This is a genomic window from Parasphingopyxis sp., assembly GCF_052168295.1.
Taxonomy (GTDB): Bacteria; Pseudomonadota; Alphaproteobacteria; order Sphingomonadales; family Sphingomonadaceae; genus Parasphingopyxis.
In genome coordinates this window covers 1-50,161 of the sequence record NZ_JBQLZN010000040.1, presented here as the reverse complement: position 1 = coordinate 50,161, position 50,161 = coordinate 1, and the positions used below count along the sequence as shown (strand labels likewise).

The 50,161-nt window shown below is 63.0% G+C and carries 60 protein-coding genes and 1 other RNA gene; 37 read left to right on the top strand and 24 right to left on the bottom strand.

The genetic code is table 11. The annotated features are described in order from the left end of the window. Nucleotides 1–91 precede the first annotated feature (91 nt). Nucleotides 92–1,048: an RluA family pseudouridine synthase gene (locus ACTS1Z_RS07480; RefSeq protein ID WP_442623823.1), complete on the bottom strand. Its 957-nt coding sequence runs from the start codon at nucleotides 1,046–1,048 to the stop codon at nucleotides 92–94. Here ACTS1Z_RS07480 and ACTS1Z_RS07475 point away from each other — a divergent pair. From ACTS1Z_RS07475 to ACTS1Z_RS07420, 12 genes are all read left to right on the top strand, one after another. Then, nucleotides 1,027–1,479, top strand: a complete 453-nt coding sequence (locus ACTS1Z_RS07475; RefSeq protein WP_442623822.1) for a Mov34/MPN/PAD-1 family protein — start codon at nucleotides 1,027–1,029, stop codon at nucleotides 1,477–1,479. The two genes, ACTS1Z_RS07480 and ACTS1Z_RS07475, sit on opposite strands and share 22 nt — an antisense overlap. A gap of 32 nt (nucleotides 1,480–1,511) precedes the next feature. Further along, nucleotides 1,512–2,141, top strand: a complete 630-nt coding sequence (locus tag ACTS1Z_RS07470; protein WP_442623821.1) for a histidine phosphotransferase family protein — start codon at nucleotides 1,512–1,514, stop codon at nucleotides 2,139–2,141. 72 nt (nucleotides 2,142–2,213) lie between these two features. After that, nucleotides 2,214–4,556, top strand: coding sequence for a chemotaxis protein CheA (locus tag ACTS1Z_RS07465; RefSeq protein ID WP_442623820.1), 2,343 nt, complete (start codon nucleotides 2,214–2,216; stop codon nucleotides 4,554–4,556). Further along, on the top strand, nucleotides 4,553–4,987 hold the full coding sequence (locus ACTS1Z_RS07460) for a chemotaxis protein CheW (RefSeq protein ID WP_442623819.1): 435 nt from the start codon (nucleotides 4,553–4,555) through the stop codon (nucleotides 4,985–4,987). Before ACTS1Z_RS07465 ends, ACTS1Z_RS07460 begins: the two co-directional genes overlap by 4 nt. Before the next feature lie 85 nt (nucleotides 4,988–5,072). After that, entirely contained in the window at nucleotides 5,073–5,459 is a 387-nt protein-coding gene (locus tag ACTS1Z_RS07455) for a response regulator (protein WP_442623818.1), read from the top strand. Continuing rightward, nucleotides 5,443–6,543, top strand: a complete 1,101-nt coding sequence (gene cheB, locus ACTS1Z_RS07450; RefSeq protein ID WP_442623817.1) for a chemotaxis-specific protein-glutamate methyltransferase CheB — start codon at nucleotides 5,443–5,445, stop codon at nucleotides 6,541–6,543. Before ACTS1Z_RS07455 ends, cheB begins: the two co-directional genes overlap by 17 nt. Nucleotides 6,544–6,635: 92 nt before the next feature. Beyond that, entirely contained in the window at nucleotides 6,636–7,391 is a 756-nt protein-coding gene (locus ACTS1Z_RS07445; protein ID WP_442623824.1) for a CheR family methyltransferase, read from the top strand. Between the two features lie 37 nt (nucleotides 7,392–7,428). Next, a complete protein-coding gene (locus ACTS1Z_RS07440) occupies nucleotides 7,429–8,121 on the top strand; it encodes an N-acetylmuramoyl-L-alanine amidase (protein ID WP_442623816.1) in 693 nt (230 codons plus the stop codon). Between the two features lie 6 nt (nucleotides 8,122–8,127). After that, nucleotides 8,128–8,549: RNase P RNA component class A (rnpB, locus tag ACTS1Z_RS07435), an RNA gene on the top strand. A gap of 99 nt (nucleotides 8,550–8,648) precedes the next feature. After that, nucleotides 8,649–9,257 (top strand): Yip1 family protein, encoded by a 609-nt coding sequence (locus tag ACTS1Z_RS07430; RefSeq protein ID WP_442623815.1) that lies wholly within the window; start codon nucleotides 8,649–8,651, stop codon nucleotides 9,255–9,257. 100 nt (nucleotides 9,258–9,357) lie between these two features. Next, complete coding sequence (locus ACTS1Z_RS07425; protein WP_442623814.1) at nucleotides 9,358–9,906, top strand: J domain-containing protein; 549 nt, start codon at nucleotides 9,358–9,360, stop codon at nucleotides 9,904–9,906. Beyond that, nucleotides 9,879–10,088 (top strand): hypothetical protein, encoded by a 210-nt coding sequence (locus ACTS1Z_RS07420; protein ID WP_442623813.1) that lies wholly within the window; start codon nucleotides 9,879–9,881, stop codon nucleotides 10,086–10,088. The genes ACTS1Z_RS07425 and ACTS1Z_RS07420 overlap by 28 nt, the downstream gene beginning before the upstream one ends. 101 nt (nucleotides 10,089–10,189) lie before the next feature. Here ACTS1Z_RS07420 and ACTS1Z_RS07415 read toward each other — a convergent pair whose 3' ends face one another. The 10 genes from ACTS1Z_RS07415 to ACTS1Z_RS07370 all read right to left on the bottom strand — a co-directional run bounded on the left by ACTS1Z_RS07415 (nucleotide 10,190) and on the right by ACTS1Z_RS07370 (nucleotide 13,971). Continuing rightward, complete coding sequence (locus tag ACTS1Z_RS07415) at nucleotides 10,190–10,603, bottom strand: SufE family protein (RefSeq protein ID WP_442623812.1); 414 nt, start codon at nucleotides 10,601–10,603, stop codon at nucleotides 10,190–10,192. Between the two features lie 128 nt (nucleotides 10,604–10,731). Beyond that, nucleotides 10,732–10,974: a hypothetical protein gene (locus ACTS1Z_RS07410; RefSeq protein WP_442623811.1), complete on the bottom strand. Its 243-nt coding sequence runs from the start codon at nucleotides 10,972–10,974 to the stop codon at nucleotides 10,732–10,734. Nucleotides 10,975–11,008: 34 nt separating this feature from the next. Continuing rightward, entirely contained in the window at nucleotides 11,009–11,272 is a 264-nt protein-coding gene (locus ACTS1Z_RS07405; RefSeq protein ID WP_442613612.1) for a hypothetical protein, read from the bottom strand. Nucleotides 11,273–11,300: 28 nt separating this feature from the next. Then, a complete protein-coding gene (locus tag ACTS1Z_RS07400; RefSeq protein ID WP_442623810.1) occupies nucleotides 11,301–11,570 on the bottom strand; it encodes a hypothetical protein in 270 nt (89 codons plus the stop codon). Between the two features lie 12 nt (nucleotides 11,571–11,582). After that, nucleotides 11,583–11,909 (bottom strand): hypothetical protein, encoded by a 327-nt coding sequence (locus tag ACTS1Z_RS07395; RefSeq protein WP_442623809.1) that lies wholly within the window; start codon nucleotides 11,907–11,909, stop codon nucleotides 11,583–11,585. 11 nt (nucleotides 11,910–11,920) lie between these two features. After that, complete coding sequence (locus tag ACTS1Z_RS07390; protein WP_442623808.1) at nucleotides 11,921–12,223, bottom strand: hypothetical protein; 303 nt, start codon at nucleotides 12,221–12,223, stop codon at nucleotides 11,921–11,923. Between the two features lie 31 nt (nucleotides 12,224–12,254). Continuing rightward, complete coding sequence (pspC, locus tag ACTS1Z_RS07385) at nucleotides 12,255–12,632, bottom strand: envelope stress response membrane protein PspC (protein WP_442623807.1); 378 nt, start codon at nucleotides 12,630–12,632, stop codon at nucleotides 12,255–12,257. A 27-nt stretch (nucleotides 12,633–12,659) separates the two neighbouring features. Beyond that, nucleotides 12,660–13,019: an envelope stress response membrane protein PspB gene (gene pspB / locus ACTS1Z_RS07380; protein WP_442623806.1), complete on the bottom strand. Its 360-nt coding sequence runs from the start codon at nucleotides 13,017–13,019 to the stop codon at nucleotides 12,660–12,662. A 3-nt stretch (nucleotides 13,020–13,022) separates the two neighbouring features. Next, a complete protein-coding gene (gene pspA, locus ACTS1Z_RS07375; RefSeq protein ID WP_442623805.1) occupies nucleotides 13,023–13,709 on the bottom strand; it encodes a phage shock protein PspA in 687 nt (228 codons plus the stop codon). 85 nt (nucleotides 13,710–13,794) lie between these two features. Beyond that, a complete protein-coding gene (locus ACTS1Z_RS07370) occupies nucleotides 13,795–13,971 on the bottom strand; it encodes a hypothetical protein (protein ID WP_442623804.1) in 177 nt (58 codons plus the stop codon). Nucleotides 13,972–14,169: 198 nt separating this feature from the next. Here ACTS1Z_RS07370 and pspF point away from each other — a divergent pair, with 198 nt between their 5' ends. From pspF to ACTS1Z_RS07350, 4 genes are all read left to right on the top strand, one after another. Next, the gene (gene pspF / locus ACTS1Z_RS07365; protein ID WP_442623803.1) at nucleotides 14,170–15,183 is read left to right on the top strand and encodes a phage shock protein operon transcriptional activator; all 1,014 of its coding nucleotides are present in this window, start codon (nucleotides 14,170–14,172) and stop codon (nucleotides 15,181–15,183) included. 55 nt (nucleotides 15,184–15,238) lie between these two features. Next, nucleotides 15,239–15,811: a tetratricopeptide repeat protein gene (locus ACTS1Z_RS07360; protein ID WP_442623802.1), complete on the top strand. Its 573-nt coding sequence runs from the start codon at nucleotides 15,239–15,241 to the stop codon at nucleotides 15,809–15,811. Between the two features lie 133 nt (nucleotides 15,812–15,944). Further along, a complete protein-coding gene (locus tag ACTS1Z_RS07355; RefSeq protein WP_442623801.1) occupies nucleotides 15,945–16,505 on the top strand; it encodes a tetratricopeptide repeat protein in 561 nt (186 codons plus the stop codon). A gap of 167 nt (nucleotides 16,506–16,672) precedes the next feature. After that, entirely contained in the window at nucleotides 16,673–17,290 is a 618-nt protein-coding gene (locus ACTS1Z_RS07350; protein ID WP_442623800.1) for a superoxide dismutase, read from the top strand. A 42-nt stretch (nucleotides 17,291–17,332) separates the two neighbouring features. On the opposite strand, the gene ACTS1Z_RS07345 is transcribed toward ACTS1Z_RS07350, so the two are convergent. The 5 genes from ACTS1Z_RS07345 to ACTS1Z_RS07325 all read right to left on the bottom strand — a co-directional run bounded on the left by ACTS1Z_RS07345 (nucleotide 17,333) and on the right by ACTS1Z_RS07325 (nucleotide 22,688). Next, the gene (locus tag ACTS1Z_RS07345; protein WP_442623799.1) at nucleotides 17,333–17,959 is read right to left on the bottom strand and encodes a septation protein A; all 627 of its coding nucleotides are present in this window, start codon (nucleotides 17,957–17,959) and stop codon (nucleotides 17,333–17,335) included. 3 nt (nucleotides 17,960–17,962) lie between these two features. Further along, entirely contained in the window at nucleotides 17,963–18,904 is a 942-nt protein-coding gene (gene ftsY, locus ACTS1Z_RS07340) for a signal recognition particle-docking protein FtsY (protein ID WP_442623798.1), read from the bottom strand. Continuing rightward, nucleotides 18,901–20,145, bottom strand: coding sequence for a tRNA (N(6)-L-threonylcarbamoyladenosine(37)-C(2))-methylthiotransferase MtaB (gene mtaB, locus ACTS1Z_RS07335; protein ID WP_442623797.1), 1,245 nt, complete (start codon nucleotides 20,143–20,145; stop codon nucleotides 18,901–18,903). Before mtaB ends, ftsY begins: the two co-directional genes overlap by 4 nt. Beyond that, nucleotides 20,142–20,963 carry a diaminopimelate epimerase gene (gene dapF, locus ACTS1Z_RS07330; RefSeq protein ID WP_442623796.1) on the bottom strand — a complete coding sequence of 274 codons (822 nt, stop codon included), beginning with the start codon at nucleotides 20,961–20,963 and terminating at the stop codon, nucleotides 20,142–20,144. Before dapF ends, mtaB begins: the two co-directional genes overlap by 4 nt. A gap of 72 nt (nucleotides 20,964–21,035) precedes the next feature. Further along, the gene (locus ACTS1Z_RS07325) at nucleotides 21,036–22,688 is read right to left on the bottom strand and encodes a putative bifunctional diguanylate cyclase/phosphodiesterase (protein ID WP_442623795.1); all 1,653 of its coding nucleotides are present in this window, start codon (nucleotides 22,686–22,688) and stop codon (nucleotides 21,036–21,038) included. A 240-nt stretch (nucleotides 22,689–22,928) separates the two neighbouring features. On the opposite strand from ACTS1Z_RS07325, the gene ffh reads away from it, so the two are divergent. The 6 genes from ffh to rplS all read left to right on the top strand — a co-directional run bounded on the left by ffh (nucleotide 22,929) and on the right by rplS (nucleotide 27,056). Next, a complete protein-coding gene (gene ffh / locus ACTS1Z_RS07320; protein WP_442623794.1) occupies nucleotides 22,929–24,383 on the top strand; it encodes a signal recognition particle protein in 1,455 nt (484 codons plus the stop codon). 124 nt (nucleotides 24,384–24,507) lie between these two features. Then, nucleotides 24,508–25,092: a 30S ribosomal protein S16 gene (gene rpsP, locus ACTS1Z_RS07315; protein ID WP_442623793.1), complete on the top strand. Its 585-nt coding sequence runs from the start codon at nucleotides 24,508–24,510 to the stop codon at nucleotides 25,090–25,092. Nucleotides 25,093–25,095: 3 nt separating this feature from the next. Further along, a complete protein-coding gene (rimM, locus tag ACTS1Z_RS07310; RefSeq protein WP_442623792.1) occupies nucleotides 25,096–25,575 on the top strand; it encodes a ribosome maturation factor RimM in 480 nt (159 codons plus the stop codon). Continuing rightward, complete coding sequence (locus ACTS1Z_RS07305) at nucleotides 25,575–25,895, top strand: hypothetical protein (RefSeq protein ID WP_442623791.1); 321 nt, start codon at nucleotides 25,575–25,577, stop codon at nucleotides 25,893–25,895. Before rimM ends, ACTS1Z_RS07305 begins: the two co-directional genes overlap by 1 nt. Then, nucleotides 25,892–26,635, top strand: coding sequence for a tRNA (guanosine(37)-N1)-methyltransferase TrmD (trmD, locus tag ACTS1Z_RS07300; protein WP_442623790.1), 744 nt, complete (start codon nucleotides 25,892–25,894; stop codon nucleotides 26,633–26,635). Before ACTS1Z_RS07305 ends, trmD begins: the two co-directional genes overlap by 4 nt. Nucleotide 26,636: 1 nt before the next feature. Then, nucleotides 26,637–27,056 (top strand): 50S ribosomal protein L19, encoded by a 420-nt coding sequence (gene rplS / locus ACTS1Z_RS07295; RefSeq protein ID WP_442623789.1) that lies wholly within the window; start codon nucleotides 26,637–26,639, stop codon nucleotides 27,054–27,056. A 73-nt stretch (nucleotides 27,057–27,129) separates the two neighbouring features. On the opposite strand, the gene ACTS1Z_RS07290 is transcribed toward rplS, so the two are convergent. Then, entirely contained in the window at nucleotides 27,130–28,359 is a 1,230-nt protein-coding gene (locus ACTS1Z_RS07290) for a hypothetical protein (protein ID WP_442623788.1), read from the bottom strand. 157 nt (nucleotides 28,360–28,516) lie between these two features. Here ACTS1Z_RS07290 and ACTS1Z_RS07285 point away from each other — a divergent pair, with 157 nt between their 5' ends. Continuing rightward, on the top strand, nucleotides 28,517–30,721 hold the full coding sequence (locus ACTS1Z_RS07285) for a DPP IV N-terminal domain-containing protein (protein WP_442623787.1): 2,205 nt from the start codon (nucleotides 28,517–28,519) through the stop codon (nucleotides 30,719–30,721). On the opposite strand, the gene ACTS1Z_RS07280 is transcribed toward ACTS1Z_RS07285, so the two are convergent. After that, nucleotides 30,718–31,530: a DUF2189 domain-containing protein gene (locus ACTS1Z_RS07280; RefSeq protein ID WP_442623786.1), complete on the bottom strand. Its 813-nt coding sequence runs from the start codon at nucleotides 31,528–31,530 to the stop codon at nucleotides 30,718–30,720. The two genes, ACTS1Z_RS07285 and ACTS1Z_RS07280, sit on opposite strands and share 4 nt — an antisense overlap. A gap of 193 nt (nucleotides 31,531–31,723) precedes the next feature. On the opposite strand from ACTS1Z_RS07280, the gene ACTS1Z_RS07275 reads away from it, so the two are divergent. Continuing rightward, the gene (locus tag ACTS1Z_RS07275) at nucleotides 31,724–32,752 is read left to right on the top strand and encodes an aspartate-semialdehyde dehydrogenase (protein WP_442623785.1); all 1,029 of its coding nucleotides are present in this window, start codon (nucleotides 31,724–31,726) and stop codon (nucleotides 32,750–32,752) included. A 106-nt stretch (nucleotides 32,753–32,858) separates the two neighbouring features. On the opposite strand, the gene ACTS1Z_RS07270 is transcribed toward ACTS1Z_RS07275, so the two are convergent. Together ACTS1Z_RS07270 and ACTS1Z_RS07265 are read right to left on the bottom strand one after the other, a co-directional pair. Continuing rightward, nucleotides 32,859–34,433: a DHA2 family efflux MFS transporter permease subunit gene (locus ACTS1Z_RS07270; protein ID WP_442623784.1), complete on the bottom strand. Its 1,575-nt coding sequence runs from the start codon at nucleotides 34,431–34,433 to the stop codon at nucleotides 32,859–32,861. 77 nt (nucleotides 34,434–34,510) lie between these two features. Next, nucleotides 34,511–35,563: an HlyD family secretion protein gene (locus ACTS1Z_RS07265; protein WP_442623783.1), complete on the bottom strand. Its 1,053-nt coding sequence runs from the start codon at nucleotides 35,561–35,563 to the stop codon at nucleotides 34,511–34,513. A 206-nt stretch (nucleotides 35,564–35,769) separates the two neighbouring features. Between ACTS1Z_RS07265 and ACTS1Z_RS07260 the strand changes: the two genes are divergently transcribed. The 8 genes from ACTS1Z_RS07260 (at nucleotide 35,770) to ACTS1Z_RS07225 (ending at nucleotide 41,998) form a co-directional block, all read left to right on the top strand. Then, nucleotides 35,770–36,417 (top strand): 2-hydroxychromene-2-carboxylate isomerase, encoded by a 648-nt coding sequence (locus ACTS1Z_RS07260; RefSeq protein WP_442623782.1) that lies wholly within the window; start codon nucleotides 35,770–35,772, stop codon nucleotides 36,415–36,417. Next, nucleotides 36,414–36,866, top strand: coding sequence for a GFA family protein (locus ACTS1Z_RS07255; protein WP_442623781.1), 453 nt, complete (start codon nucleotides 36,414–36,416; stop codon nucleotides 36,864–36,866). The genes ACTS1Z_RS07260 and ACTS1Z_RS07255 overlap by 4 nt, the downstream gene beginning before the upstream one ends. Then, a complete protein-coding gene (locus ACTS1Z_RS07250; RefSeq protein ID WP_442623780.1) occupies nucleotides 36,863–37,324 on the top strand; it encodes a GFA family protein in 462 nt (153 codons plus the stop codon). The genes ACTS1Z_RS07255 and ACTS1Z_RS07250 overlap by 4 nt, the downstream gene beginning before the upstream one ends. Further along, a complete protein-coding gene (locus tag ACTS1Z_RS07245; protein ID WP_442623779.1) occupies nucleotides 37,317–37,760 on the top strand; it encodes a GFA family protein in 444 nt (147 codons plus the stop codon). The genes ACTS1Z_RS07250 and ACTS1Z_RS07245 overlap by 8 nt, the downstream gene beginning before the upstream one ends. Further along, nucleotides 37,741–38,514, top strand: coding sequence for an alpha/beta fold hydrolase (locus ACTS1Z_RS07240; protein ID WP_442623778.1), 774 nt, complete (start codon nucleotides 37,741–37,743; stop codon nucleotides 38,512–38,514). Before ACTS1Z_RS07245 ends, ACTS1Z_RS07240 begins: the two co-directional genes overlap by 20 nt. An 80-nt stretch (nucleotides 38,515–38,594) precedes the next feature. Continuing rightward, nucleotides 38,595–40,421 carry a M2 family metallopeptidase gene (locus tag ACTS1Z_RS07235; protein WP_442623777.1) on the top strand — a complete coding sequence of 609 codons (1,827 nt, stop codon included), beginning with the start codon at nucleotides 38,595–38,597 and terminating at the stop codon, nucleotides 40,419–40,421. 40 nt (nucleotides 40,422–40,461) lie between these two features. Continuing rightward, nucleotides 40,462–41,037, top strand: a complete 576-nt coding sequence (locus ACTS1Z_RS07230; RefSeq protein WP_442623776.1) for a TetR/AcrR family transcriptional regulator — start codon at nucleotides 40,462–40,464, stop codon at nucleotides 41,035–41,037. Between the two features lie 76 nt (nucleotides 41,038–41,113). Further along, nucleotides 41,114–41,998: an SDR family NAD(P)-dependent oxidoreductase gene (locus tag ACTS1Z_RS07225; RefSeq protein WP_442623775.1), complete on the top strand. Its 885-nt coding sequence runs from the start codon at nucleotides 41,114–41,116 to the stop codon at nucleotides 41,996–41,998. A gap of 55 nt (nucleotides 41,999–42,053) precedes the next feature. Here ACTS1Z_RS07225 and ACTS1Z_RS07220 read toward each other — a convergent pair whose 3' ends face one another. The 3 genes from ACTS1Z_RS07220 to ACTS1Z_RS07210 all read right to left on the bottom strand — a co-directional run bounded on the left by ACTS1Z_RS07220 (nucleotide 42,054) and on the right by ACTS1Z_RS07210 (nucleotide 44,518). Next, nucleotides 42,054–42,461 carry a hypothetical protein gene (locus tag ACTS1Z_RS07220; RefSeq protein ID WP_442623774.1) on the bottom strand — a complete coding sequence of 136 codons (408 nt, stop codon included), beginning with the start codon at nucleotides 42,459–42,461 and terminating at the stop codon, nucleotides 42,054–42,056. Between the two features lie 127 nt (nucleotides 42,462–42,588). Further along, on the bottom strand, nucleotides 42,589–44,049 hold the full coding sequence (locus ACTS1Z_RS07215; RefSeq protein ID WP_442623773.1) for an AMP nucleosidase: 1,461 nt from the start codon (nucleotides 44,047–44,049) through the stop codon (nucleotides 42,589–42,591). Then, a complete protein-coding gene (locus ACTS1Z_RS07210) occupies nucleotides 44,042–44,518 on the bottom strand; it encodes a peroxiredoxin (RefSeq protein WP_442623772.1) in 477 nt (158 codons plus the stop codon). Before ACTS1Z_RS07210 ends, ACTS1Z_RS07215 begins: the two co-directional genes overlap by 8 nt. A gap of 174 nt (nucleotides 44,519–44,692) precedes the next feature. Between ACTS1Z_RS07210 and ACTS1Z_RS07205 the strand changes: the two genes are divergently transcribed. From ACTS1Z_RS07205 to ACTS1Z_RS07190, 4 genes are all read left to right on the top strand, one after another. Beyond that, nucleotides 44,693–44,974: a hypothetical protein gene (locus ACTS1Z_RS07205; RefSeq protein WP_442623771.1), complete on the top strand. Its 282-nt coding sequence runs from the start codon at nucleotides 44,693–44,695 to the stop codon at nucleotides 44,972–44,974. Nucleotides 44,975–45,100: 126 nt separating this feature from the next. Further along, on the top strand, nucleotides 45,101–45,622 hold the full coding sequence (locus tag ACTS1Z_RS07200) for a nuclear transport factor 2 family protein (RefSeq protein ID WP_442623770.1): 522 nt from the start codon (nucleotides 45,101–45,103) through the stop codon (nucleotides 45,620–45,622). An 86-nt stretch (nucleotides 45,623–45,708) separates the two neighbouring features. Further along, complete coding sequence (locus tag ACTS1Z_RS07195; protein ID WP_442623769.1) at nucleotides 45,709–46,269, top strand: YqgE/AlgH family protein; 561 nt, start codon at nucleotides 45,709–45,711, stop codon at nucleotides 46,267–46,269. Between the two features lie 110 nt (nucleotides 46,270–46,379). Then, nucleotides 46,380–48,464 carry an amino acid permease gene (locus tag ACTS1Z_RS07190; RefSeq protein ID WP_442623768.1) on the top strand — a complete coding sequence of 695 codons (2,085 nt, stop codon included), beginning with the start codon at nucleotides 46,380–46,382 and terminating at the stop codon, nucleotides 48,462–48,464. A 37-nt stretch (nucleotides 48,465–48,501) separates the two neighbouring features. Here ACTS1Z_RS07190 and ACTS1Z_RS07185 read toward each other — a convergent pair whose 3' ends face one another. Beyond that, complete coding sequence (locus tag ACTS1Z_RS07185; protein ID WP_442623767.1) at nucleotides 48,502–49,332, bottom strand: LysR family transcriptional regulator; 831 nt, start codon at nucleotides 49,330–49,332, stop codon at nucleotides 48,502–48,504. A gap of 124 nt (nucleotides 49,333–49,456) precedes the next feature. Here ACTS1Z_RS07185 and ACTS1Z_RS07180 point away from each other — a divergent pair, with 124 nt between their 5' ends. Continuing rightward, nucleotides 49,457–50,125: a peroxiredoxin gene (locus ACTS1Z_RS07180; protein ID WP_442623766.1), complete on the top strand. Its 669-nt coding sequence runs from the start codon at nucleotides 49,457–49,459 to the stop codon at nucleotides 50,123–50,125. The last annotated feature ends 36 nt before the right edge of the window (nucleotides 50,126–50,161 follow it).

Below are 50,161 nucleotides of genomic sequence, written 5' to 3'. Positions count from 1 at the left end.
CGCCGGAATTGTCGCAACGGCTTTGGCCATTTCGTTCCTGTGCTCCTTGAACCTTAAGTTCCGGGAAAGACCCCCGGAAAACCTTCATTATCTATACGTATAATGCCCTGAATAGTTCCTGTATGTCGACAGGGAGTTCGCTATCAAAGGCTAAAGCGTTACTTGTTACAGGATGGATAAATCCAATGCGCGCAGCATGCAGTGCCTGGCGGTTGAAATCCAGTCTTTTCAGCACGTCCTTTAGGGCAGGTTTGGGCCTGCCATAGACCGGATCGCCCACCAGAGAATGGCCGATATGCGCCATATGGACGCGAATCTGGTGCGTCCTCCCGGTCTCCAGCCGGCATTCGATCAGCGTCGCATTGTTCAGCGCCTGAATGCGCTTGTAATGCGTAATCGCATGCTTGCCGCGCGGAGGCTCGACGACCGCCATTTTCTGCCGGTTCTGCGGCGATCGCGCGAGGTTGGTTTCAATCTTATCCTCAGACTTATTCACAAGGTTATACACTATCGCCTTGTAAACGCGATCGATGCTGTGGGCCGCAAACTGTTTGGCGAGGCCCTCATACGCCTTGTCCGTCTTCGCCGCGACCATCAGCCCGGACGTATCCTTGTCGATCCGGTGCACGATGCCCGGCCGCGCCACCCCGCCAATCCCCGACAATCGCCCGGCACAATGGTGCAGAAGCGCGTTGACGAGCGTGCCGTCCGCATTGCCTGCGGCCGGGTGGACCACCAAGCCCGCCGGCTTGTCGACGACGATCAGATGTTCGTCCTCGAACACGATATCGAGCGGAATGTCCTGCGGCACGGCTTTTGCCGGTTCCGGTTCCGGCACCGAAACGGTGAAATTCTGCCCTTTCTGGACGGCGCTTTTCGGGTCGCGTGCGTGCGACCCATCAGCATTGCGCACATGGCCGGCCGCGATCAGCTTTTTCAGCCTTTCGCGCGACAATTGCGGCAATGCGGCTGCCAATGCCCGGTCCAGACGCCAGCCATCGGCTTCGGCGGCGATACAGGCTTCCAATGTCGACAAGTCCCCCGCCATTGCGTAACAATTTGGGGGTGATCGTCACAATTTCAAGTGCCGCAAAGCGCGAAATTCTGCGCCATTGCGTGGAATCTCCTGATATCGAGGCGTGTGGTCTGCTGTTCGGCGAAAAAGACCGTATCGAAAGCGCGAAACCGACCGAAAATGTCGCGGAAAACCCGGCGGACAGCTTCGAAATCGATCCGTCCGCCCTGTTCGCCGCCATCCGGGCCGAACGCGCTGGCGGCGATACGATCATCGGCCACTATCATTCCCACCCTACAGGCACCGCCGCACCGTCCGCGCGGGACGCCGCGATGGCGCTCGATACAGGACGGTTGTGGCTGATCGTCTCGGGCGCGGAAATGCGGCTCTGGCGCGCCACCGAACCCGGCCGGCTCGCACCTGTGGAGCTAGCCCTTGCAAGCCCCGCGTCCAGCCGACATTAGGGGCCAGGGCCAGCAACGGGAACCGCGAGACGATGGACAGCAAAAGCGTTGAATTTGCGAGCCTTTTGGCATCGCGCCTGTGTCACGATCTGTTGAGTCCGATCGGCGCGCTCAATAACGGTATCGAGCTGCTCGCCGACGAGCATGACCCGGAGATGCGCGAACGCTGCATGGAATTGCTGGCGGAGAGCGCGAAAACGTCGGCGACCAAGCTTAAATTCTTCCGGCTGGCCTTCGGTGCGGCGGGCGGTTTCGACGACGAGATCGACAGCCGCGAAGCGAAGACGGCGATCGAGGGTCTCGTCGGCACACAGGGCCGCGTGGAGCTCGACTGGCTGGTCGAGCAGCCCAGCATGTCCAAGGCGAAGATCAAGATCCTGCTCAACCTGGCGCTGATCGCCGCCGATGCGCTGGTGCGGGGCGGCGCGCTGCTGGTTGGCGCCGAGGGCAGCGAGATCGTCGTGCGGGCGGAAGGGGACCGGATCGTCCTTGATCCCGAACTCAAGACCGCGCTGCTCGGCAAGACCGACGCCGAGGCGCTGACGCCGCGTGCGGCCGCCGCCTGGCTCGTCCACATCCTCGTGCGTGAGGGCGGCGGCGAGGTCCAGGTCTCCGAACCGGAAGACAATGTGCTGCTTTTCGGCGTAACTTTCGCCGATTAGGGCGCCCGGTAAACGACATCTTAACCATCGACGCCCATCAAGACCGTCAGGCGGTTTTCCTGGACGGACTCGATGGACGATCTTCTCGCTGAATTCATTGCCGAAACGCGCGAAACGCTGGACACGATTTCCGGCGAAATCGTCGCCTGGGAGGCCGATCCGGCGGATCGGGAGCGGCTCGACGCGATTTTCCGGTTCGTCCACACGGTCAAGGGGAGCTGCGGCTTTCTCGATCTGACCCATGTCCAGCGCGTCGCGCACGAAGCCGAACAGGCGCTCTCGGAACTGCGCGACGGCACACGCGAACCGTCGCCCCGCCTTGTGAGCGCCATTCTCGCCATCATCGACCGTATCGGTGCGATGATCGATGCGCTCGAAAGCGGCGAGGAGATCGATGAAAGTATCGATGGGCCGCTGATTGCCGCGCTCAGCGATGAGACGGCAGAGGCAGAACCGAAAGCCGAGGCGCAGCAGAACGTTCTGGAGACGCGATATCCGGCGCGCAGCATCCGCGTACCGCTGGAACTGCTCGACCGGCTTATGGGCGGCGTGTCCGATCTCGTTCTGGCGCGCAACGAGCTTTCGCGTCAGTTGCGTGAGGCGGGCGCGGGCGAGCAGGTCGATACGGCATTCGAGCGGATGTCCACCTGTGTCGCGGAAATCCGCGATGCCATCACTTGGGCCCGCATGCAGCGGATCGAGAGCCTGTTCGCCGCTTTGCCACGCCTCGTTCGGGATCTGTCTGCAGAACTTGGAAAGTCGGTGCTGCTGGAGGTCGACGGCGCCGATGTCGAACTCGATCGCGAGATGATCGAGATGCTGCGCGATCCGCTTACGCATATCGTCCGCAACGCGCTCGATCACGGCATCGAGCCGCCTGACGAACGCCGAGCGGCCGGCAAGCCGGAAACGAGCGTCTTGCGGATCGGCGCACGCCAGTCGGGCAATCAGATTCAGATCAGCATCGCCGACGATGGACGCGGTATCGATGCCGAGAAGCTGAAGAAACAGGCCCTGGCCAGTGCGAATGTGAACCCGGAGGGGCTCGAAAGGATGGACGAGCAGCAATTGCTGGACCTCGTTTTCGAACCTGGGCTGACGACCGCCGAAGCGGTCAGCGCCGTATCCGGCCGCGGCGTGGGCATGGACGTCGTCCGCTCCAATGTCGAGCGGATCGGCGGCAGTATCGATATCACCAGCACGGCCGGTGAGGGGACGTGCTTTTCACTGCTCGTGCCACTCACCCTGACGATCATTCCGGCCCTGATCTGCGGCGTCGGCGAGAGCCGCTATGCGATCCCGCGTGCCAATATCGCGGAGATCGTATCGCTCGATCGGGATCGCGCCGAACTGCAAAGCGTGGGCGGCACCGAGGTGGCGAAGATCCGCGGCAAAAGACTGCCTGTCGTCCGCATGGAGGCGCTGTTTGGAAGCAGAACAGATGAACGGAACGAAGAGCAGCGCGGCGCTCCGAAACATCTCGTCGTCGTCCATTCAAGCAAACGGGAACGGTTCGCCGTGATGGTCACGGCGGTGTTCGATCATGAGGAACTGGTCGTCAAACCCGCCGCGCCCGGCATCATGCAGGCCGGCTTCTATGCCGGCACCGCGCTGCCGGACAACGGAATGCCGCTGTTACTGCTGGACATTGCCGGTCTGGCGGTTACGGCAGGTCTACGCCTGAACCTGGCCGACACGCAATCCGATCTCGTCGAGCAGGCACCGACAACGGGTTCGGATGCTCTGATATTTACCGATCTCGATGGGTGCCGGCGCGCCGTGCGCATGGCGGTCGTCAGCCGCATCATCGATACCGATGCCGAGCGGATCGTGCAGCGCGCCGGCAGCCTGCGGCTGGTTCTCGATGACGAAACCATACCGGTCGTTGCCAGCGGCACGCTGCCGGACAGCGGCAAGCTTCGCCTCTTGCGTTTGAGCGATGGCGAGCGGGCGATCGTCTATGCGATTGCCGATATGGCCGCAGATGTCGGTGCATTCCCGGAAAAGATAGACCCTGCGCGCCGGCCCGGCCGCGTTGCCGGGGTCGCTGTCGTCGACGGCGAGCCGATCGAGTTGCTGGACGTGCATTTCCTGTTTGCCGAGTTTTGCGATTCCGCTCCCGCACAGTCTGGCCGGCCGCGCTGCCTCGTCATCGGCGGCGACGATGTCTGGCGGCGCGAACTGCTGGCGCCGTTGATCGAACAGGCCGGTTATCGTGTGACGTTCGACGAAAGCGACGAATACGACATTGCGATCGACGCGAGCGATGCGGGTGAGAGTCTCGATCGCGAGGATGCAGACATCGTTCGCCTCAGCGCCGACCCGTCGCCGGGCCGCGGCCACGTGTATCGCTACGATCGCACCGGCATCGTCGATGCCTTGCATGATCGCCGGAAAAGGAGCGCCGCGGGATGAATCAGCTCTATCTGGTTGCCGAAATCGGCGAAACACAATTCGCGATTCCCGCCGACGCCGTGCAGTCCGTCGTGACCGCGTCCGACATCATTGCGGTGCCGCGGGCGGCGCCGACGGTCGCGGGGATTGCGGCTTTGCGCAGCAAGGTCATCACCGTGATCGATACGCGCGCGGCGATCGAGGGCGGCAACGCGCAAGCTGTTGACGGACAATCGCTGATCGTGGCCGAAGTAGGCGGGTATCTCTACGGCCTGGCGGTCGATGAAATTCACGACGTACGCGAACATACCGGCACACCGCAGAAGCTCGGCGCGGCGTTCGAGCCGGGCTGGCAGCGGGTTTCGACCGGCGTTATCGATCTGGACGGCGCGGCTATCGCAGTCGTCGATCCCGCCGCGCTGATCGACGAAGACCATGCCGCAGCGGCATGACGATGCCGTTTTTCCGGGAAATTAACGGCACGGTTACTCCGGTCCATTATGGATCATGTGCCGGACACCCACGGGAGCGCAGTTTGTGAAGAAATGTCTCGTCGTCGACGATTCGAAGGTCATTCGAAAAGTCGCCTGTCATATGCTCGAAACGCTCGATTTCAGCGTTCAGGAAGCCGATCATGGCGGCGAGGCCCTTGAGCGCGTGAAAGGCGACGTACCCGACGTAATCCTGCTCGATTGGAATATGCCGGTCATGGATGGGATGCAATTTCTCGAAGCCATGAAGGCGCTGGCGCTGGCAAAACCGCCCAAGGTTATCTTCTGCACGACCGAGAATGATGTCGGCCATATCCGCAAAGCGATGGCCGCTGGCGCCGACGAATATATCATGAAGCCGTTCGACCGGGAGACGCTGCAGAGCAAGATCGAACTGGTGCAAAGCGGTGCCACGCATGGCCAGCCGGGCTGATCCGGCGTTCCCGGGCGAGAGCGCGCGAACCGGACACCGCAACGTTCTCGTCGTCGACGATTCCGCTGTCGCCCGCCTCATCGTTCAACGGATTATCAACGAGACCGATGATCTGAGGGTCGTCGCCCATGCCGTGAGCGCGGACGACGCGCTCGACAAATTGCGGACGATTTCGCCCGATCTCGTCATCTTGGATATCGAAATGCCGGGTGTAAGCGGCATCGATGCGCTACCCGACATTATTCGGAAGAGCGGCAATGCGCCGATCCTGATCGTTTCCTCGCATTGCCGGGAAGGCGCCGAGGCGTCAGTACGCGCAATGGCGATGGGCGCGAGCGATATCGTGCTCAAGCCTGACCGAGCCGAGGCGAACAACCGGTTCGCCGCGCTGCTGACGGATACGATGCGCCGGCTTCTCGAGGCTGATACGCGGCGCAATAACGCCGTGGACGGGCCGCGAGAGATTGCGCGCGTCACCAGCAACAGGGCGGTGTCCACTCGTCTCCCCGTCGAATGCGTCGCGATCGGCGCGTCCACCGGCGGGATTCATGCGCTTTCGACGTTCTTCTCGGCCCTGCCGCACAGCTTCTCCGCCCCGATCCTCATCACACAGCATCTGCCGCCCGATTTCATGATCTATTTCGCTCGGCAGCTGGCCGCGATTTCGGGACGGCGCGCGACGCTGGCCGAAGAAGGCATGGCCTTGAGCGAACATGACATAATCGTGGCGCCGGGCGAGGCGCATCTGGCGCTGCAACAACACGGCGGCGAAGTGCGCGTCGCACTCGACCGGACATCGTTGCCCAATGGGCTCTGCCCATCCGTCGACGTGATGCTGTCGAGTGTCGCAGAAACCTACGGCGCACACGCTCTGGGTATTGTTTTGACAGGCATGGGACGGGACGGCGCGATAGGCGCGGAGCGGCTCAGAAAAGCCGGCGGCGAAATACTGGCACAGGATAGCGAAAGCGCAGTCATCTGGGGAATGCCGGGCGCAGTGGCCCGCGCAGGCGTCGCGGCGTTCATCGCGCCGCCGGCCGAGCTTGCCGCGCATGTGGCGCGCCATGGAAGCATGGCCGCATGACGCTCTCGCCCTCGACCGTACAGATGTTCTCCTGCCTATTGGAAGCGCGGACCGGTCAGCGATTGTCCGAGGGCCGGCACTGGCGCGTGGAAATGGCGGTGAATCCCATCCTAAAGGCGCACGGAATCCCGGATTGCGATGCCTTGGCGGCCGAGCTCGCCGACCCCGAGGCGCGGACCCTGTCCGACGAGACGGTCGAGGCGCTGCTGAACAACGAAACCTATTTTTTTCGTGACCATGACGCGTTTTCCGATCTGCCGCGCGTGCTCGAGGCGATCGCGGCGAACCGGCGTGGGAAGACCCTGCGCATATGGTCCGCCGGTTGTTCCACGGGACAGGAAATCTATTCCATTGCGATGCAGTTGCGCGACAATGAGGCGCAGTGGCGTGGCTGGTCGATCGACCTGCTTGGCACCGATGTTTCCCAATCGGCGATCGACCGCGCGAGACGGGCAGATTTCAGCCAGTTCGAGATCCAGCGCGGGCTGGCGACGGGTCATATGTTGCGCTGGTTCGAAAATGTGGACGGCCGCTGGCAGGCGCGGGAGAAGCTGCGGAACATGGCGCGCTTCCGGCGTCACAACGTGCTGGAGACGCCGCCGCCCGGGCGTTTCGATCTGATCCTGTGTCGCAACGTGATGCTGTATTTTCCCGGAACGAACCGCGCACGCGCGTTGGCGAACCTGGCCGGTGCGCTGGCCCCCGACGGCGCGCTGATGCTGGGCGCGGGCGAGACCGTGCTCGGTTACAGCGACCGGTTCGAGATTCTTCCGGGCGTGCGGTCCCTGTACCGGCTGGCCGCCGCCGAACCCCGCCAAATCCTCAGGGTTGCCGCCGCCGGCTCTTGACGTTCGGCGACAAAACGGGCGGTATCGGGCGCGGGTCATGTCGATTGTCGAAACGCCTTCGCCGAATTTCAACGACCGCAAGCTGCCGGTCTCGATGCTTGTCATGCATTATACGGGCATGGTGGACGGCGCGTCCGCGATCCGGCGGCTGACAAGTTCGGAATCGGGGGTTTCGTCCCACTATGTCGTCAATGAGGACGGCACGGTGCTGCGCCTTGTCGATGAGGGCAAGCGCGCCTGGCACGCCGGCGCTTCCTATTGGCGTGGCATTACGGATGTGAATTCCGCAAGCATCGGTATCGAGATCGTGAATCCCGGGCATGAATTCGGCTATCGGCCCTTTCCGGCGGATCAGGTCGCCGCAGTCGTGCGGCTCACCGACGAGATCCGCAAGCGCCACGACATTCCGCGTGCCAATGTCGTCGGTCATTCCGATGTCGCCCCCGCGCGCAGGCAGGATCCCGGCGAACTGTTCCCGTGGGACAAGCTGGCCCGGTTCGGCCATGCGCTGTCGCGGCCCGAAGATGCGACGACCGATCCGGGATGGACGGACAGCGCCTTTCTCGTCGCGCTCGAACGCTTCGGTTACGATATCGAGGACAAGATGGCCGCGGTCGTCGCGTTCCAGCGGCGCTTTCGCCCCGAACTGATCGACGGGACGATCGACGGCCAAAGTCGCGCCATTCTCTTCCAGCTGCTCTTGGAACGCGAGCAGGGCGAGTCTAGATAGGGCAGGCCAGAGGGCCGGGCGGCCGCCCGCCTTCGCCAAAGCTACGGCGGACAAGCCCAGCGCTTGCCAGCCGAAGCTGCAGCGAAGGCTGGAGGAAAGTCCGGGCTCCATGGACCCACGGTGCCGGATAATGTCCGGCGGGGGCGACCCCAGGGAAAGTGCCACAGAGAGCAGGTCACCACATCCTCTCGCGAGGACGGTGAAAAGTGAAAGGGTGCGGTAAGAGCGCACCGCGCGCGCCGGCAACGGCCGCGGCACGGCAAACCCCACCGGGAGCAAGACCGAATAGGGATGGCGCATAGGCTGAGGGTCCAGCCTGCCGTCCGGGTTGGTTGCTTGAGGGCGGGAGCGATCCCGTTTCTAGAGGAATGGCCGCACAGGCGGAGCGATCCGCTGGACAGAACCCGGCTTACAGGCCCTCTGGCAGTGCTGTTGAGTGATCTGGGGCACAACCCCGGCCCGGTGCATTTGCTTTACGAATCGGGCAATTTCGTTCACATGAACGGGTATAAAAAAGGGGAAGAGTTATGAGCTTGATCGATCGCGCGAAGAATATTCTCTTATCGCCACAGACCGAATGGCCAAAGGTCGACGGGGAAACCAATACTGTGGGAGGCCTGTTTACCGGCTATGCCATGATCTTGGCGATCTTGCCGGCGATCGGCTCCGTCATCAGCTCCGTGGCGATTTCGGGCGCACTTGGCGTGCCGGGTCTTGGGATGGGCTTCGTGCTCGTGTCCGCCGTTGTGAGTTATGTGATCAGTCTTGGTGTCCTGTATCTCATGGGCATCGTCGCCAACGCGCTGGCACCAAGCTTCGATGGCAAGAAGGATCAGCTCGCTGCCATGAAGACGGTGGTCTATTCGGGTACGCCGATTTGGGTAGCTGGCTTGCTGAGCTGGATTCCGATTCTTGGCTGGCTGCTCGCGCTCGCGGCATTTGGCTATGCGGGCTATCAGATCTATCTCGGATCGCAGGCGACTTCGAAAGTGCCGCAGGACAAGGCTGTAGGCTTCACGATCGTGCTGATCCTGATCTGGATCGTCACCTATCTCGTGATCTCGGGTATTATCACCGCCATGCTGATCGGCAGCATGTTCACAGGTGCGATGGGTGCTGCAGCGCTCTATGGCTAGATAACTTGATGCACCGGGCACCAAGCACCGGCTGAGAAAAGAGCGGGCCACGGCCAAATTGGCGGTGGCCCGTTCTCTTTTCCCCCGCTAAACTGGACGCATGGCAGGTGCACGACGGTCCAACGATTGGGGATTCCCCCGCTGGCGCGGCTATGATTCTTCGCGTGAGACAGTCGAGGTGCGCCTGTGCGACCGGCACGGCTGCGACGAACCGGGCGACCGGCCCGCGCCGAAATCGCCGAACAGCCCGGAACGCTGGTATTTCTGCGAAAAACATGCCGCCGAATACAATCGCAACTATAACTATTTCGAGGGCCTGACGAAGGAACAGCGCGACGAGCGCGCCCGCGAGGAGCGGCGTGACGCAAGCGGTTTCGGCCAGGCCTCGCATTATGGCTGGGGCGGCCCGGGCGACGGCTCGCGCAGCGCCGACGAGATGCGCGCACTCGAGATTTTCGAGCTCGACAGCGATGCCGATTTCGCGGCCGTCAAAAAGGCGTGGCGTGCGCTCGCCAAGGAAAACCACCCGGACGTCAAGCCCGACGACGCGGAGGCCGCCAAACGGTTTCAGGCGGGCCAGGCGGCTTTCGAAGTGCTGCGCGCGGCCGAGGAACGCCGCGAATGGAAGGGCGCCGCATCAAAACCGTAAAGTCCGAATGGGAAGCCGCCATTCTGGTCTGCCGCAAATGCTCCAAACGGGTGGGCGGCGGCTTCGGGCCGAAGGGCAGGACGCCGCTTGCCAAGGCGCTGCGCAGGCATGTCGGCGGCAAGAAGGGCCGCAAGGCGAAGACCGCCATTCTCGAAACCAAATGCCTATCGGCCTGCCCCTAAAAGGCGGTAACGGTGGTGCGCACCGACGATCTGCTCGACTGGAAGCTGTTCAAGCCCGGAACGGCGATCGAACAGGTCGCCGATGCCCTGGGCATTGCCGCTCAGGAATAGCGCTCGGCGGTCTCGCGGATCAGCGCGATCATGTTGGGGATTCCCTGGGTGCGGTTCGAGCTGAGCTGGTTCTTCAGGTCGAAGGCCGCGAGGCAGTCTTCGATGTCGACGGCGAGAATATCCTCCGGTTCACGATCCTGCACGGTCAGCAGCACGAGCGCGATGATGCCCTTGGTGATCGCCGCATTGCTGTCGGCCAGGAAATGCAGCCGCCCGTCGTCCGTGCGTGTCGGATAGACCCATACGGCCGCTGAACATCCGCGCACCAGCGTCGCATCGGTCTTCAGTGCGTCGGGCATCGCTTCGAGGCCCTGGCCGAGATCGATCAGCAGCCGGTACCGGTCGTCGCTTTCGAGGAATTCATATTCCTCGCGCACATCATCGAGAGAGGGGAGCTTAGTCATGGCCGCCCATTTAGGGGCTGGCCGGCCAGTCGTCACCCCGGCGCGGTGCCGGGGCCTTTTCGGCGGGAGTTTCTGGCCGAACCGAAAAGATTCCGCGGGGCAAGCGGAATGACGAAACCGGAAAACTCCTAGGGTTCGATCCCCGCGGCGATCGCTTCGAGCTTGCGGACACGCTCCTTGAGGTCCGCGACTTCGATCCGCGATCCGGTGCTCGGCGCGGGCACGTCGGCGGACATGGCCGTCTTTTGCTGGAGTTCGAGCCGTTTGAGCTCCAGCCAGCCGCGCCATCCCCTCAGCGCCGCGTAGCTTGCGATTATCAGCCCGATCAATCCGGTGGCTGCCATCGCCAGTGTCGGTATCTGATCCTGCATGATTATACCTTTCTTTCCTGAACCTTGTTCTCGTTTAGCTATGCGTTCTGTCGCGCAGAGCTTCGATTTCCTGTTCGAGCCGATTGCCCTTGTCGGTGGCGATCCGCTCGAGAACGGCGATCCGTTCCTTGAGCTGCTTGATCTCTTCGCGCATCCGCCCGGCATCGGGATCGACGATGCGGCGCTGATTGCCGTCCTCGTCTTCGATGATCCCGTGTTGCGCATTGTATCTGGAGCGGATGACGCCGGCGACGACGCAGATCAGGACGATCGCGACTACCATTTCGAACGGACCCATAATTACCTCCCTGAACCTTTCCCTGTGTCTAGTTGAGCGGCTTGTCCCGCAAATTCTCGATTTCGTCGGCCAGCCCGGACGAGCGATCCGTCAGGATTCGTTCGAGCGTCGCGACACGTTGTTCGAGGCGTTCGGTCTTGGCGACATATTGGGCTGCCTTTTCCGCCGCTTCCTGCGACGCCGTTTCCATCTGGGCCTGTTTGAGATCAGTCCAGCGGTGGAAGGCGATATAGCCGAAAACGATGACGGTCGGGATGACAACGACCATGAACAGAATGGCGAGTGTGTTGAAATCCATCATTTCCCTCCCTTACTTCGCCTTGTCTTCGAGCTTGGCGATTTCCTGGTCGAGGCCGTAGCCGCTATCGGTCACGATCCGTTCGACCGTGGCGAGCCGCTCTTTCAGGCCGGCCAGTTCGTCGCGCAGCTGCGTATTTTCCTGATTGAGCAGCTTGATCTGGTCCTTGCTTTCCCGATCGACCTGCGGCTGGACCGACTGGCCCCAGCTGTTTTCCAGCGGATAGCCATGTTTGATCCGCATCCAGGTCGTCACGATCCAGCCAACGACACCGACTGTCACGATCACGGCGATAAATGGTGCCAAGTCGCTGAGCAGTTCGGGATTGTCTGAAAACATCGCTTATCCTCCTATTTCGCTGCGTCGCGGAGATTTTCGATCTCGTCCGCGAGCCGGGTGCTGCCGTCGGTAGCAATCCGTTCGAGGACCGAGATCCGCTCTTCGAGCCGGACGATCTTGTCTTTCAATTCGCCATTCTCGTTCGAGAGCAATTCGATCTTGCGGCCGGTTTCCGGGTCGTTCCTCTGGGTCGATCCGCCCCATTCATTCTCGAGCGGATAGCCATGCTTGGCGCGGATGGCGGTGGTGATGATCCAGGCCAAAAAGCTCATGCCGATGATGGCGAGGACGAAGGCGGGGCTTCCCCAGTTCATGTATCTGTTCTCCCTGAACCTTGTTGTGCGTTTACCGTAGCGCGTCGATTTCCTGGGCGAGGCGCGTGTTGCGGCTCGTCACCATCAGCTCGACATCGGCGAGCCGGCGATCGACATCGCGGAAGCGCGAGCGGATCTCGTTGACCGAGCGGCGCGGATTGGCGCGCGTGCCCTGCCAGAACTTTTCTTCCTCCTTGTCCTCGTACAGGCCGAGAGGCTTGGCGGGCGCCAGCCAGGCGACGATGAAGTACACGAGGAACAGCGGCGGGAAGAAGAAGAGCGCGGTGACCATGAAGCCGATGCGCGTCCACAGCGTGTCGATGCCGGTATAGTCGGCGACGCCGGAGCATACGCCCAGAAACTTCGCATTCTGCTTGTCGAGGTAGAATTTCGTGCGGCGGTCTTGCATTGTTGGGTCTCCCTGTTCGTCTGTTCGTTACCGCCGGCGTTCCGCGCGGCTCATGTCTTTTTCCGGCACCCGGGGTTCGATGCGATCCTCGAGCCGGTCTTCCAGCCGGTCTTCCAGCCGGTCGCCGATCCGCTCGTCCACGGGGCGTTCCTGGCGGAGCATGCGCTCGCGCGCCCATTCGGGATTGTCTGCGGCGATGATACGTTCGATCGTGTTCATCCGGTCGTCCAGTCGCCGCGCGGCGTCATAAAGTTCATCCAGCAGATCTTCGTCTTCGCGGGTGATCGATCCGGCGCGCTTCCATTGGGTGGAATAGTGGAGGATGAGCCAGGGCAGCCCGATAAAGAGCATCCCGACGACGCCGATGGGTACGAGGATGTCTTCCATTATTTAAGCTTCCTTCTCTTCGGAGGGTTTGCCGCTGGCCTTTTTCATGGCCGCGAGTTCGGCTTCGATCTTGTCGCTGGTTTCCAGCTCGTCGATCTCTTCTTCCAGCGTCTTCGGCTGGCCGTTGCCGAGCGCCAGCGCGTCGGCGCGGCCTTCCGCCATGTCGACATGGCGTTCGAGCATTTCGAAGCGCGAGAAGGCGTCCTGCACGCGGTCGCCATTATAGAGGTCGCGCAGCTTGATCTGGTTTTCCGCCGTTTCGAGGCGGGTGGAAATGCTGTTCTGCCGGCTCCGCGCTTCGCGCAACTTGCCCTGCAGTTTGGCAATGTCTTCTTCATAGGCGCGCAGCGATTCGTCGAGCGCCTCGATTTCGCCATTAAGCCGGGCCGCCATGTCGGAGGCCTTCTGCTTCTCGACGAGCGCCTGTTTGGCGAGGTCTTCGCGGTCCTTGGAAAGTGCCAGCTCGGCCTTTTCCTTCCAGCTTTCCTGAAGCTGTTCGAGCTTGACGATCGAGCGGCGCATTTCCTTCTGATCGGCAATCGTGCGCGCGGCGGACGCGCGGACTTCCACCAGGGTTTCCTCCATCTCGAGAATGATCATGCGGACCATCTTGGCGGGGTCTTCTGCCTTGTCGAGAATGTCGGTCACATTGGCGGCAATGATGTCGCGCGTGCGGGAGAAAATTCCCATGGTAGCTACTCCTAATGTCCCTCGCTTGCTGTGTGGCGACCGGGGAGGGGGAGGGGCTGCCGCCTCCCCGGCCTGTTCCTGCGGCCTATGCAATCTGGCCGGTAACAACGATGATGTCGGGCTCGCCCGACTGAAGCTGGACGGGCTGGGTGGTATCCCCCGCCTGTACCGGTCCGACCGTGCCGAACACGCAGAGCCCGGTAACAGCCATAGCGGCCATGCCAGCGATGATATTTTGGCGGATGTCCTTCAAATTCGTCATATCGTATCTCCTGAACCTTGGCCCGAAACCGGGTAGTGAAACCTGTGTTATCGTCTTTGCGACTGTTAACGTCCTATTCATAGCAGGGAGCGTGCCAGTTTTCGATTATTGCATATTTTCAGTGCTTTAGACGATATCGCAGGCCATAGCGCTCGGCGCCTATTGCCATTGTTTGGGAAAATGCACTAAACAGTGGGAATGGAACGCGAAACGCAATTTGTCGGGGAATCCGGCGCTTTTCTCGACGCCGTCGAGATGGCGAGCCGGGCGGCCGCGCTGGAGCGCCCTGTTCTGGTAATCGGCGAACGCGGTACGGGCAAGGAATTGATTGCCGAACGCCTGCACCGGCTGAGTCAGCGCTGGGAAGGGCCGCTGATCACGCTCAATTGCGCTGCGCTACCCGAAACCCTGATCGAAGCCGAGCTGTTCGGCCATGAGGCCGGCGCGTTTACCGGCGCGACCCGCGCCCGGGCGGGCGCGTTCGAAGAGGCGGATGGCGGCACGCTGTTTCTCGACGAGCTGGCGACCCTGTCCCAGGCCGCACAGGAGCGGCTGCTCCGCGCTGTCGAATATGGCGAGGTCACGCGGATCGGCTCCAACGCGCCGCTCAAGGTCGATGTGCGGATCGTCGGTGCGACCAACGAGAATCTGCCGGACCTTGTCGAGCGCAACCGGTTTCGCGCCGATTTGCTCGATCGCCTTTCGTTCGAGGTCGTTACGCTCCCGCCGCTGCGCGTGCGCGACGGCGACATCCTCGTCCTCGCCGACTATTTCGGCCGGCGCATGGCGGTCGAGCTGGACTGGCCGGGCTGGCCGGGCTTTGGCGACGAGGCGGTGAAGATCCTGATCGGGCATGACTGGCCGGGCAATGTCCGCGAGCTCCGCAATGTGGTGGAGCGGTCGGTCTATCGCTGGGAGCAGCCGGACGTACCGATCGATCGGATTGAACTCGACCCGTTCGACTCGCCGTGGCGGATACCGGCGGAACCCGAACCTGCCGCGGCCGACGGCGCGGCGGCCCCGCAATCGGCGCCGGCGCGCGAAAAACCGATCGTCGACGACTTCAAGGGCGCCGTGGAAGCCTATGAGAAAGAGATATTGGAGACGGCGCTGGAACGGGCCCGTTACAATCAGCGGCAGACCGCCAAGGCGCTGGGTTTGTCCTACGATCAGCTGCGGCACGCGCTCAAGCGGCACGATATGATCGGCTGATTCGCCAAAATACCCAAAATGGCCTATATTTGTTCCGGACAAGAGGAGAACGGCCATGTCCAAATCGTCTCTAAGCCTCGCCATCGCTATCGCCGCGACCGGATTGGTCGCAACCTCGGCGTCGGCCGCGGTCAGCGTGATCGGCAATACGAGTGCGCGCGCCTGTTATGAGTCCGCGCTCGAAGAGCGTTCCGGGCCGGGCGATATCCGCGTCTGCACGGATGCGATCGAGGATCGAATGATCACGGGGCGGGACCGCGTGGCAAGCTATGTCAATCGTGGGATCCTCTACGTGCGCAATGGCGACTATGCCCGGGCGATCGCCGATTACGACCGCGCGATCGAACTCGATGGCACCGAGCCCGAAGCCTATCTGAACAAGGGACTGGCCCTCCTGCATCAGCGCCGCGCGACGGCCGATGTCGTGACCTTGCTCACCACCGCCATCGAACATGGCACGCGCGAGCCCGCGCTCGCCTATTATGGCCGGGGCGTCGCGCATGAGCTCAATGGCGACATTCCGGCGGCCTATTACGATATTCGCCGGGCGACCGACCTCGATCCGGAATGGGATCTTCCGGCGCGCGATCTTTCGCGCTTCCGCGTCGTCGGCGGGCAGGGCGGATAGCGATTTCGAGGCGCGTCAAGCGCCGTTCGTCGGCGGCATTTGACCGTTCGGCGAAATGCACGCCGCATCGGGCGCAATTCTTGTGATAATCCCGTCGTTGATATTCAATGCCGGACCGTAGGAGAGAAAACCCATGAAACTGATGCTCACAATGGCTGCGGGCGCTCTCGCGATCACAACCGCAGGAGCGGCCCATGGCGCCGTACAGGTCGCCGGCAACAGTTCGGCGGAGACCTGCTATGTCGCCGCGGCGCGGCAATCGGATTCGCGTATTGACCTCAGGCCGTGCGACTTCGCGCTCGACCGCGAAGCGCTGACCTATCAGGATCGCATCGCGACCTATGTCAATCGCGGCATCATCCAGTTCCATCGCGGCCAATATGACCTCGCGCTCGCCGATTTCGATCGCGCGCTCGCGATGGATGCCGAGCAGCCCGAAGCGATGCTGAACAAGGCGATCGCGCTGATGCGTCGCGACGAACGCGGCGAAGAGGCGCTGCCCTTGTTCACGCGCGCACTCGAGTTGGGCACCGAACAGCCGGCCATCGCGCATTACGGCCGGGGACTTGCACATCACCTCAATGGCGACCTGACGGAGGCCTATATGGATATCCTGACGGCGAGCGAACTGGCGCCGGAATGGGATGCGCCGCGCAACGACCTGTCCAACTATATCGTCGAACCGAACGGATAGGTTTCGCGCGACAGTTCGCATAGGACGAGAGGCCGGTCGCTACTGCGGGTAGCGGCCGGCCTTTTCCGATTCAGGGCGCCAGCGAGTTTTGCGAAATTCCTGCGACGGATATCTTGAAGAGCTGGCGCGTTCCCGTCATGTAGGCCAGGAGACCACAGGAGAAACCCATGCCTTTCGAACTCCCCGAACTTCCCTATTCCAAGGATTCCTTCGGCGACCTGATTTCATCGAAAACCTTCGATTTCCATCACGGCAAGCATCATCAGGCCTATGTGAACAAGACGAACGATGCCATCGAAGGCGGCGATCTGGCGAATGCCTCGCTGTCGGAAGTCATTCTGGCGGCGAAGGACAGCGGCAATCAGGGGCTGTTCAACAATTCCGCACAGATCTGGAACCACAGCTTCTACTGGCAGTGCCTGAGCCCGGACAAGCAGAACCCGTCGGGTTCGCTGGCCGCGCGCATCGAGGACTGCTTCGGTTCGAAATCCGAAATGCTGAGCGCGCTCAAGGACGAAGCCGTCGGCCATTTCGCCAGCGGCTGGGCCTGGCTCGTGCTCAATGGCGACAATCTCGAGATCACCTCGCTGCACGATGCCGACACGCCGGTCGCGCATGAAGGCATGAAGCCGCTCCTCACCATCGATGTGTGGGAGCATGCCTATTATCTCGATTTCCAGAATGATCGCGGCGCCTATGTCGACGCGCTGCTCGATCATGTGAACTGGGAGTTCGTGGCGCAGAATATGGACGGCAAGGGCGTCAGCCGCGCCGACCAGGGCTAAGCCCGCACCGTCAGACCGATCGCCCGAGGCCCGCGAGACCGATCATTCGTGGGCGTCGGGCATCGGCGGTTCGTCCGCCTTCTCCAGATTTAGGCCGTTCTTCAGTAGCATCGGCACATTCGCAAACGCGAAGATGAGGGTCAGCGGGATCGCGCCCCATAGTTTGAAGCCCACCCAAAAATCGGTGCTGAAATTGCGCCACACGATCTCGTTGAGCGCTGCCATCGCAAGGAAGAAGATCGCCCAGTTGCGCGAGAGCAGATCCCAGCCCTTGTCGCTGAGGCCCGGATAGACGCTGCCGAGCAGCGCCTGCAGCGTGGGGCGTTTAAAAGCCAAGCCCATGATCAGGATCGACGCGATAAACACGTAATAGATGGTCGGCTTGAGCTTGATGAAAGTCTCGTCGCGCAAGAGCAGCGTGATGCCACCGAAGATCAGCACCATTACGCCCGAAAAGAGCAGCATCGGCGAAATCTTGCCGACCTTCGCCCAGGAATAGACCATCGCCGCCATCATCGCGGCCATGAACGCGCCGGTCGCATAGAAAATGCCGAGCGGCGGCGGCGCCAGATAGTTCACGACGAAGAAGATGATAACGGGCCCGAAATCGAGCGCCATGCGCATGCCCGAGGGCAGGTCCTTGGCCGCTTCCGTTTGCGCGTCGCTCATTGTCTAGTCTCCGTCGAACTCGTCCGCGGCGGTTATCGCCCGCGCCACCGCGCGCGGATCGAACGGCCGCAAATCCTCCAGGCTTTCGCCGACACCGATCGCGTGGATCGGCAGGCCGAACTTTTCCGCAGCCGCGACCAACACGCCGCCGCGCGCCGTACCATCGAGTTTCGTCATAACAAGCCCGGTGACATTGGCCACCTCCTTGAACACTTCGATCTGCGACAGGGCGTTCTGCCCGGTAGTCGCATCGAGCACCAGTATCACATTATGCGGCGCGTCCTCGTTGAGGCGGCCCAACACCCTGCGAATCTTGGATAATTCGTCCATCAGGTGGCTCTTGTTCTGGAGCCGCCCGGCGGTATCGACGATCAGCACGTCGGTGCCAATTTCGGTCCCGCGTTTCACGCCCTCGAAGACGAGGCTCGCGGCATCGCCGCCCTCTTCGCCAGCGATGATCGGCACGCCGAGCCGCTCGGCCCAGACCTTGAGCTGCCCGATGGCCGCGGCCCGGAACGTATCGCCGGCGACCAGCATGACGTTGTAATCGTCTTCGAGGAACAGGTGGCCGAGCTTGGCGATGGTCGTCGTCTTGCCCGAACCGTTCACGCCGATGACGAGCATGACCTGCGGCCGGGGAAAGGCATCGATCTCCAGCGGGACGGCGACGGGCGCGAGGATCGCCTCGAGCTCTTCGGCGACGATCTCGCGGATGTCGAGTTCGGAGAGATGCCGGTCGAACCGGCCGCTTGCGAGGCGATCGCGGACACGCGCCGCCACTGAGGGGCCGAGATCGGACGCGATCAGCGCCTCCTCGATCTCGTCGAGCGTTTCCTCGTCGAGCTTCTCCTTGGTCAGCAGTCCGGTCAGATTGCCGCCGAGCCTGTCCGACGTCCGCTTGAACCCGAAGCGCAGTTTTTCGCCCCAGCTCTTCTCTTCGCTCACGCGATGTCCCCGATCAAAATTCCGTCCTTTATTTCAGCGATATCCGCTTGAACGATCCTGCCGGTCATATCGCGATCGCGGGAAAGATCGCGGATCGCAACCTCGGCAAAATTCTCCGCATGACCGCGTCCGTCGTTCCGCTCGATCAGCACCTGCTGCCGCGTGCCGACAAGGCTTTCGAGAAACGCAGCTTTCCGCCGCGCCGCCGCATCACGCAGCCTTTGCGCGCGTTCCTTGCGCAGCGGTACGGGCACTTGCGGCATCTTTGCCGCGGGCGTGCCGCGGCGCGCGGAGTACGGAAAGATATGCCCGTAAACGATCTGGCAATCGTCGATCAGCGCCAGCGTGTTCGCCGCCATCGCGTCGGTTTCGGTCGGGAAGCCCGCGATGATATCCGCGCCGATCGCGATCTCGGGCCGCTTCGCCTTGAGCCTCGCGACCATCTCGACAGATTGCGCGCGGCTGTGGCGGCGCTTCATACGCTTGAGGATCATATCGTCGCCGGCCTGCAGCGAGAGGTGCAGATGCGGCATGAAGCGCGGCTCGCCGGTGATGATGTCGAACAGCCGCTCGTCGATCTCGATGGAATCCAGCGACGAAAGGCGCAGCCGGGGCAGGGCGGGCACGCCGTTCAGGATGCGCTCGACGAGCAGGCCGAGGCTCGGGCTGCCGGGCAGGTCCGGGCCGTAGCTCGTAACGTCGACGCCGGTGAGCACGATCTCCTGAAACCCGTCGTCTACCAGCGCGTTGATGCGCTCGACGACGAGACCCGCGGGCACCGACCGGCTGTTGCCGCGGCCATAGGGGATCACGCAGAAGGTGCAGCGATGGTCGCAGCCATTCTGGACTTCCACGAAGGCGCGCGCGCGGTCCGAGAACCCGGTGACGAGGTGCGGTGCGGTTTCGCGCACGGCCATGATGTCCGAAACGAACGAGCGATCCGAGGCGAAGCTCTCGGGCAGCATCTTCTCACGATTGCCGAGCAGGCGGCTGACTTCGGGCATATCGGCGAAAGTTTCGGGTTCGGTTTGTACCGCGCAGCCGGTCACGACGATTTCGGCGTTGGGCCGGGCGCGTTTCGCCTTGCGGATCTGTTGCCGCGTCTTGCGCACCGCCTCGGCGGTCACCGCGCAGCTATTGACGATCACCAGATCGTCGCGGTCCGCGGCCATCGCGCGCATCGCCTCGCTCTCGGCGAAGTTCAGGCGGCAGCCCAGTGTGATGAGTTCCGGCCCGCTCATCGCAGCGTCTCCAGATCGATCTCGCCGGAATAGACATAGGTCGCGGGGCCCGTCATCCGGATCGTCTCGCCGGGCGCCCAGGCGATGTCGAGATCGCCGCCGGGTAGATGCACGGTTACGTTATTGTCCGTAAGCTTGCGGCTGATCGCGGCGACGGCGGTGGCACAGGCGCCGGTCCCGCATGCCCGCGTGAGCCCCGCGCCGCGTTCCCATACGCGCAGGGTTATGCTGCCATCAGCTTCGATCCGGGCGACATTGACATTGATCCTTTCCGGAAACAGTGGATCGGTTTCGATGATGGGCCCGAGCCGTTCCAGGTCGATCGCCTGCCCATCGTCCACGAAAAACACGACATGCGGGTTGCCGACATTGACCGCGAAGGGATTTTCAAGCGTTTCCCAGCCGACAGGTATATTGGCCGTGTCCATCGCATAGGCGAGCGGGATCGCGTCCCAGTCGAAGCGCGGCGCGCCCATGTCCAGCATCGCGCCGGCGTCGACCGTTTCGCCGGAAATCGTGCCGCCTGCCGTTTCGATAGTCGCGCCGTCTCCGGCGAGCTTCGTGACACAGCGCGCGGCATTGCCGCAGGCTTCGACCTCGCCACCATCGGCGTTGAAGATCCGCATCTTCAGATCGGCGGTTTCGGAGGGCTCAAGCAGGATCAACTGGTCGCAGCCGATGCCCGTGCGCCGGTTCGCCAGCGCGCGTGCCAGCGCCTCCGTCATCTCGACGGCCTGCGCGCGGCCATCGACGATGACGAAGTCATTGCCGAGACCGTGCATCTTGTGAAACGCCAAGGAGTGGGCCGGTGCGCGCATGGCGCGCGATTTAGGGTCCGGAAGGGTCGCTGTCCACCAATGCCCGGCGTAATGCTCAGGGCCGGGCGGTGCTTATCCCGTGCGGCGCAGCTTGCGCAGATCGTCCAGCGCTTCTTCGGCGACCTCGTCTTTCTGCCGCGCGGTCAGCATGTCCTTGTCGGCGAGCAGGCGGCGCGTCTGGCCGATCGCCATGGGCTTGCCGAAATACCAGCCCTGTCCGGCCATGGAGCCGAGATGTTTGAGACTTTGTTCGATCTGCTCATTCTCGATGCCTTCCGCGGTCACCGGCAGGCCGAGGCTGGTGCCGAGGCGCGTAATGGCATCGACGATGGCGGCGCTTTCATTGTCGTCATTGATCGACGCGACGAAGCTGCGATCGATCTTGATCCGGTCGAAGGGCAGGGCGCGCAGATGCGCGAGGCTCGAATAGCCCGTGCCGAAATCGTCGAGCGCGACGCGGATACCCTGGTTCTTGAGGCTTGAGATGATCGACTGGGCGATACCGAGATTATCGAACAGCGCGGTCTCGGTGATCTCGATTTCGAGCCGTTCGGCCGGGAAATTGGTCTCGGTCAGCAATTTGATGATCTTCTGCGCCAGCCAAGGATCCTTGAGCTGCGCGGGCGAGATATTGACCGAAACGGTCAGCCCCGCGTCCCAGTCTCGCGCCTCGATGAATGCCTGGCGCATCACGCTTTCGGATAGATCGGCGATAAGCCCGCATTCCTCGGCCACCGCGATGAATTCTTCGGGCAGGATAATGCCCTTGGTCGGATGTTCCCACCGGGCGAGCACTTCGAAACCGTGCAACCTGCCGGTCAGAAGGTCGATCTGCTGCTCGTAATAGGGCTTGATCTCGCCATTCGGGATGGCCTGGCGCAGGCCTTCTTCGATCCGGTTCCGCTCTTCGAGCATGCGCTCCATGCTGCCATCGAACCATACGGCGCGGTTCTTCCCCTGATGCTTGGCCGCATACATGGCGATATCCGCCCGGCGCAGCAGCGTCTCGATGCCGTTACAGTCATGATCGGAACGCGCGATGCCGACCGAGGCGCTGGTCTGGATCGACTGTCTCTCGATATCGAAAGGATGCGAGATGCGCTCGACCAGTTCGTCGGCGATCGCATCCACGGCCGCCGGGTTGGACGGGTCGAACTGGAAGGCAGCGGCGAATTCGTCGCCGCCGAGCCGTGCGGCGAGGGCCGCGCCGGGCAGCGCGCTCATGATCCGCTTGCCGACCTCGCGGAGCAGCACGTCTCCCGTGTGATGGCCGTTGAGGTCGTTGATATACTTGAAACTGTCGAGATCGATCACGAACATCGCGACGACGCGATCCCGCTCCCGGGCGCGGCGCATCATCTCGCTGCCTTCGCTCGCCAGCGCCCGCCGGTTGAGGAAGCCGGTCAGCGGATCCTTGTTAGCGAGCAGGCGGGCGCGTTTGGCGGCCTCCTTGTGCGACTTGATCTGCTCGGTGACCTCGTTGTGATGGCGCCAGCCGATCAGGATCAGCGCGATGTTGAGAAGCAGCGCGACCGCGAGCACGGGATCGCGTTCCGAGGCCGTGCCGGCGATGATATTGGCAACCACCTCGCCGCCGATTGCGGCGAACATCATGATGGCCGTCATCGCCACTACGCCCGACACGAACGCGCGCGGACGCTTCTCGCCTTTTGCGGCTTTGCTATTCTCAGACGACGTCGAAGCGGCCACTGCGCCTTCGGTCATGGCAAATTCCCTGTAAACTGCTGATTGCTATGCACGAACGGAGTGAAGACCGCGTTAATTTTGCCGTTGGCCAAACTTCCCTTGAAAAAGCGCGCATTGGCGCGTATCTGCGCTCCCAACAGTTCCGCGAGGAATGCAAGGCAAGCGCCGAAATGGCGTCCGCTGGCCGGCGAGGTTTCGCCCGCCGGCGTTTTTTGCGTTACGCTTTGCATTCGGCGGGGAACGGGAAGGAAGTAAGCGATGTTCGACAGTCTCAGCGATCGGCTCGGCGGCGTATTCGACCGTCTGAAAGGCCGCGGTGCGCTCAGCGAGAGCGATGTCCGCGCCGCCATGCGCGAAGTGCGGATCGCATTGCTGGAGGCCGATGTCGCGCTGCCCGTCGCCCGCGAATTCATCGAAACCGTCACCGAACAGGCGATCGGCGAGCAGGTGCTCAAATCCGTGACGCCGGGCCAGCAGGTCGTCAAGATCGTCAACGACGCGCTGGTCGAGATGCTCGGCGCCGAGGCCTCCGAACTCAATGTCGGTGGCACGCCGCCCAATGTCGTGATGATGGTCGGCCTGCAGGGTTCGGGCAAGACGACCACCACCGCGAAGATCGCCAAGCGGCTGACCGAGAAGGGCCGGAAAAAGGTGCTGATGGCGTCGCTCGACGTCAATCGCCCGGCCGCGCAGGAGCAGCTCGCCGTGCTCGGCACGCAGGCCGAGGTGGCGACGCTGCCCATCGTCGAGGGGCAGCAGCCCATCGATATCGCCAAGCGCGCGCTGCAGGCGGCCAAGCTCCAGGGCTTCGATGTCGTCATGCTCGATACCGCGGGCCGGCTCCATGTCGATCAGCAGTTGATGGACGAAATGAAGGCCGTGGCCGACGTCTCCGAGCCGGAGGAAATACTGCTCGTCGTCGATGCGCTGACCGGGCAGGACGCGGTCAACGTCGCGCAGAATTTCAGCGAGCAGGTGCCGCTGACCGGCACGGTGCTGACCCGGATGGATGGCGATGCACGTGGCGGCGCGGCGCTCTCGATGCGCGCAGTGACGGGTACGCCGATCAAGTTTGTCGGTGTCGGCGAAAAGCTGGACGAGATCGAGGAATTCCATCCCGAGCGCGTCGCCGGGCGCATTCTCGGGATGGGCGATGTGGTGAGCCTCGTCGAACGTGCGGCCGAGACGGTCCAGAAGGACGAGGCGGAGGCGTTCGCCAAGAAGATGGCCAAGGGCCAGTTCGACATGAACGACCTGCGCACGCAACTCTCGCAGATGCAGCGGATGGGCGGGCTCGGCGCGCTGGCCGGCATGATGCCCGGCATGAAGAAGGCGCAGGCCGCGATGGCGCAGAGCGGCATGGACGACAAGGTGCTCGTCCATATGGATGCGATGATCGGCTCGATGACCAAGGAGGAGCGGGCCAAGCCTGCGCTGCTCAACGCCAAGCGCAAGCGGCGCGTGGCCATGGGCTCGGGCACGACCGTGCAGGAGGTCAACCGGCTCCTGAAGATGCACAAGGAAATGTCGACCGCGATGAAGCGCATCAAGAAGATGGGCGGCATCAAGGGGCTGATGAAAATGTTTGGCGGCGGCGGACCCGATGGCCTGCCGCCCGGCGACGGCGCGATGCCGCCCGGCGGCATGCCCGGGCTGCCCGGCATGCCGGGGCAGGGAATCCCGCCCGATTTGGACAAGTTGTTGAAGAGGTGAGTTTCGTGCTCCTGCGAAGGCAGGAGCCCAGAGCTGCGGGCGGGGCTTTTGCCGCCCTAGGCTCCTGCTTTCGCAGGAGCAAAATTGCGTAATCGAATTTTGATTTTGAAAGAAGGAAATATCAATGCCAGTAGCAATCCGGCTGTCGCGCGGTGGCGCCAAGAAGCGGCCTTACTACAAGATCGTCGTGACCGATTCCCGCAAGGCGCGGGACGGCAAGTTCATCGAGCGGATTGGCAGCTATAACCCGCTGCTCGCCAAGGACGATCCCGATCGTGTGAAGCTCGACGAAGAGCGCGCCAAGCACTGGATTTCGGTCGGCGCCCAGCCGTCCGACCGCGTACTGCGTTTCCTCGACGCTGCTGGCATCATGGAGCGGACGCCGCGCAACAACCCGCAGAAAGCGGAGCCGGGTGCCAAGGCCAAGGAACGCGCCGAAGAGAAGGCCGAGAAGGAAGCTGCTGCCAAGGCCGCGACCGAAGCGCCTGCCGAGGAAGCTCCGGCTGAAGAAGCTGCGGCCGAAGACGCCGAAGCGCCAGCCGAAGAGGCTGCCGCCGACGAAGCACCGGCCGAGGAAGCCGCTGCGGAAGAAGCTCCCGCCGAAGAGGCACCTGCTGAAGAAGCCGCTGCCGACGAAACTCCGGCTGAGGAAGCGGCCGCTGAAGAGGCTCCCGCCGAGGACGCCGAGAAAGAAGAAGCCAAGAGCTAAGCCTTGGCCGAAAAGCGCATTACCCTCGCCGCCATCGCCGGAGCGCACGGCATTGGCGGCGAGGTGCGCCTCAAGATTTTCTCCGAAAGCCTGGAGAGCTTCAAACGCTACAAGACGTTCGAGGCAGCCGGGCAATCGCTCACCCTCGAATCGGTGCGCGAAACCGGCAAGATGCCGATCGCGCGCTTCGCCGAAATCGCGGACCGCAACGCGGCCGAAGCCCTGCGCGGCAAGGAACTGACCGTGCCGCGCTCGGCCCTCCCGCCACTCGAAGAGGGCGAATATTATCATGCGGACCTTGTGGGTCTGCCCTGCGTCACCGAGAGCGGCGAGGCGGTCGGCGAAGTGATCGCCATCGAGAATTTCGGGGCCGGCGACATTATCGAGATAAGAAAGCCGGACGGTTCGGATTTCATGGTGCCCGTGAAAGCAATCACAGCTGGTGAAACCGAGATCACTATAGATAGCGATTTTCTGATCTGATGGGGTACGGCATCGCTCTTGGCTTGGCTTCCGCTGTTTTGGCCTCCATTTTGAGCGTAATTTTTTCTCGATTCAAATCCGATTGGAGTGCGCGGCGAACGGTTCTATTTTCGCTACTGCCGCCACCTCTGCTTGTTTTGGCGGCTTCGATCATTCTGCTTTTCGATGCGCATACCGCATCTGCTGAAGAGTGTGGCGTAGATGCTTGCGCGATGATGAGTTATGCCGTCATTGTTGTCACTCCCGTAGCGTTAGCCATATCGGTGCTTGCTGGATTGCTTGGCTCTTTTTTGGCGGTTCTCTACTTGAAGAAGACATGACCTTCGCCGCCACCATACTCACGCTTTATCCGGAAATGTTTCCCGGGCCGCTCGAGCATTCCATCGCGGGCCGAGCGCTCGAGGAGGGGAAATGGGTGCTGGAAGTTCTGCAAATTCGGGATTTCGCGACCGACAAACATCACACCGTGGACGATACGCCGGCGGGCGGCGGGGCCGGGATGGTGATGAAGGCCGATGTGCTGGCCGCCGCGATCGATGGGGCGCGGGAGCGTCAGCCGGATGCGCCGGTGCTCGCCATGTCGCCGCGCGGCGTGCCGCTGACGCAACAGCGGGTGCGAGAGCTTTCCGCCGGGCCGGGTGTCACGATCCTGTGCGGCCGGTTCGAAGGCTTCGACGAGCGGATTTTCGAAGGCCGCCCGGTTGAGGAAATCTCGGTCGGCGACTATATCCTTTCCGGCGGAGAAATCGGCGCGCTGGCGCTGCTCGACGCTTGCATTAGGTTGCTTCCCGGGGTAATGGGCGCGGCTTCAAGCGGCGATGAGGAAAGCTTCGAACAGGGGCTGCTCGAATATCCGCATTATACCCGACCTCAAGAATGGGAAGGGCGCACGATCCCTGAAGTGTTGCGATCGGGGGATCATGCGAAAATCGCTTCGTGGCGCAAGAGCCAGGCGGAAGCGATTACACGGTCACGGCGGCCGGATCTGTGGGAGCGCTATAGTGGCGCTTCGGATCAGTCGCCCTCTGGCGCGCAACGCAAAGACACGAAGGACGAATGAGATGAATCTCATCGAAGAGCTCGAGGCGGAAGCCATCGAGAGCATTACGAGCGACAAGAAACTCCCCGACTTCAAGGCGGGCGATACGGTTCGCGTGGGCGTGAAGGTCGTCGAGGGTGATCGCACCCGTATTCAGAATTTCGAGGGCGTGTGTATCGCGCGCACCAATCGCGGCATGGGATCGAGCTTCACGGTGCGCAAGATCTCGTTCGGCGAAGGCGTCGAGCGCGTATTCCCGCTGTACAGCCCGAATGTCGACAGCGTGACCGTGCTCAAGCGCGGCATCGTGCGCCGGGCCAAGCTTTACTATCTGCGCGGCCGCACCGGTAAGAGCGCGCGCATCGCCGAAAAGCGCGACGATCGCGAGACGAAGACGATCAAGACCGAAGCGCCGGAAGCCGCGGAGGCCAGCGAGAGCTGAGATCGCGAAAGCGATATGGAATAGGGAAGGGACCGTCCGTTGGGGCGGCCCTTTTTCGTTGGGCCTGCTGCGCCTATTGCGCGGCTGTGCTGCCGACCATCGTCGCCGGCCGGACATTTGCGACACCGAGATAATAGTCGAAACCGAAGATCAGCGCGCGCGATCCCGCGTCGATGTCGCTGTCCCGCCGTACGAGCGCGCGCAGCGGCCTGAGATCGATCAGCGTCAGCGGCGCATCGCCGGCCGCTTCCCGGATCAGCGATCCTTCCTCGAGCAGGTAGGACTCGCACGGCCGGGCCTCTCCAGACCGGGGATCCGTCATTTCGCCGCCCAGGCAATCGATCATCACGTTCACGACCGCGAAATCGCGCGTCCTGCCCCATTCGACCAGGAAGTTGCCGAGCGCCGGGACATTGGTGTTGCTGAGCCCGCGCATGATATGGCTCGCGCCGAACTTGAAATAGACGCGCGGGGGACCGCCGTCGCGCGCTTCGATCCGCTCGAAGGCGCGCAGGAAATTATCCTTCATATAGTTTTCGCGCGTGAGATTGGCCGGGTAAATCGGCCCGCCGCGCCCGGTGAAGGGCGCGTAGATGCTGTTGGAGAGCAGGATCGCATCGACGATTTCCAGCGCCTCCGTGTCCGTGCCCGTGTCGAATGCCGCCCTGAGCGCGGCGAACTCTTCCGGCTGCGCCGCGCCCACGGCCATCGGGTTGGCCGCCGCCAGCGCAGCGAAATCGGCGACGGCGGCGCGCTGGACCTCCGTGCGCGCCAGGCTCTCCAGGCGCGCCGCGATCAGCGGACCGCCCGCGATAAATTCCTGGTCGATGCCCCAGAAGATGTCCGACGGCGCATCGGACAGCCGCGCCGCGTCCTCTACGATCGCCAGATCTTCGGAATAGAAGAGGAAGGGAATGACGAGCCGGTTGCCGGGAGTCGCGATATAGTCGCGCAGCGTGCCCTCGCGGACCATCGCTTCCGCCGCGGCCATACCATAGGGGCCGACCTCCATCGCCATATAGTCATAGCCGTGGCGGTTCAGCGCGCGGTACATGGCTTGGGATATTTCGCCGATATCGGCCGTCGCATGCTGTTCGCCGATCAGGAAAAACTGCGCTTCCGATCCGTCGGCGATCAGCCGGTCCCAACCCGTGCCGGACAGGCTGCCATCCTCATGCCGGACGATTTCCAGGGTATGCGCCTCGGCCGCAGCCAGCAGCGGATTCTGATCCTCTGCCGGCTGCGCCGCCGCCGTCGCGCCGGTCGCCATCAGCATCGCGGCGACCGCAAACCGCTTCATCATTCGCTCTCTCCCCGCCGTATTGTCGTATTAATACACAATAGCTGTGGTGATGCGATGGTCAAGGGACCGGGATGGCCGTCAACCTATGGATGGAAAACGCATCTTCGCCGGCGCGATAGCCGCTTTCGTTTCGCCGGGAGCGTGGCTATCCTTGCGTATGCGCTATCCTCTTTTCCTCGGGCTCGCCGCCCTTTCGATCGCCCCGGCCACGGCCGAGCCCCTTACTCTTGAACGCGTTTTCGCGGACCCTGCGCTGGACGGCCCGTCCCCGCGCGAACTGCAACTGTCGCCGGATGGCACGCTTGCGACTTTCCTGCGCAATCGCGACGATGATGCGCAGCGCTACGATCTATGGGCCGTCGATGCGGCGACCGGTCAATCGCGCATGCTCGTCGATTCCGAGGCGCTGGGCACGGGCGCGGAGCTTTCGGAAGAGGAACTTATGCGGCGCGAGCGCGCGCGGCTCAGCGGCGTGCGCGGCATCGTCAACTATCAATGGTCGCCCGATGGCGAAACGATTCTCGTGCCGCTGGACGGCGATATCTATCTGGCCGAGCCGGACGGCGATGCGCGGCGGCTGACCGAAACCGAGGCGACGGAGCTGGACGCGCAAGTATCGCAGACGGGCCGTTATGTCTCCTTCGTCCGCGACAGCAATCTCTATCGCATCGACGTCGAAAGCGGCGAGGAGCTGCGCCTGACGCCGGATGGCGACGATGCGATCAGCTGGGGCGTGGCGGAGTTCGTCGCGCAGGAGGAAATGTCACGGACCGTCGGGCATTGGTGGTCGCCGGACGATCGCTATCTGGTTGCGGCGCGGGTCGACGAGACGCCGGTCGACCTGGTGACGCGCACGGCGATCGGTGCCGAAGGCACGCGCGTGTTCGAACAGCGCTATCCGGTCGCCGGCTCGGCCAATGCGATCGTCGATCTCTTCGTCCTGATGCCGGATGGCGAGACGCGGACGCCGATCGATCTCGGCGAGGACGACGACATCTATGTCGCGCGCGTCGACTGGTCGGCGGACGGATCGACGATCTTCGTCCAGCGGCAGAGCCGGGACCAGCGGCGGCTCGACATGCTGGCGGTCGATCCGATGACTGGTGCATCGGAAATCCTCTTCACCGAAACGGCCGAAAGCTGGATCAACCTGCACGACAATCTGCGCCCGCTTGAGGATGGCAGCCTGATCTGGTCGTCCCAGCGCGACGGCTTTTCCCATATCTATCATTGGCAGGATGGGAGCTGGCGTCAGCTCACGCGCGGCGCGTGGGAGATCGAGGACGTCCTCGGTATCGATAGTGCGCGCGGCCGCATCTATTTCACCGGCAACCAGTCCACGCCGATCGAGCAGCATGTTTATTGGGTGGATATGAACGATCCGGGCGAACCGGTGCAGATCACCGAAGACGGGTGGTGGAACGAGGCGGCGATGAATGACAGCGCGACCGGTGCGCTCATTTACCGCTCGAACAGCAACCAGCCACGCCAGGTCTATCTGGCCGATGCAGAGGGCGAGGCGCTTGCGCAGATTGAAGAAAATGCGCTCGATGCCGACCATCCCTATGCGCCCTATCTCGACAGCCACCGGACCCCGACATTCGGAACGATCCCGGCGGAGGACGGCACGCCGCTCTACTATCGCATGATCACGCCGGAGCTCGAGCCCGGCCGCCGCTACCCGGTATTCGTGCAGGTCTATGGCGGCCCCGGGGTCGGCCGTCAGGCGCGCCAGATTTGGGCGAGGCAGACGGTGCTGCAGCAATATCTGGTGGATCAGGGCTGGATCGTCTTTTCCATCGACAATCGCGGATCGCCGAACCGCGGCAAGGTGTTCGAAGACCATATCAACCGCGCGATGGGCACGGTCGAAGTGACCGATCAGCTGACCGGGCTGGACTGGCTACAGGCCCAGCCCTTCGTCGATCCCGAGCGGATCGGCGTCTATGGCTGGTCCTATGGCGGCTATATGGTGCTGCATCTGTTGCAGGCCGCGCCGGGCCGGTTCGCGGCGGGTGTGTCCGGCGCGCCGGTCACCCGGTGGGAGCTGTACGACACCCATTATACTGAACGCTATCTCGGCAATCCGACGATCGATCCGAGCCCCTATGAGCGGGGCAATCCCGTCACCAATGCCGAGGCGCTGGCCGATCCGCTATTGCTGATCCATGGCATGGCCGACGACAATGTCATCTTCGAGCATTCGACCGTCTATATGGGCCGGCTGCAGGAAGCGGCGATCCCGTTCGAACTGATGGTCTATCCGGGCGCTACGCACCGGGTCAGCGGCGAAAATCGCCAGATACATCTGTGGCGGTCGATCACCGATTTTCTCGATCGCGAGGTCCGGGAGCCGCGCTAACGCCCCATTTGCGTCACGGCATCGCGATCCACGATCCGCGTGTAGAGATGCCAAGTCGCATAGCCGAGCACGGGCAGCGCGACGGCGAGCCCGATGAGCAAAGGTATCGCCGCGACGGTCAGGATCACGCCGACCATGATGCCCCAGCGGATCAGTACGCCCGGATTTTTGCGGAAGGCGGCCAAAGAGGTCGCGACAGCGCGCTCCGCACTGACCTTGCGGTCGACGAGCAGCGGCAGCGACACGACGCTGACCGCGAGCACGACGAGCGCAAACAGGATACCCACAAGGTTGCCCACAATGATCATCGACCAGCCGGCCTGGGTCGTGAGAACATTCTCGGCGAAGTTGGCGATCGTGCCCGGCGGTTCCAGGCCGAAGAACATCGTGTAGACGAGCGTTGCTGCGGCGAGCCACGCGCCGAAGATGGCGAGCAGGCCGATGCCGACCGCGGCAATGGAGAGGAAGGATTCGCTCTTGAGTACGCCGAAGAAATGCCACCAGCTCGAATCGCGCCCCGCTTCGCGGCGTTTCGCCAGTTCGTAGAATCCGGTGGCGACGAGCGGGCCGAGCAGCGAGAGACCCGCGAACAACGGAAACAGCATGGATATGTCGCTACCCGTGACGACGACCGACGTGACCGCTCCGATCAGCGGATAGAGCAACCCGACGAAGATCAGGTCGCCGCGCTTGGCCTTGAAATCGGCATAGCCGGCCGCGAGGCTCTCGTTGAGATCGGCGGCGGTGATGGAGCGGACGGGCAACGGCACTCCTGCCGGACTGGCGTCGAGCGAAACGTCTTGTGACATAGCAATCTCCGTCGGCAGAGACGCCTGCCGCATGCGGCCCCCGGATATCGAACGTCGCGAGTGTAATCTGAATTGCGCGGCCAAGGCAAATGACGTTACGGCAATCGCGGTTTTTGCGATGCAGCAAGGTTCGGCTTGGCGAATGGCGGGACACGCACTAGATGATGCGCTTGCGAAAAGGAAAGTATGGACGATGGGTTATCGGGTAGCGGTTGTCGGAGCGACGGGGAATGTCGGGCGCGAAATGCTCGCTTGCCTCGCCGAGCGCGAGTTTCCGGCGGACGAAGTCGCGGCGGTCGCCTCGGCGCGGTCGCAGGGTGTGGAGGTCGAGTTCGGCGACACGGGCCGGATGCTCAAATGCAAGAATATCGAGCATTTCGATTTTTCCGGCTACGACATCGCGCTGTTCGCTGCGGGCTCCGGCCCGGCCAAGGAGTATGCGCCTAAGGCCGCCAAAGCCGGCTGCACGGTGATCGACAACAGCTCGCTCTTCCGCATGGACCCGGACGTCCCGTTGATCGTGCCGGAAGTGAATCCGGAAGCGATCGACGGCTATCTGGCGAAGAATATCATCGCCAATCCCAACTGCTCGACGGCCCAGCTCGTGGTGGCGCTGAAACCGCTGCACGATGCGGCGACGATCAAGCGCGTCGTCGTCTCGACCTATCAGTCCACGTCCGGCGCGGGGAAGGCGGGCATGGACGAGCTGTTCAAGCAGTCGCGCGACATCTTCGTCGGCGATGCGCCCGGGGCCGAGAAATTTACGAAGCAGATCGCCTTCAACGTCATTCCGCATATCGACATCTTCCTCGAGGATGGGTCGACCAAGGAAGAGTGGAAGATGATGGTCGAGACGAAGAAGATCCTCGATCCGAAGATCAAATTGAGCGCGACCTGCGTGCGCGTGCCGGTGTTCGTCGGCCATAGCGAGGCGGTCAATATCGAGTTCGAGAATGAGCTGTCCGCCGAAGAGGCGCAGAATATCCTGCGCGAGGCGCCGGGCATCATGCTCGTCGATAAGCGCGAGGATGGCGGCTACGTAACCCCGGTCGAGTGCGTCGGTGACGGCGCGACCTTCATCAGCCGCGTGCGCGAAGACCCGACCGTCGAGAACGGGCTGGTCCTGTGGTGCGTCTCGGACAATCTCCGCAAGGGCGCCGCGCTCAACGCCGTGCAGATCGCCGAACTGCTCGGCCGGCGGCACCTGCAGAAGGCGGCGTAAGAGCCACGTTTAGGAAGAACCGTTAGGGCTGAGCTTGTCGAAGCCCGTTTCTCCGCCGATAGACGCCCTTCGACAGGCTCAGGGCTAACGGATTGAGTGCGATTACTCACTCCGCTGGCTTCAGCTCGCCGTCCGGCTCTTCCGCCTCGACAGTCGCCGTGCCCGTAGCTGGCAGCTTCTTGAGCAGCATGGAGGCGGGGACGGCGAAGATGCAGCCCCACATGATCAGCCAGAAATTGTTGACATAGCCGATCATCAGCGCCTGCCGCGCGATCTCGCCTTCGAGTAGGGCGACCACCTGCTCGGGCGGCAGGTTCAGCCGCTCCAACCCCATGGACGGTATCGTCGAGGGCGTGATCGCCTCGGCCATGTCGGCATGGCTGATCTGCAGGTTGCGGGCGACATTGCTCGCCGTGATCGAGATGCCGATCGACGCGCCGACGTTTCGGAGCAAGTTCATAAGCGCCGCGCCTTCGGGGCGCAGGCTGACCGGAAGCGTGGCGAAGGCGATGACGTTCAAGGGCACGAAGATAAAGCCGATGCCGACGCCCTGGATCACGCCGACAAGGATGATCGGGCCGGAATCCATGCCGATCATCCAGTTGGTCATCATGTAGCAGGACCAGGCCGTGACCGCCCAGCCGATGGCGAGGATCACGCGCGCATCCATGACGTTCATCAGCCGCGCCGCCACGCCCATGGCGACGATCACGCCGAGCCCGCGCGGCGCGAGCAGATAGCCGGCCGTTATCACCGGATAGTCGAGCACGCCCTGCAACATCGGCGCGATGAGCGCGATGATCGCGAACACGATAACGCCGACGAACGCGACGAAGATCAACGAGCCGACGAGATTGCGGTCGGTAAAGATCGCCGGCGTCAGCAGCGTGTTCCTGCCGGTCAGCATGTGGACGACGAACACCCAAAAGCCGATGATCACGCAGCCGATGCCGATCCAGATCGCGGTGCTGTCCAGCCAGTCGAGCTGCTGTCCGCGGTCCAATACGAGCTGAAGCGCGGCGAGCCCCAGCGCGAACATGGAAAAGCCGAACAGGTCGAACCCGCGCTTCTCGATCTTCCGGCTCGGCAGCAGGAAATAGAGCATGGCGAGGATCACCGCGCCGATCGGCAAATTGACGTAAAACACCCAACGCCAGTTGTAATATTCGGTGATGTAGCCGCCGATCAGCGGCCCGAGGATCGGCCCCATCACCGCGCCGAGGCTCCAGATCGCCATCGCCTGCCCATGTTTGTGCGACGGATTGATGTCGAGCATCGCGGTCTGCGAGATCGGGCCGATAAAAGCGGCGGCGATCCCCTGCATGATGCGGAACGTCACCATCTGTTCGAGGCTCGTCGCCGCGCCGCAGAGCATCGAGGTGACGATAAAAAAGGCGACCGACCATAGGAACAGGTTGCGCGAGCCGATCCGGTCCGCGAGCCAGCCGGTGATCGGGATCGCGACCGCCGTCGCCACGATATAGCTGGTCAGCACCCAGGTGATCGTGTCGATCGTCGCCCCGAGGCTCGTCTGCATATGGGGCAGGGCGACATTGGCGATCGTCGTATCGAGGATCTGCATCATCATTGCCATCATGATGGCGAAGGTCAGGAGCCCTTTGTAACGGACCGGAAGAAGCGCATCGCCGTCCGGCGTTGCGGCGGCGGGATTGCTCGCCATGGCGCTTGAACCGTCAGCCCTGAGCCTGTCGAAGGGCGCCCTTCGACAGGCTCAGGGCTAACGGGAATATCAAGTGGCTAGCGCTCGCCATCTTCGCGGATGTCGACGCGCACATCGGCGCTGAGGCCGGTAATCATCTGCCGCGCGGGCGTACCCACGATCTCGATGCGCACGGGCACGCGCTGGGTGACCTTCACCCAGTTGCCGGTCGCGTTCTGCGGCGGAAGGATCGAGAATTCCGCGCCGGTGCCCGCGCCGATGCTGCCGACCCGGCCTTCGACGACGAGATCGGGATAGGCGTCGAAGGTGATCCGCGCTGGCTGGCCCACGCGCATGCGGTCGAGATCGGTTTCCTTGAAATTGGCTTCGATCCAGGTTTCGTCGCGCGCGACGATGGTCAGTACGGCGGTGCCGGGGCTGGCCATCTGCCCGATCTGCAGCCGGTCCACTTCGCTGATCGTGCCGCTGACCGGCGCGCGGATCACGGTGCGTTCGAGGTTGAGCTGCGCTTCGTCGCGCATCGCGCGGGCGGCCGCGATCGCCGGGAACTCGCCGCGTGCGCCGCGCGTGCGCGCGGTGCCGACGGCGGCGCGGGCGTCCTGCTGCGCGGCGCGCGCGGCGTTGAGCCGGGCCTGCGCATCGTTGAGTTCGGCGGTGAAGCGGTCGATCCGCGCCTGGGTGTTGAAGCCGCGGTTCATGAGTTCGCGTTCGCGCGCCAGGTTGCGCCGGGCGAGTTCGACATTGGCCTGGGCTGTCGAAATATCGACGCCGCTCGTCGAGACCGCCGTTTCCGCCTGGCTCAGCGCGAGCTGCGCGTCTGCGATATCGGCCTCGGCCTGCTGGACGGCGATGCGATAGGGTTCGGGATCGATGCGGAAGAGGATGTCGCCAGCTTCGACCTGCTGGTTCTCTTCGACCAGCACGGCGACGATCCGCCCGCCGACTTCGGGGCTGATTTCGACGATGTCCTGTTGCACATAGGCATTGTCGGTCGACACGTAGCGGCCGGAGGTCATGTACCAATAGACGCCGAAACCGATCACGAGCGCCGGCACGAGGAGCATGGCGATCAGCCGGACCGGCGACCGCTTCTTCTCAGGCTTTTCCTCCTCAGCGCCCTTATCCGCCATTATCTGCGGGTCTCGTTCGGCCACTATGCCCCATCCTCTCAGACGAAAGCGAAGAATCGCACAGACTCCGCGCTTTGGCGAGCCGCGCCGAAAAAAGAGGTGGAAAGTGAGTCTTTTGAGTCACAGTGTCCCTTTGTACCTTTTACGCCTACCAGCCGGTTAATCGCTACCGGTGCGCGATAATTTGGGAAAGGGGAAGAACAAACATGACTTTGCACGCCGATCTCTACTGGTCGTTTCGCAGCCCCTACAGCTATCTCGCCACTGGCCGCTACCGGCAATTGACCGAGAAATATGCGCTCGAGATCGCGCTGAAGCCCGTTTATCCGCTGGCGATCCGCGAACCCGATTTCTTCGAAAAGAACCATCCCAACTGGCTGAGCTACACCTTCACCGATATTTTCCGCCTCTCGCAATATCTCGACATTCCGATGGCGCCGCCCAATCCCGATCCGATCGTGCAGGATATTGCGACGCGCAAAATTTCGGACGACCAACCCTATATCTTCCGGCTGATGCGCACCGGGCAGGCGGCCGCACGCCGGGGCAAGGGTTTCGCCTATGCCGACGAAGTTTCGCAACTGATTTGGGCCGGTACGGCGAACTGGCACGAGGGCGATCATCTGGCTAAGGCGGCCGAGCGTGCCGAGTTGGACCTGGCCGAACTCGACGCGGAGGCCGAAGCGGAACCGGAAGAACTGGACGCGGAAATCGCCGCCAATCAGGAAGCGCTGGAGGCCGCCGGCCATTGGGGCGTGCCGACGCTCGTCTTCGAAGGTGAACCCTTTTTCGGGCAGGACCGGATCGACCTCGCGGTCTGGCGGATGAAGCAGAAGGGGCTGACCGAACGATGAGCGAAGCGCTTGCCGGCGGTTGCCAGTGCGGCGCGGTGCGCTTCATCGTCAGCGGCGCTCGCCCGCCCGTCTATGCCTGCCATTGCCGCGAATGCCAGAAACAGTCGGCAAGCGCCTTCGCCTTGTCGGTGCCCGTGGCCCGAGACCGGCTGACGCTGGAGGGCGAGACGGCGACATGGGAGCGCCCGAGCGCATCGGGTGCTACGACGCGCTGCCATTTCTGCCCGCGATGCGGCACGCGGCTGTATCATGCGTCGAGCCGCAACGCGGAGCGCATTACGATCAAGGGCGGCGCATTCGACGATACCGACTGGATCGCACCGCAGGCCCATCTCTGGGTCTCGCGCAAGCAAGGCTGGATGATGTTGCCCGATGGCGCGCCGACCCACGAGACGCAACCCGACGATCTGTCCGCGTGGCGCGATGGGCTGGTGGGAGACTGGCGATGAGCGAAACGATCGCCGGCGGGTGCCTGTGCGGCGCAGTGCGATACCGCGTCGACAGCGATGCGATGCCGAACTGCTATGCCTGCCATTGCACGGATTGCCAGACCCAGTCGGGCAGCGCGTTCGGGCTGCAAATGCCCTTATTCGCTTCGATGCTCGCAGTCGACGGCGAACTTCATAAAGGCGAGCGGGAGACAGCGGACGGCGTTGCCGTTTCATATTGGGCCTGCGCGAAATGCGGCAACCGGATCTATGCGGAAAACGACGCCCGCCCCGGGATCGTCGTGTTACGGGCCGGGACGCTCGATGACAGCAAGACGCTTGTTCCGCGCGCGCATCTGTGGGTGAAGAGCAGGCAACCCTGGATCACGATCCCGGACGATGCGATCCTCTATGAGGAACAGCCGGAATCGCAGGGCGAATGGATAGAGATTTTGGGGCTGGGCGGCGCGGATGACTGAAACACTGACCGGAGGATGCCAGTGCGGCAGGGTTCGCTATACCGCGACGATCGAGGATCACGATGCGTATCTCTGTCATTGCCGGATGTGCCAGCGCGCGACGGGCGGCGTATCGATTGCGTTCAAGAATCTGCCCAAGGCAGCCATTCACTGGGATAGCGAGCCGGACTGGTATGAAAGCTCGCCGATCGCCCGGCGGCCGTTCTGCGCCAAATGCGGAACGCCTCTCGGCTTCGAATTTCCCGATTCCGATCATGCCGACCTGACCGTCGGATCGTTCGACGACCCCTCGGTTTTGTTGCCGACGCATCATTTCGGTGCGGAGAGCATGCACGAGGCATGGCTCGACACAAGCCAGCTCAAACGTATTGCGACACAGGATTACGAGCCGCTGGTCAAACGCTGGAAGGAAAAAGTTGGCAAAGTCCCCGATTGATCTACCGATCGACTATTTCGAAAGCGATGACGGCCATCGCCTGGCCTGGCGCGAGATGGGTGCGGGGCGGCCGGTCGTGCTGCTCCACGGCTTCTTCTCCAACGCCATCACCAACTGGCTGCGCTACGGCCATGCCGAGAAGATCGCGGCGAATGGCTACCGCGTCATCATGCCGGACCTGCGCGCCCATGGCGATAGCGCCAAACCGCACGATCCGGACGCTTATCCGGCCGACATCTTGGCGCGGGACGGGCTGGCGCTGGTCGACCATCTCGGCCTGAGCGATTACGATCTCGGCGGTTATTCGCTGGGCGCACGGACCGTGGTGCGCATGCATGTGCTTGGCGCGCGGCCGTCGCGGATGATCATATCGGGCATGGGCCTCTCCGGGCTGACGAGCCTTGCAAGTCGCGCCGAGCATTTCCGCCATATCCTGACCAATCTCGGCAACCATCCCAAACATTCGCCCGAATGGATGGCCGAAGCCTTCCTGAAAACCACGAAAGGCGATCCCGAGGCGCTGCTGCAGGTTCTCAACGTCTTCACGAACACGCCTGAAGAGGCGATCCGCGCCATTACCGTCCCGACGCTGATCCTTGCGGGCGAGGAGGATCAGGACAATGGCAGTCATGAGGATCTTGCCGCCCTGATCCCGGATGCGACGCATGTCGAGGTCCCCGGCGGCCATATGAGCTGCATCGTCAAACCCGAATTCGGGCAGGCGCTCGCGGACTGGCTGGGCGAAGCGGAATAGGCTTTCGACGAACGGCCTTGCTCCCGGCGCCGGCTTTGGCCAAACCCGCGCCATAAAACGTACACAGGGGAGTATGTGTCATGAAAATCTTCGCAAAGATCGGCGCGTCCGCGCTCGCGCTCGGCACGGTGCTCGCGGCGACGCCCGCGCTGGCCGATAATCACGCTGCCGAACGCACGCCCGAAGCGGCGCGCGCTTTCGTCGAAGCGGCCAATGACGAGATGCTGCGCATGTTCGATATCGCCGGGCGCGCGGCTTGGGTGAACTCGACCTATCTCAACACCGATACCGACATGCTGAACACCTATTTCGGCACGCAGGTGACCGAGATGATGGTGCGGCTCGCCAACGAAGCCGCGCGCTTCGCGGAGGTCGAGGGGCTCGATTACAGCGTTAATCGCCAGCTCGACCAGATGCGCTCGGGCATCAGCATGCCCGCGCCGACCCGCGATGGCGCAGCGGCCGAACTGAACGAGATCGCGACCGCGCTCTCCACCGCCTATTCGACCGGCCGGGCGACGGTGAACGGCGAGGAGATCAACGGCAACGAGGCCGAAGCCCGCATGGGGACCGTCCGCGATCCCGCCTTGCTCGCCGAAATGTGGACGAGTTGGCATAACGACGCCGCCGATATGCGCGACCGCTATTCGCGGATCGTGACGATCGCCAACGAAGGCGCGAGCGAACTCGGCTATGACAATGTCGGCGATCTCTGGCGCTCGGGCTATGACATGACGCCCGACGAATTCGCTGCGATGACCGAGCGGCTGTGGCAGGAAACCCGTCCGCTCTACGAGCAGCTCCACTGCTATGTCCGCGCAGAGCTCAACGAGGAATATGGCGACGAGGTCCAGTCGGCGACCGGTCCGATCCGCGCCGACCTGCTCGGGAATATGTGGGCGCAGGAATGGGGCAATATCTACGATATCGTCGCGCCGGAAGGGGCGGGCGATGTCGGCTATGACCTGACCGCCCTGCTCGAAGAGGCGAATTACACGCCCGAGCAGATCGTCCGCCAGGGCGAAGCCTTTTTCAGCTCGCTCGGCTTCGCGCCGCTGCCGGCTACCTTCTGGGAGCGTTCGCAGATCACCGAGCCGCGCGACCGCAATGTCGTGTGCCATGCCAGCGCCTGGAATCTCGACAATGTCGACGATCTGCGCATCAAGATGTGCACGCGCGTCAATGCCGACGATTTCGTGACCGTCCATCACGAACTCGGGCACAATTACTATCAGCGCGCGTATAACCAGCTACCCATGATCTTCCGCAACAGCGCCAATGACGGGTTCCATGAGGCGATCGGGGACCTGATCGCGCTCTCGGTGACGCCCGAATATCTGGTACAGGTCGACCTGCTCGACGAAGCCAATGTGCCGGGGCCCGAACAGGATCTCGGTCTGCTTTTGCGCCAGGCGATGGATAAGGTCGCATTCCTGCCGTTCGGCCTGCTGATCGACCGCTGGCGCTGGGGCGTGTTCGACGGCTCGATCACGCCGGACAATTACAACGCGGCATGGAACGAGATGCGTCTGCGCTATCAGGGCATCACCCCGCCGGTCGAGCGGAGCGAGGCGCATTTCGATCCGGGCGCCAAATATCATGTGCCGAACAATGTGTCCTACACGCGCTACTTCCTCGCGCGCATCCTGCAGTTCCAATTCTATCAGGCGGCCTGCGAACAGGCGGGCTGGGACGGGCCGCTCCACCGTTGCTCCTTCTACGGCAACGAGGAAGTCGGCGCGCGGCTGAACACGATGCTCGAAATGGGCTCCTCGCGACCCTGGCCCGAGGCGCTCGAAGCCTTCACCGGCACGCGCGAAATGTCCGCCGAGCCGCTGCTTGCCTATTTCCAGCCGCTCCAGACCTGGCTGGAAGACCAGAATGCGGGCCGGGAGTGCGGCTGGTAAAGCCTTTCCGTCACGCCCGTTTCGCCGCTAAGCTCGTTCCATGAACGCGCTCAGCACCCGTGATCGTCTGATCGATTCCGCCTTCCACGTCGTCGCGCGCGACGGCCTGGACGCGGCGAGCGTCAAGGCGATCGCGGCCGATGCGGGGGTCAAGCCGGGGCTGCTCCACTATCATTTCGCGACCAAGGATGAGGTGCTCGAAGCGGCCGTGGAGCGCGGCCTGTCCGCCTATCTCGACGATCTTGCCGCCTTGCTCGCGACCGAGCCGCCCGAACGGGTGCTCGGCGCCTATTCCGCGTTCATCCGAAACAATCTGGACGCGCACCGGGACCTGTTCCGAGTGCGGCTCGGCCTTGCGGTCCGTGCGATGAACGATCCGGATCTCGGTGCGAAACTGGCCGCGGCGAACGGCCGGGCGCTCGATTCGATGGCGCAGATCATCGCGGCACACAAAGGCGCGAAACGAGCCGGCAAGAAGCATCTGGCGGTTGCGCGGACGATAAAGGCCGCGTTCGAGGGCATGATGCTCTCGTGGCTCAGCCAGCCCGACTTCCCGATGCGCGAAAGCTTCGACGTGTGGGAAGCATCGGTCCAGAAAATGCTCGACGATCTCTGAGCGCGTCTTGACCGGGCACGGCCCGGCATCTATCCGTTTCCGTGATTTGGTTGGTTGACCAACTAGGAGGCTGTACATGCATATCGTGATGACGGGCGCGACGTCGGGACTGGGCGAGGAAGCGGCGCGGCGGTTGCTCGCGCGCGACGATGTGACGCTGACAATCGGTTCGCGTTCGGGGTCGGGCGATCTGCCCGAGAGCGGCCGGCTGACGGCGCTGCCGCTCGACATGGCGCGGCTCGCCGATGTCGCGACATTCTGCGAACGGATCGGCGAGGGCGAACCGATCGACGTGCTTGTCCTCAACGCCGGGCTGCAACTGTCGAAGCCGGCGACGAGCCCAGACGGCATCGAGCTGACCTTTGCGGTCAACCATCTCGCCCATTTCCTGATGATCGAACGGTTGCGCGAACGGCTCGCCGACGGCGCGCGCGTCGTGCTGACGGCAAGCGGGACGCATGACCCGGAAGAAAAGACGCCGGTGACCCCGCCCGATCACGCCAATGTCGACTGGCTCACCTATCCCGAACGCGATCCGCGGCTGCCCAAGGGCACCCGGCAACGCGTGATGCGCGCCTATTCGACGTCGAAGCTGTGCAACGTCCTGACGGCGCGCGAACTCGCCCGGCGCCATCCAGGGATCGCGACGCTCGCGTTCGATCCCGGCTATGTCCCGGGCACCGGCTTGTCGCGCGACTATCCGCGCTGGCTTATGGCGATCGTCTCGCGGATCATCGTCCGGTCCATGGCGAAGGACCGGACGAGCACGGTGCCGGTATCGGGCGGCTATCTCGCCGAGCTCGCCGTCGATCCCCGCTTTGCCCGCGCCGCCGGCGAATATTGGTCGGTGCGCGGCACCGATCTGCTCCAGGTCGAGCCATCGGCCCTGGCCCGCGATGCCGAAGCGGCGCGCACGTTATGGGACGATAGCGCCGCCTTGCTCGCCGCGCTCCGGACATGAAAAAAGGCGGCGCCCAGCCGGACGCCGCCCTTCAATCGTTCCGGTGCCCTACGGCTTAGTTTGCCGTCGGCGCGACCTTCGGTTCGTCGGTCGGCGTTTCGCCGGCGCGCATGTCGGGCGTGCCGATTTCTTCGACATTGTCCTTCGCGGCCTTGCGCTTGTCGTAATATTTCTTGCCGACCACGGCGCCCGCGGCTGCAGCGGCGACACCGCCAACCACGGCGGCCGTCTTGCCGGGATGCGTCTTCACCGTCTCGACGGCTTTCTTAGCGCCGTCGCTGATCTTGCTCGATGCGGTCTTGGCGCCTTCGCCGACCTTGCCGGCCGCGCCCTTCGCGCCGTCGCTGAACTTGCCGACGACGACTTTCGCGCTGTCGCCGATCTTGTCGATCGTGCCGGTCTTGGCGTCGGCCGCAGGCGGCGTTTTCGTCGTTGCGACGGGGGTTTTCTTTTCTTCGGTCATGGCGCTTCCTCCATTTTGTCTGATTCTCTGTGCAATCAATGCGCGGCGGCGCCCGAAAGTTCCGTACCGGCCTTTCCGAGATGGGATGCAACAGCCTATCGGCAATACGGTTCGGCTTCGATAGAGCCTATCGGAAGGGCGGTTCGTCGAACGCGCGCAGTTTCCGGCTGTGCAAGCGCGATCCGAACCGACGCAATTCGTCGACGGCCGCGATGCCGATCTCGATATGCTCGCGCACAGCGCGGTCATAGAACTGGTTCGCCTGGCCCGGCAGCTTGAGCTCGCCGTGGAGCGGCTTGTCCGACACGCAGAGCAGGGTGCCGTAGGGCACGCGATAGCGATAGCCCTGCGCCGCAATGGTGGCCGATTCCATGTCGATCGCGACGGCGCGCGAGAGCGAGAAGCGCAGCGCCGACTGGCTGTAGCGCAGCTCCCAATTGCGGTCGTCGGTCGTGACGAGCGTGCCCGTCCGCATCCGCCGTTTGAGCGCATCGGCCTCTTCGCCGGTCACGCTGCGCGCGGCGGCCTCCAGCGCCTGCTGCACTTCGGCGATCGGCGGGATCGGGATTTCGGGCGGCAGCACCGTGTCCAGCACATTGTCGTCGCGCAGATAGGCGTGCGCGAGCACATAATCGCCGATCCGCTGGCTGGGGCGCAGGCCGCCGCAATGGCCGATCATCAGCCAGGCTTCGGGGCGCAGCACGGCAAGATGATCGGTGATCGTCTTCGCATTGGACGGGCCGACCCCAATATTGACGATGGTAATACCTGCGCGCCCCGGTGCCGTCAGGTGATAGGCCGGCATCTGATGCTTGCGCGCGGCGGCCGCAGTCTCAAGCGCCGCCGGATCGGCATTGTCACAATCGAGCTCGATCCCGCCCGCGCCCGACAGGCCCGTATAGCCGTTATCGCCCGTGAGCTGGTCGCAGCCCCAGCGGACGAACTCGTCGACATAGCGCTGATAGTTGGTGAAGAGGATGTAGCGCTGCACATGTTCGGGCGGTGTGCCGGTATAGTGGCGCAAGCGCGCAAGGCTGAAATCGGTGCGCAGCGCATCGAACAGCGCCAGCGGATGATATTTGGCCAGCCGGTCGTCCCAGGTGCCGTCGGCCAGCTCGTCGCCGATATGCGACAGCTCGGTCGCCGGGAAATGGCGGGCCAGCTCCTCGGCGCGCATCGCGCCAAGCTCGATCCCGCTGCCGTCCAGCACATAGGGGAAGGGGATTTCCTGATGGCTGGGCTCGACCTCCACTTCGACGCCGTAATCGGCGATCAGCATGCCGAGCTGTTCGGCCAGATAATCGCGATAGATTTCGGGCCGTGTGACGGTGATCGCGTAGGTTCCCGCCTCGCCGAGCCGGCCGTAGGAGCGCGGCGGGCGATCGTCCTTCGGCCCTTCTCCGTCATAATGGAGCCGGATCTCGGGATAGGCGAAGCCGCCTGCGTTCCGCATCTCCGGATCGGGCAGGGTGCCGTCGTCGATATAAGCGCGCACCGCCGCGCGCAGCCGGTCTATGCTCTCGCGGTAATGCCGGTCGAGCGCATCGATGACTGCGGCGACGGCGCCATTGGGGTCGGGATCAGTCAAGCTGGCCCAGCATATGTTCGGCCGAGCTGACCTTGTATTCGCCCGGGGCTTCGACGTTCAGCTTTTCCACGACGCCGTCATTGACGATCATCGAGAAACGCTGGCCGCGCGTGCCCATGCCGAAGCCGCTGCCGTCCATGGTGAGGCCGATGGCTTCCACGAACTCGCCATTGCCGTCGGCGAGCATGGTGACGGGTTCCGCTTCTTTGCCCCATGCGCCCAATACGAACGCGTCGTTCACCGCCGTGCACGCGATTTCGTCCACGCCCTTGGCTTTCAGTTCATCGGCCTTTTCGACAAAGCTCGGCAGATGCTTGGCCGAACAGGTCGGCGTGAAGGCGCCGGGCACCGAGAAGAGCGCGATCTTGCGCCCGCCGAAAAACTGGTCGTGATCGACGGGCTGCGGGCCGCTTTCCGTCATCGTCACGAAATTGGTTTGCGGCAATGTATCGCCTTCGCTGATCGTCATCATCGTCTCCTGTTTGTTCGAGGGGGATATCGGCATTGAGGTGTTAGCGATCAACCATGAATGTTTGCGGACGTCCAGCGCAATTCGCCGCAAAACAGGCATCGTTGCGCGCCATCTGCTATGGCGGCTATGGCGATTCTGTTTAAGCCGGATGCACTTAGCGGAGAGTAGAGTATGCGTATCATGATCGTCACCCTGATGGCCCTGCTCTTGAGCGGATGCATCGTGCGGACCGCTGCCGACGTCGTCACCGCGCCCGTCCGCGCGGTCGGGCAAGTCGCTGACTGGGCGACGACCAGCCAGGAAGAAGCCGACCGCAATCGCGGCCGCGAAATCCGCGAAGAGGAAGAGCGGCTCGGCCGCGAATATCGCGAATGCCTGGAAGACTATGAGCGCGCATATTGCGAAGAGATTTATTACAGCCGCTCGCGCTATGAGCCGCCGGAAAACGATTGAGCGTCACACGAAACTCTTGATCGATACAGGACCAGCCCTGATCGAATAGGTCGGGCTATCCCCGCGCATTGCGTGCAGACAGCAGTCGGGACCGTCCGGTCCATGGAACTTCGCGGGGAGGGGAAGATGCGATCATTCCTGCCAATATTGTTTGTGGCAACGATCTCCTGTGCATCGGCCGACACGGATAGCGACTCCGGTAATGCCGATCTTCGCGCTTTCGTTGACGCCTATTATGACGTTTATCTGAGGGACGGTGTGACTGTTGAACAGATGCTTCAATATTATGCTGAAGATGTCGAGTTCGTCGATCCGACCTTCCAGATAGAAGTCCATGGCCATGAAGGGCTCAGGCAGCTTTACGGTACGATCGGTACGCCGGAATTCAACTACCGCGAACTGGAATGGCAACTGGACGCGGTTTTGAGTGAGGGTAATCAAGTGGCGATAAACGGGACATGGAAGGGCATGTGGCATAATTGCCCGTTCGAAATTCCCTTCGTCACAATTCTCGACATCGAGGATGGCCTGATCGCGCGGCAGCAGGATTTTTTCGCGGCTTCGATGTTCGACAACCAGGTCGGTCTGGACCGCGAGACCGGTCTGCCGGCATGTGAGACAAGTACCGCCGGTCAAGGACAGTCCTAGGACCAGATTTTTTTTGCCGTGGATCTGCTGCATCGGCTCTTGGCTATGGTCTGGACCCGCCGATTGGGTCCGCTACAGTCATATTCATGGAATCCCCGCCCTTCTACTCCGGCCAGCTGCTGCTCGCCTTGCCCGGCATGGGCGATCCGCGGTTCGAGCGGGCCGTCATCGCGATGTGTGCGCATGACGAGCAGGGGGCGCTCGGTATCGGTATCGGCCATACCATCGCCAATGTCGGCTTCCACACGTTGCTGGACCAGCTCGATATCGAGCCGGGCGAGGCGCCGGACGCACCCGTGCATCTGGGCGGGCCGGTCGAGCCGCAACGCGGTTTCATCCTGCACAGCCTCGATTGGGGCGGCGAGGACAGCGTGCAGGTCGGCGACAAATGGGCGCTGACCGGCACGCTCGATATCCTGCGCGCGATTGCCGAGGGGAGGGGGCCGAAACACTGGCTCTCCGCGCTCGGCTATGCGGGCTGGTCGCCCGGTCAGCTCGACGCGGAGATGACGCGCCATGGCTGGTTCACGGCGGATGGCGATGCGGAAATTCTGTTCGAGACCGATGCCGAGGACCGCTGGGCGGAAAGCTATCGCCGCGCCGGCGTCGATCCCGCGCTGCTCGCGCATGACGCCGGCCATGCGTAAAACGGTCCTGCGGCGCGAAAAAATGCACATGTCCCAAAGGGTTCATTGCATGTTCCGCCAAGTCGCGCCTAAGAGGGCGGATCGGAAACGCTTCGGTGAGGACGGGACAGATGGCCGCTGACGCCCAAACCGGCGAGACGGAAAAGCTTACAAAAAGCCTCAAACTTTTTGACGTTTACGCGATAGCGACAGGTGCGATGTTTTCTTCCGGGCTGTTCCTGCTACCCGGGATCGCGGCCGCCGATACCGGCAATTCGGTCTATCTCGCCTATCTCGCCGCCGGTTTCCTGATCCTGCCGGCCATGTATTGCATGGCCGAGCTTTCCACCGCGATGCCGAAATCGGGCGGCACCTATTTCTTCCTCGACCGTGCGATGGGGCCGCTGATGGGCACGATCGGCGGGCTTGGTTCCTGGATAGCGGTCGTGTTCAAGAGCGCCTTCGCGCTAGTCGGCATGGGCGCCTATCTCGGCCTTTATCTCGACGTTCCGATAACGATCACGGCGGTGGTGCTCACGCTCGTGTTCGGCGCGGTCAACTATGCGGGCGCCAAGGAAACGACGATGCTGCAACGCATCCTCGTTACCACGCTCGTCGTCATTCTCGGGGCGTTCACGATCCTCGGGCTCGCCGAGGCCGGGATACCGGAAGTCTTCACGCCGGAACCCGATTACGGCACCTTCTTCTCGAACGGCCTTGTCGGTTTCGTGTCGACGATCGGCCTCGTCTTCGTCTCCTATGCGGGCCTTACTAAGGTAGCGAGCGTGGCCGAGGAGGTCGAGAATCCGGATCGCAATATCCCGCTTGGCATGCTGCTCTCGCTGATCACGGCGACGGCGATCTACACGCTCGGCACGCTCATCCTCGTCAAGCTGCTCGAGCCCGAGGCGCTGTTCGGCAGCCTCACGCCGATGGCCGACGGTGCGGAGGCGTTCCTCGGCTGGATGCCCTACGATCTCGGCGTGCTGCTGATCGTCGTGTCGGCCATCGCCGCCTTCGCCTCGACGGGCAATGCCGGCATCATGTCGGCCTCGCGCTATCCGTTCGCGATGGCGAAAGACAAGCTGGTGCCTGAGCGGCTCTCCCGCCTCAGCCGTTTCGAAACGCCGACGCTTGCCATCGCGCTGACCGTCGCGACGATGATCGCGGTGCTCGTCCTGTTCGACGTGGCGTCCGTCGCGAAGCTTGCCAGTGCGTTTCAGCTGCTGCTCTTCGGGCTCGTCTGCGTCGCCGTGATCGTGATGCGCCAGAGCGGGATAGAATCCTACAAGCCCGGCTATGCGACGCCATTCTATCCCTGGTTCCCGGTCGCCGGGATCCTGATCGCCTTCTGGCTGATCATCGAGATGGGCTTCCTCGCCATCGCCTTTACCGGGATGATCGTGATCGCATGTGCGCTCTGGTATCAATTCTATGCGGCCGACCGGGTGCGTCGCCGCGGCGCGATCTTTCACGTGCACGAACAGCTCGGCCGCGCGCGTTACGAAGGCATCGAGAGCGAACTCATGTCGATCGTGCACGATCGCACGGCGGAGGAAAATCTCGCCTATGAGCAGGTGATCGCCAAGTCGGCGATGGTCGATATCGACGCGTCCTTCTGCGATTTCGATATCCTGCTCGAACGCACGGTCGCCATCGCCGAAGAGCGGTTCGAGATCGATCCGGACGCGCTGCGCGATGCCTTTGCCGATGCGCCGTTCGAGCGGCACCGGGTCCTGCCGCGTATCCTGCTCCTGCACCGCACGCTCGACCTGATCGGCGAACCCAAGCTCTTCGTGTTCCGCTTCGGCGACGGGGCTGAGCTCTCGCTCGACACCGAGCATGATTTCCACACGGTGATGATCCTGCTCGTGCCCGAGGAGCCGATCGGCCTCGACCTGCGGATCGCAGGCCATGTCGCCGAAATTGCGTGCGGCGACCGGTTCGAGGAGCGCTGGCTTGCGGCCGAGGACGAGCAGGCGATGAACGCGGTGCTCGTCCGCGACGATCATTTCCTCCACGCCCCGATCGGCGATATCGCGTCGATCGCGGACAAGGCGGGCTGGCGGCTGGAAGAAGTCGAACTCCCAGAAACCTGCCTGATCGTGATGGTCGAGCGCGGCGGCGAACTGATGATCGCGCGCGGCGATCTCGTTCTGGAAACCGGCGATCGCCTGTCGATCATCGGCGAGCCCGAGGATTTGGCCAAGCTATAGAGAGCGGGCCCGCGACGGCCGGCCGTGGTTCCGGCGGCTATGCCACGCCGCGGTCGAAGGTGTCGGCCAGCCAGTCCGTCACGATGCGCGTATCGGGGTCGTCGCGCAGATGCTCCTGCACGAGCAGCCAGATCGGCCGCGTCAGGCCAAGGCGCTCGAGCTTCAATTCGGCTTTGTCCCACAGGTCACCGCACATAAAGTCCGGCAGGAAACCGATGCCGTCGCCGTTGAGCAGCATGCGCTTGGTCGGCGACATGCCATTGACGACGATCATCGGGAGCTTGACGCCGACCTTGGCGCGCAACGTATCGCGTTCCGTCTTGTTCGGATGCTGGGAGCTATAGCCCGTCACGAAAGCGGGTTCGCGGTCGGCGGGACGAACCAGCACCCACTCGAAATCGGTCAGTTTGCGCATGACGAGATTGCCGCGCTCGGGCCGTGTGAGCCGGAGCGCGATATCGGTCTCCCAGCGCGAGAAGCTCGCAATCTCCGTCGACAGCAGGATCTCGATATGGAGATGCGGGTGTTTGGCGATCAGCGACGACAGGCCGGGGGCGAGATAATGGGTCGCCATTGCCTCCACCGCGGCGATACGGCGGCGCACGCGCGGGCGGTCCGCTTCTTCGGGTATCCGGAGCCGCTCGGCCTCTTTCGTCATCCGCTTCGCCGCTTCGAGTACGCGTCGCCCCGCAGCGGTCGGACGGCGCTCGCCATCGGCAGTGTCGAAAACCTTGAAGCCGAGATCGCTTTCGAGCCGGGCGAGTCGCCGCGAAACCGTCGTCTCGTTGAGGCCGAGTTGCTGCGCCGCCCCGGCATAGCTGCCGCTGCGCAGGATCGCCGAAGCGATGCGAAGATCGTCCCAATGCATTGAGATCACACTCCTGTTCGCAATCCTGCAATATTGCAACCCAAGGTCGAAAACTCGCTGCGTGACTGCAGGATAAGCGCCGCCTTATCTGCTGTCCATCCACCGACTGAAAGGACAGATACTCATGCTGACGATTGGTAATATGGTTCCCGATTTTCGCGCCGAGACGAATTGCGGCGCGATCGATTTTTACGACTGGATGGAGGACAAATGGTGCGTCCTCTTCTCGCATCCGAAGGACTTCACGCCGGTCTGCACCACCGAGCTCGGCGAGGCGGCGCGCCTGTCGGCCGAGTTCGAGCGGCGCGGCGCGAAGCTGATCGGCCTCAGCGTCGATGGCGCCGAGCGGCATAACGACTGGTCGAAGGACATCGAGAAGGTGACGGGCTTTACGCCGGCCTTTCCGATGATCGCCGATACCGACCTCAAAGTCTCGAAGATGTTCGGCATGCTCCCGGCCGATGCCGAGGGTTCGGCCGAAGAACGGACCGCCGCCGACAATGCGACGGTGCGGACCGTTTTCATGATCGCGCCCGACAAAACGGTGCGCATGGCGATGGCCTATCCGATGAGCACGGGCCGTAATTTCGCCGAGCTCTTGCGGGTCCTCGATTCGCTGCAGCTGACCGCGAACAACCAGGTCGCGACGCCGGTCAACTGGCAGCAGGGTGACGACGTCTTCATCCTGCCGTCGATCGGCGATGAACAGGCGGCCGAGATGTTCGGCTCCTGGACCAGCCGGCTTCCGTACATGCGGATCGTGCCGCAGCCGAAGATGGCGGACGCAGCCTGACCGCGAAACAGGCCGCAAGGCCATTCCCTCGGAGGC

Excerpts from the sequence above, each read along its gene's own strand:
- rpsP (WP_442623793.1), top strand. The coding sequence starts at position 24,508 with ATGCCAGTAGCAATCCGGCTGTCGCGCGGTGGCGCCAAGAAGCGGCCT.
- pspB (WP_442623806.1), bottom strand. The coding sequence starts at position 13,019 with ATGGAAGACATCCTCGTACCCATCGGCGTCGTCGGGATGCTCTTTATC.
- ACTS1Z_RS07395 (WP_442623809.1), bottom strand. The coding sequence starts at position 11,909 with ATGTTTTCAGACAATCCCGAACTGCTCAGCGACTTGGCACCATTTATC.
- pspC (WP_442623807.1), bottom strand. The coding sequence starts at position 12,632 with ATGCAAGACCGCCGCACGAAATTCTACCTCGACAAGCAGAATGCGAAG.
- ACTS1Z_RS07180 (WP_442623766.1), top strand. The coding sequence starts at position 49,457 with ATGCTGACGATTGGTAATATGGTTCCCGATTTTCGCGCCGAGACGAAT.
- ACTS1Z_RS07280 (WP_442623786.1), bottom strand. The coding sequence starts at position 31,530 with ATGTCACAAGACGTTTCGCTCGACGCCAGTCCGGCAGGAGTGCCGTTG.
- cheB (WP_442623817.1), top strand. The coding sequence starts at position 5,443 with ATGGCCAGCCGGGCTGATCCGGCGTTCCCGGGCGAGAGCGCGCGAACC.
- ACTS1Z_RS07430 (WP_442623815.1), top strand. The coding sequence starts at position 8,649 with ATGAGCTTGATCGATCGCGCGAAGAATATTCTCTTATCGCCACAGACC.
- ACTS1Z_RS07350 (WP_442623800.1), top strand. The coding sequence starts at position 16,673 with ATGCCTTTCGAACTCCCCGAACTTCCCTATTCCAAGGATTCCTTCGGC.
- ACTS1Z_RS07235 (WP_442623777.1), top strand. The coding sequence starts at position 38,595 with ATGAAAATCTTCGCAAAGATCGGCGCGTCCGCGCTCGCGCTCGGCACG.
- ACTS1Z_RS07255 (WP_442623781.1), top strand. The coding sequence starts at position 36,414 with ATGAGCGAAGCGCTTGCCGGCGGTTGCCAGTGCGGCGCGGTGCGCTTC.
- ACTS1Z_RS07465 (WP_442623820.1), top strand. The coding sequence starts at position 2,214 with ATGGACGATCTTCTCGCTGAATTCATTGCCGAAACGCGCGAAACGCTG.
- mtaB (WP_442623797.1), bottom strand. The coding sequence starts at position 20,145 with ATGAGCGGGCCGGAACTCATCACACTGGGCTGCCGCCTGAACTTCGCC.
- ACTS1Z_RS07275 (WP_442623785.1), top strand. The coding sequence starts at position 31,724 with ATGGGTTATCGGGTAGCGGTTGTCGGAGCGACGGGGAATGTCGGGCGC.
- ACTS1Z_RS07260 (WP_442623782.1), top strand. The coding sequence starts at position 35,770 with ATGACTTTGCACGCCGATCTCTACTGGTCGTTTCGCAGCCCCTACAGC.
- rplS (WP_442623789.1), top strand. The coding sequence starts at position 26,637 with ATGAATCTCATCGAAGAGCTCGAGGCGGAAGCCATCGAGAGCATTACG.
- ACTS1Z_RS07305 (WP_442623791.1), top strand. The coding sequence starts at position 25,575 with ATGGGGTACGGCATCGCTCTTGGCTTGGCTTCCGCTGTTTTGGCCTCC.
- pspF (WP_442623803.1), top strand. The coding sequence starts at position 14,170 with ATGGAACGCGAAACGCAATTTGTCGGGGAATCCGGCGCTTTTCTCGAC.
- ACTS1Z_RS07405 (WP_442613612.1), bottom strand. The coding sequence starts at position 11,272 with ATGGGTCCGTTCGAAATGGTAGTCGCGATCGTCCTGATCTGCGTCGTC.
- ACTS1Z_RS07250 (WP_442623780.1), top strand. The coding sequence starts at position 36,863 with ATGAGCGAAACGATCGCCGGCGGGTGCCTGTGCGGCGCAGTGCGATAC.
- ACTS1Z_RS07420 (WP_442623813.1), top strand. The coding sequence starts at position 9,879 with ATGGAAGGGCGCCGCATCAAAACCGTAAAGTCCGAATGGGAAGCCGCC.
- ACTS1Z_RS07230 (WP_442623776.1), top strand. The coding sequence starts at position 40,462 with ATGAACGCGCTCAGCACCCGTGATCGTCTGATCGATTCCGCCTTCCAC.
- ACTS1Z_RS07370 (WP_442623804.1), bottom strand. The coding sequence starts at position 13,971 with ATGACGAATTTGAAGGACATCCGCCAAAATATCATCGCTGGCATGGCC.
- ACTS1Z_RS07290 (WP_442623788.1), bottom strand. The coding sequence starts at position 28,359 with ATGATGAAGCGGTTTGCGGTCGCCGCGATGCTGATGGCGACCGGCGCG.
- ACTS1Z_RS07205 (WP_442623771.1), top strand. The coding sequence starts at position 44,693 with ATGCGTATCATGATCGTCACCCTGATGGCCCTGCTCTTGAGCGGATGC.
- ACTS1Z_RS07390 (WP_442623808.1), bottom strand. The coding sequence starts at position 12,223 with ATGAACTGGGGAAGCCCCGCCTTCGTCCTCGCCATCATCGGCATGAGC.
- ACTS1Z_RS07210 (WP_442623772.1), bottom strand. The coding sequence starts at position 44,518 with ATGACGATCAGCGAAGGCGATACATTGCCGCAAACCAATTTCGTGACG.
- ffh (WP_442623794.1), top strand. The coding sequence starts at position 22,929 with ATGTTCGACAGTCTCAGCGATCGGCTCGGCGGCGTATTCGACCGTCTG.
- ACTS1Z_RS07425 (WP_442623814.1), top strand. The coding sequence starts at position 9,358 with ATGGCAGGTGCACGACGGTCCAACGATTGGGGATTCCCCCGCTGGCGC.
- ACTS1Z_RS07360 (WP_442623802.1), top strand. The coding sequence starts at position 15,239 with ATGTCCAAATCGTCTCTAAGCCTCGCCATCGCTATCGCCGCGACCGGA.
- ACTS1Z_RS07220 (WP_442623774.1), bottom strand. The coding sequence starts at position 42,461 with ATGACCGAAGAAAAGAAAACCCCCGTCGCAACGACGAAAACGCCGCCT.
- ACTS1Z_RS07400 (WP_442623810.1), bottom strand. The coding sequence starts at position 11,570 with ATGGATTTCAACACACTCGCCATTCTGTTCATGGTCGTTGTCATCCCG.
- ACTS1Z_RS07225 (WP_442623775.1), top strand. The coding sequence starts at position 41,114 with ATGCATATCGTGATGACGGGCGCGACGTCGGGACTGGGCGAGGAAGCG.
- ACTS1Z_RS07440 (WP_442623816.1), top strand. The coding sequence starts at position 7,429 with ATGTCGATTGTCGAAACGCCTTCGCCGAATTTCAACGACCGCAAGCTG.
- ACTS1Z_RS07265 (WP_442623783.1), bottom strand. The coding sequence starts at position 35,563 with ATGGCGGATAAGGGCGCTGAGGAGGAAAAGCCTGAGAAGAAGCGGTCG.
- ACTS1Z_RS07200 (WP_442623770.1), top strand. The coding sequence starts at position 45,101 with ATGCGATCATTCCTGCCAATATTGTTTGTGGCAACGATCTCCTGTGCA.
- ACTS1Z_RS07270 (WP_442623784.1), bottom strand. The coding sequence starts at position 34,433 with ATGGCGAGCAATCCCGCCGCCGCAACGCCGGACGGCGATGCGCTTCTT.
- ACTS1Z_RS07410 (WP_442623811.1), bottom strand. The coding sequence starts at position 10,974 with ATGCAGGATCAGATACCGACACTGGCGATGGCAGCCACCGGATTGATC.
- dapF (WP_442623796.1), bottom strand. The coding sequence starts at position 20,963 with ATGCGCGCACCGGCCCACTCCTTGGCGTTTCACAAGATGCACGGTCTC.
- ACTS1Z_RS07185 (WP_442623767.1), bottom strand. The coding sequence starts at position 49,332 with ATGCATTGGGACGATCTTCGCATCGCTTCGGCGATCCTGCGCAGCGGC.
- ACTS1Z_RS07355 (WP_442623801.1), top strand. The coding sequence starts at position 15,945 with ATGAAACTGATGCTCACAATGGCTGCGGGCGCTCTCGCGATCACAACC.
- ACTS1Z_RS07325 (WP_442623795.1), bottom strand. The coding sequence starts at position 22,688 with ATGACCGAAGGCGCAGTGGCCGCTTCGACGTCGTCTGAGAATAGCAAA.
- ACTS1Z_RS07460 (WP_442623819.1), top strand. The coding sequence starts at position 4,553 with ATGAATCAGCTCTATCTGGTTGCCGAAATCGGCGAAACACAATTCGCG.
- trmD (WP_442623790.1), top strand. The coding sequence starts at position 25,892 with ATGACCTTCGCCGCCACCATACTCACGCTTTATCCGGAAATGTTTCCC.
- ACTS1Z_RS07475 (WP_442623822.1), top strand. The coding sequence starts at position 1,027 with ATGTCGACAAGTCCCCCGCCATTGCGTAACAATTTGGGGGTGATCGTC.
- ACTS1Z_RS07345 (WP_442623799.1), bottom strand. The coding sequence starts at position 17,959 with ATGAGCGACGCGCAAACGGAAGCGGCCAAGGACCTGCCCTCGGGCATG.
- ACTS1Z_RS07480 (WP_442623823.1), bottom strand. The coding sequence starts at position 1,048 with ATGGCGGGGGACTTGTCGACATTGGAAGCCTGTATCGCCGCCGAAGCC.
- ACTS1Z_RS07245 (WP_442623779.1), top strand. The coding sequence starts at position 37,317 with ATGACTGAAACACTGACCGGAGGATGCCAGTGCGGCAGGGTTCGCTAT.
- ACTS1Z_RS07195 (WP_442623769.1), top strand. The coding sequence starts at position 45,709 with ATGGAATCCCCGCCCTTCTACTCCGGCCAGCTGCTGCTCGCCTTGCCC.
- ACTS1Z_RS07445 (WP_442623824.1), top strand. The coding sequence starts at position 6,636 with ATGGCGGTGAATCCCATCCTAAAGGCGCACGGAATCCCGGATTGCGAT.
- pspA (WP_442623805.1), bottom strand. The coding sequence starts at position 13,709 with ATGGGAATTTTCTCCCGCACGCGCGACATCATTGCCGCCAATGTGACC.
- ACTS1Z_RS07415 (WP_442623812.1), bottom strand. The coding sequence starts at position 10,603 with ATGACTAAGCTCCCCTCTCTCGATGATGTGCGCGAGGAATATGAATTC.
- ACTS1Z_RS07190 (WP_442623768.1), top strand. The coding sequence starts at position 46,380 with ATGGCCGCTGACGCCCAAACCGGCGAGACGGAAAAGCTTACAAAAAGC.
- ACTS1Z_RS07285 (WP_442623787.1), top strand. The coding sequence starts at position 28,517 with ATGCGCTATCCTCTTTTCCTCGGGCTCGCCGCCCTTTCGATCGCCCCG.
- ACTS1Z_RS07470 (WP_442623821.1), top strand. The coding sequence starts at position 1,512 with ATGGACAGCAAAAGCGTTGAATTTGCGAGCCTTTTGGCATCGCGCCTG.